Source organism: Comamonas piscis, from assembly GCF_014109725.1.
Classification (GTDB): domain Bacteria; phylum Pseudomonadota; class Gammaproteobacteria; order Burkholderiales; family Burkholderiaceae_C; genus Comamonas; species Comamonas piscis.
Window position 1 is genome coordinate 905,198 of record NZ_CP058554.1, and the last position, 55,979, is coordinate 961,176.

Annotated in this window: 53 protein-coding genes (2 of these 53 running past the window's edge); 42 read left to right on the top strand and 11 right to left on the bottom strand. The window is 65.5% G+C overall.

The genetic code is table 11. The features are described from left to right. The 4 genes from HS961_RS04125 to HS961_RS04140 form a co-directional block, all read left to right on the top strand. Positions 1-383: the final stretch of a M48 family metallopeptidase gene (locus HS961_RS04125; RefSeq protein WP_182326509.1), read on the top strand. 850 nt of this gene lie to the left of the window's left edge; 383 of the gene's 1,233 nt are visible here — the last part of the coding sequence; the start codon falls outside the window, past its left edge; the stop codon is at positions 381-383. Between the two features lie 153 nt (positions 384-536). Next, complete coding sequence (locus tag HS961_RS04130) at positions 537-1,409, top strand: hypothetical protein (RefSeq protein ID WP_182326510.1); 873 nt, start codon at positions 537-539, stop codon at positions 1,407-1,409. Positions 1,410-1,596: 187 nt separating this feature from the next. Then, positions 1,597-3,285, top strand: coding sequence for an AMP-binding protein (locus HS961_RS04135; RefSeq protein WP_182326511.1), 1,689 nt, complete (start codon positions 1,597-1,599; stop codon positions 3,283-3,285). 85 nt (positions 3,286-3,370) lie between these two features. Beyond that, positions 3,371-4,120 (top strand): 5'-methylthioadenosine/adenosylhomocysteine nucleosidase, encoded by a 750-nt coding sequence (locus tag HS961_RS04140; RefSeq protein ID WP_182326512.1) that lies wholly within the window; start codon positions 3,371-3,373, stop codon positions 4,118-4,120. 34 nt (positions 4,121-4,154) lie between these two features. Here HS961_RS04140 and HS961_RS04145 read toward each other — a convergent pair whose 3' ends face one another. Then, entirely contained in the window at positions 4,155-5,150 is a 996-nt protein-coding gene (locus tag HS961_RS04145; RefSeq protein WP_238347781.1) for a Bug family tripartite tricarboxylate transporter substrate binding protein, read from the bottom strand. A 19-nt stretch (positions 5,151-5,169) separates the two neighbouring features. Then, positions 5,170-6,009: an alpha/beta fold hydrolase gene (locus tag HS961_RS04150; protein ID WP_182326513.1), complete on the bottom strand. Its 840-nt coding sequence runs from the start codon at positions 6,007-6,009 to the stop codon at positions 5,170-5,172. Positions 6,010-6,088: 79 nt separating this feature from the next. Between HS961_RS04150 and HS961_RS04155 the strand changes: the two genes are divergently transcribed. The 17 genes from HS961_RS04155 (at position 6,089) to HS961_RS04235 (ending at position 23,232) form a co-directional block, all read left to right on the top strand. Beyond that, entirely contained in the window at positions 6,089-6,991 is a 903-nt protein-coding gene (locus HS961_RS04155) for a LysR family transcriptional regulator (protein ID WP_182326514.1), read from the top strand. A 114-nt stretch (positions 6,992-7,105) separates the two neighbouring features. Next, entirely contained in the window at positions 7,106-8,314 is a 1,209-nt protein-coding gene (locus tag HS961_RS04160) for an MFS transporter (protein WP_182326515.1), read from the top strand. A gap of 248 nt (positions 8,315-8,562) precedes the next feature. Next, complete coding sequence (locus tag HS961_RS04165) at positions 8,563-9,333, top strand: SDR family oxidoreductase (RefSeq protein ID WP_412101628.1); 771 nt, start codon at positions 8,563-8,565, stop codon at positions 9,331-9,333. 18 nt (positions 9,334-9,351) lie between these two features. Beyond that, positions 9,352-9,888, top strand: coding sequence for a cupin domain-containing protein (locus HS961_RS04170; protein ID WP_182326516.1), 537 nt, complete (start codon positions 9,352-9,354; stop codon positions 9,886-9,888). 18 nt (positions 9,889-9,906) lie between these two features. After that, positions 9,907-10,803: an alpha/beta fold hydrolase gene (locus HS961_RS04175; RefSeq protein WP_182326517.1), complete on the top strand. Its 897-nt coding sequence runs from the start codon at positions 9,907-9,909 to the stop codon at positions 10,801-10,803. Further along, complete coding sequence (locus HS961_RS04180; RefSeq protein ID WP_182326518.1) at positions 10,800-11,636, top strand: IclR family transcriptional regulator; 837 nt, start codon at positions 10,800-10,802, stop codon at positions 11,634-11,636. Before HS961_RS04175 ends, HS961_RS04180 begins: the two co-directional genes overlap by 4 nt. A 14-nt stretch (positions 11,637-11,650) precedes the next feature. Further along, positions 11,651-12,460 carry an SDR family oxidoreductase gene (locus HS961_RS04185; RefSeq protein ID WP_182326519.1) on the top strand — a complete coding sequence of 270 codons (810 nt, stop codon included), beginning with the start codon at positions 11,651-11,653 and terminating at the stop codon, positions 12,458-12,460. Continuing rightward, entirely contained in the window at positions 12,453-14,144 is a 1,692-nt protein-coding gene (locus HS961_RS04190) for a thiamine pyrophosphate-binding protein (RefSeq protein WP_182326520.1), read from the top strand. The genes HS961_RS04185 and HS961_RS04190 overlap by 8 nt, the downstream gene beginning before the upstream one ends. 32 nt (positions 14,145-14,176) lie before the next feature. Continuing rightward, positions 14,177-14,974, top strand: a complete 798-nt coding sequence (locus HS961_RS04195; protein ID WP_182326521.1) for an aspartate dehydrogenase — start codon at positions 14,177-14,179, stop codon at positions 14,972-14,974. A 19-nt stretch (positions 14,975-14,993) separates the two neighbouring features. Then, a complete protein-coding gene (locus tag HS961_RS04200; protein WP_182326522.1) occupies positions 14,994-16,469 on the top strand; it encodes an aldehyde dehydrogenase in 1,476 nt (491 codons plus the stop codon). Between the two features lie 9 nt (positions 16,470-16,478). Further along, positions 16,479-17,441 carry a VOC family protein gene (locus HS961_RS04205; protein WP_182326523.1) on the top strand — a complete coding sequence of 321 codons (963 nt, stop codon included), beginning with the start codon at positions 16,479-16,481 and terminating at the stop codon, positions 17,439-17,441. 26 nt (positions 17,442-17,467) lie between these two features. After that, on the top strand, positions 17,468-18,463 hold the full coding sequence (locus HS961_RS04210; protein ID WP_238347783.1) for a Bug family tripartite tricarboxylate transporter substrate binding protein: 996 nt from the start codon (positions 17,468-17,470) through the stop codon (positions 18,461-18,463). Positions 18,464-18,605: 142 nt separating this feature from the next. Next, positions 18,606-18,827 (top strand): recombinase-like helix-turn-helix domain-containing protein, encoded by a 222-nt coding sequence (locus HS961_RS04215; RefSeq protein ID WP_182326524.1) that lies wholly within the window; start codon positions 18,606-18,608, stop codon positions 18,825-18,827. A gap of 19 nt (positions 18,828-18,846) precedes the next feature. Beyond that, positions 18,847-19,872, top strand: a complete 1,026-nt coding sequence (locus tag HS961_RS04220) for an aromatic ring-hydroxylating oxygenase subunit alpha (RefSeq protein ID WP_182326525.1) — start codon at positions 18,847-18,849, stop codon at positions 19,870-19,872. Then, on the top strand, positions 19,869-20,828 hold the full coding sequence (locus HS961_RS04225; protein WP_182326526.1) for a PDR/VanB family oxidoreductase: 960 nt from the start codon (positions 19,869-19,871) through the stop codon (positions 20,826-20,828). The genes HS961_RS04220 and HS961_RS04225 overlap by 4 nt, the downstream gene beginning before the upstream one ends. Positions 20,829-20,862: 34 nt before the next feature. Continuing rightward, positions 20,863-21,918 carry a porin gene (locus HS961_RS04230; protein ID WP_182326527.1) on the top strand — a complete coding sequence of 352 codons (1,056 nt, stop codon included), beginning with the start codon at positions 20,863-20,865 and terminating at the stop codon, positions 21,916-21,918. Positions 21,919-21,963: 45 nt separating this feature from the next. Further along, positions 21,964-23,232, top strand: a complete 1,269-nt coding sequence (locus tag HS961_RS04235) for an MFS transporter (protein ID WP_182326528.1) — start codon at positions 21,964-21,966, stop codon at positions 23,230-23,232. A gap of 44 nt (positions 23,233-23,276) precedes the next feature. On the opposite strand, the gene corA is transcribed toward HS961_RS04235, so the two are convergent. From corA to tsaB, 4 genes are all read right to left on the bottom strand, one after another. After that, positions 23,277-24,263, bottom strand: coding sequence for a magnesium/cobalt transporter CorA (gene corA / locus HS961_RS04240; protein WP_182326529.1), 987 nt, complete (start codon positions 24,261-24,263; stop codon positions 23,277-23,279). A gap of 283 nt (positions 24,264-24,546) precedes the next feature. Then, positions 24,547-25,386 (bottom strand): uracil-DNA glycosylase family protein, encoded by an 840-nt coding sequence (locus HS961_RS04245; RefSeq protein WP_182326530.1) that lies wholly within the window; start codon positions 25,384-25,386, stop codon positions 24,547-24,549. Continuing rightward, positions 25,383-25,859 carry a ribosomal protein S18-alanine N-acetyltransferase gene (rimI, locus tag HS961_RS04250; protein WP_182326531.1) on the bottom strand — a complete coding sequence of 159 codons (477 nt, stop codon included), beginning with the start codon at positions 25,857-25,859 and terminating at the stop codon, positions 25,383-25,385. The genes HS961_RS04245 and rimI overlap by 4 nt, the downstream gene beginning before the upstream one ends. Next, positions 25,856-26,593 (bottom strand): tRNA (adenosine(37)-N6)-threonylcarbamoyltransferase complex dimerization subunit type 1 TsaB, encoded by a 738-nt coding sequence (gene tsaB, locus HS961_RS04255; RefSeq protein ID WP_182326532.1) that lies wholly within the window; start codon positions 26,591-26,593, stop codon positions 25,856-25,858. Before tsaB ends, rimI begins: the two co-directional genes overlap by 4 nt. A 310-nt stretch (positions 26,594-26,903) precedes the next feature. Here tsaB and dacB point away from each other — a divergent pair, with 310 nt between their 5' ends. The 18 genes from dacB to HS961_RS04345 all read left to right on the top strand — a co-directional run bounded on the left by dacB (position 26,904) and on the right by HS961_RS04345 (position 48,532). Beyond that, the gene (dacB, locus tag HS961_RS04260; protein WP_182328116.1) at positions 26,904-28,352 is read left to right on the top strand and encodes a D-alanyl-D-alanine carboxypeptidase/D-alanyl-D-alanine-endopeptidase; all 1,449 of its coding nucleotides are present in this window, start codon (positions 26,904-26,906) and stop codon (positions 28,350-28,352) included. 113 nt (positions 28,353-28,465) lie between these two features. Next, the gene (locus HS961_RS04265) at positions 28,466-29,098 is read left to right on the top strand and encodes an ankyrin repeat domain-containing protein (RefSeq protein ID WP_182326533.1); all 633 of its coding nucleotides are present in this window, start codon (positions 28,466-28,468) and stop codon (positions 29,096-29,098) included. Positions 29,099-29,332: 234 nt separating this feature from the next. Next, positions 29,333-30,145, top strand: coding sequence for a MetQ/NlpA family ABC transporter substrate-binding protein (locus tag HS961_RS04270; RefSeq protein WP_182326534.1), 813 nt, complete (start codon positions 29,333-29,335; stop codon positions 30,143-30,145). Between the two features lie 36 nt (positions 30,146-30,181). Further along, positions 30,182-31,000, top strand: coding sequence for a MetQ/NlpA family ABC transporter substrate-binding protein (locus HS961_RS04275; RefSeq protein ID WP_182326535.1), 819 nt, complete (start codon positions 30,182-30,184; stop codon positions 30,998-31,000). A gap of 24 nt (positions 31,001-31,024) precedes the next feature. Further along, entirely contained in the window at positions 31,025-32,215 is a 1,191-nt protein-coding gene (locus HS961_RS04280; RefSeq protein ID WP_182326536.1) for a methionine ABC transporter ATP-binding protein, read from the top strand. Next, positions 32,205-32,867, top strand: a complete 663-nt coding sequence (locus HS961_RS04285) for a methionine ABC transporter permease (RefSeq protein WP_182326537.1) — start codon at positions 32,205-32,207, stop codon at positions 32,865-32,867. The genes HS961_RS04280 and HS961_RS04285 overlap by 11 nt, the downstream gene beginning before the upstream one ends. Positions 32,868-32,956: 89 nt before the next feature. Continuing rightward, positions 32,957-34,219 carry an SfnB family sulfur acquisition oxidoreductase gene (locus HS961_RS04290; protein WP_182326538.1) on the top strand — a complete coding sequence of 421 codons (1,263 nt, stop codon included), beginning with the start codon at positions 32,957-32,959 and terminating at the stop codon, positions 34,217-34,219. A 71-nt stretch (positions 34,220-34,290) separates the two neighbouring features. Beyond that, positions 34,291-35,547, top strand: a complete 1,257-nt coding sequence (locus tag HS961_RS04295) for an SfnB family sulfur acquisition oxidoreductase (RefSeq protein WP_182326539.1) — start codon at positions 34,291-34,293, stop codon at positions 35,545-35,547. Continuing rightward, positions 35,547-36,989 (top strand): LLM class flavin-dependent oxidoreductase, encoded by a 1,443-nt coding sequence (locus HS961_RS04300; protein ID WP_182326540.1) that lies wholly within the window; start codon positions 35,547-35,549, stop codon positions 36,987-36,989. Before HS961_RS04295 ends, HS961_RS04300 begins: the two co-directional genes overlap by 1 nt. Before the next feature lie 19 nt (positions 36,990-37,008). Beyond that, the gene (locus tag HS961_RS04305) at positions 37,009-37,872 is read left to right on the top strand and encodes a MetQ/NlpA family ABC transporter substrate-binding protein (RefSeq protein WP_182326541.1); all 864 of its coding nucleotides are present in this window, start codon (positions 37,009-37,011) and stop codon (positions 37,870-37,872) included. A 36-nt stretch (positions 37,873-37,908) separates the two neighbouring features. Beyond that, positions 37,909-39,267 carry an LLM class flavin-dependent oxidoreductase gene (locus tag HS961_RS04310; RefSeq protein WP_182326542.1) on the top strand — a complete coding sequence of 453 codons (1,359 nt, stop codon included), beginning with the start codon at positions 37,909-37,911 and terminating at the stop codon, positions 39,265-39,267. Positions 39,268-39,294: 27 nt separating this feature from the next. Next, entirely contained in the window at positions 39,295-40,101 is an 807-nt protein-coding gene (locus HS961_RS04315) for a MetQ/NlpA family ABC transporter substrate-binding protein (RefSeq protein WP_182326543.1), read from the top strand. A 32-nt stretch (positions 40,102-40,133) separates the two neighbouring features. Then, positions 40,134-40,958, top strand: a complete 825-nt coding sequence (locus tag HS961_RS04320) for a MetQ/NlpA family ABC transporter substrate-binding protein (protein ID WP_182328117.1) — start codon at positions 40,134-40,136, stop codon at positions 40,956-40,958. Next, complete coding sequence (locus HS961_RS04325; protein WP_182326544.1) at positions 40,955-42,229, top strand: acyl-CoA dehydrogenase family protein; 1,275 nt, start codon at positions 40,955-40,957, stop codon at positions 42,227-42,229. The genes HS961_RS04320 and HS961_RS04325 overlap by 4 nt, the downstream gene beginning before the upstream one ends. A 124-nt stretch (positions 42,230-42,353) precedes the next feature. Next, the gene (locus HS961_RS04330; protein ID WP_182326545.1) at positions 42,354-42,971 is read left to right on the top strand and encodes an NAD(P)H-dependent oxidoreductase; all 618 of its coding nucleotides are present in this window, start codon (positions 42,354-42,356) and stop codon (positions 42,969-42,971) included. A 120-nt stretch (positions 42,972-43,091) separates the two neighbouring features. After that, entirely contained in the window at positions 43,092-44,243 is a 1,152-nt protein-coding gene (ssuD, locus tag HS961_RS04335; protein ID WP_182326546.1) for an FMNH2-dependent alkanesulfonate monooxygenase, read from the top strand. Further along, on the top strand, positions 44,240-45,091 hold the full coding sequence (locus HS961_RS04340) for an amidohydrolase family protein (protein ID WP_202883139.1): 852 nt from the start codon (positions 44,240-44,242) through the stop codon (positions 45,089-45,091). Before ssuD ends, HS961_RS04340 begins: the two co-directional genes overlap by 4 nt. A 345-nt stretch (positions 45,092-45,436) precedes the next feature. After that, positions 45,437-48,532: a DUF5979 domain-containing protein gene (locus HS961_RS04345; RefSeq protein WP_182326547.1), complete on the top strand. Its 3,096-nt coding sequence runs from the start codon at positions 45,437-45,439 to the stop codon at positions 48,530-48,532. A gap of 49 nt (positions 48,533-48,581) precedes the next feature. Here the strand turns inward: HS961_RS04345 and HS961_RS04350 are convergent, their stop codons facing one another. Next, entirely contained in the window at positions 48,582-49,493 is a 912-nt protein-coding gene (locus HS961_RS04350; RefSeq protein WP_182326548.1) for a LysR family transcriptional regulator, read from the bottom strand. A 151-nt stretch (positions 49,494-49,644) separates the two neighbouring features. On the opposite strand from HS961_RS04350, the gene HS961_RS04355 reads away from it, so the two are divergent. Next, on the top strand, positions 49,645-50,508 hold the full coding sequence (locus tag HS961_RS04355; RefSeq protein WP_182326549.1) for a pirin family protein: 864 nt from the start codon (positions 49,645-49,647) through the stop codon (positions 50,506-50,508). A gap of 102 nt (positions 50,509-50,610) precedes the next feature. Here HS961_RS04355 and HS961_RS04360 read toward each other — a convergent pair whose 3' ends face one another. The 4 genes from HS961_RS04360 to purE form a co-directional block, all read right to left on the bottom strand. Continuing rightward, positions 50,611-51,603, bottom strand: a complete 993-nt coding sequence (locus HS961_RS04360; RefSeq protein WP_182326550.1) for an SGNH/GDSL hydrolase family protein — start codon at positions 51,601-51,603, stop codon at positions 50,611-50,613. 98 nt (positions 51,604-51,701) lie between these two features. Further along, positions 51,702-52,700 (bottom strand): L-threonylcarbamoyladenylate synthase, encoded by a 999-nt coding sequence (locus tag HS961_RS04365; protein ID WP_182326551.1) that lies wholly within the window; start codon positions 52,698-52,700, stop codon positions 51,702-51,704. Positions 52,701-52,711: 11 nt separating this feature from the next. Then, entirely contained in the window at positions 52,712-53,902 is a 1,191-nt protein-coding gene (locus HS961_RS04370) for a 5-(carboxyamino)imidazole ribonucleotide synthase (protein ID WP_182326552.1), read from the bottom strand. After that, complete coding sequence (gene purE, locus HS961_RS04375; protein WP_182326553.1) at positions 53,899-54,393, bottom strand: 5-(carboxyamino)imidazole ribonucleotide mutase; 495 nt, start codon at positions 54,391-54,393, stop codon at positions 53,899-53,901. Before purE ends, HS961_RS04370 begins: the two co-directional genes overlap by 4 nt. A gap of 111 nt (positions 54,394-54,504) precedes the next feature. On the opposite strand from purE, the gene trxA reads away from it, so the two are divergent. Beyond that, complete coding sequence (gene trxA / locus HS961_RS04380; protein ID WP_182326554.1) at positions 54,505-55,461, top strand: thioredoxin; 957 nt, start codon at positions 54,505-54,507, stop codon at positions 55,459-55,461. Positions 55,462-55,678: 217 nt separating this feature from the next. Continuing rightward, a protein-coding gene (locus HS961_RS04385) for a DUF6882 domain-containing protein (RefSeq protein ID WP_182326555.1) crosses the window boundary here: on the top strand, positions 55,679-55,979 show its beginning. Its footprint extends 683 nt past the window's final position; the window shows 301 of its 984 coding nt (coding positions 1-301); its start codon is at positions 55,679-55,681; its stop codon lies off the right edge, out of view.

Genomic DNA, 55,979 nt, shown 5'->3' on the forward strand with positions numbered 1-55,979 from the left:
CAGCTGCCATCGCCATCCCGGCGCTCAAGGGCGGTGCGGGCGGCGGTGCCTTCAGCCAGATGCTGATGCAGGGCATGCAGGCCCCAAAGGGCAAGGAGGCTTTCGCGAAGGAATGGGCCCAGGCCGAGCCGGTGCGCCAGGCGTTGTCGCGCTACTACCAGACCTATGAAGAGGTACCGGATTCGCTGGCCGATGCCGGTATCTCGCCGGAGCAGGAAGGAACGCTGATGTATGACAGCGAAGACATGTCGCTGACCGCGATGACCATCCATGGCCAGTTGGAGATGCAACCCATGCAGGGCGAGGGCGGCAAGGTGGAGTGGCATTGCAGCGCTGATGGCGCCGCGCAACAGTACCTGCCAGCCGGCTGCCAGAGTAAGTGAAGCATTTAGATACATTCATAGCCAAAGTCTCCTGATTCGGTCCGACGCCCTCCGACAGAATCCGCAACGGCCTTGCTATGATGCGGGGCTTGGCGGTGTGGCGCAGGCCACGCGCTGTCTGTGGGCCGCCGCTACTGTTTTCAGGATCCGTCTATGTCTTTTTCTGCTGCCCGTTCTCTGTCCTGGCTGGGGTGCGCCGCTGCCGTCGCGGTGCTGAGCGCCTGCGCGCCGCTGCCATCCCGTGTGGAGCCGGTGGGCCGTACCTTGGTGTCGCTGGACCAGAACGCCGATCTGCAATGGGCCTACTGGGGCACGGACAACGAGGTGCTCGACGTGCTGCCCGAGGACCTGGCCAAGGACAAGCCCCTGCAGGCCCGGCTCTGGCAGATGCGCACCAAGGTCGGAGAACTGGTCGGCGTGATGTCGCTGCGCTCCAATGTCGATGACCTGAACAACAGGAACACCGTCTGGACCCAGGACTGCCCCAAGCAAAAGGGCGTGCTGGTCGAGCGTACCCAGGGCTTGAACATTGGCCGCGTGGACTGCCTGCGCGTCAAGCGCACCGCCAACAGCAGCGACTGGCTGGCGCAAAACGATGCATCCATGGCGTCCCGCCTGGAAAGCGCCGGTGTCTACTTTGCGCGTCCGGTGGCCTATGTGTCCTACCAGTTCAGCACCAGCAATGGTGGCTATGTCGAAGCGCAGGTGCTGGTGGACCAGCGCCTGGTGCGCCCGCCTATCCGCAGCAGTGTGGATTTTCTGGCCGCCGGCCGCTCGCTGGACCGCTGGGCCCAGGACCTGGCCCGCTCCATGCGTGAGAGCACCGGTTACTTCAACGGCGTGCTGACGGTGCCGCCTTTCCCGTATGAGATCGACCAGCAGCCATACTACGAGACCAAGCAGGACGACTCCGATACGCTGTTTGCCAAGGAAACACCCAACCCGCAGGCCGCTCAGGAGAAAGCAGCTTCGGTCGTTGCACCTGCAGGGACAGCACCTGCCGGGGCAGCACCCGCCAAGCGCTGATCGTTTCCTGCGCTCAGCAGCAGCCATGGCCTCGGCCATGGCTTTTTTTTGCCTTTTTACGGGTATATCCAGACTTGGAATGCGCCGAGAATTTGCACAATAGGGCGAGATCGAACAACATGGCTCAACAGCAAGCCGGGCGCACAGGGCGCCGGCACGCGCTGTATGACCGACAGGAGACTTGTGCATGACCGAACGCCCATGGCTGGCCGCTTACCCACCAGAGATTCCCGAGGACATCGACCCCGAGCGCATTCCCACCTTGGTGCAACTGCTCAACCAGGCCTTTATCCAGTATGCCGACCGCACGGCGCTGCACTTCATGGGGGCGCGCTTCAGCTACCGCCAGCTCGATGACTACAGCGTGGCACTGGCCGCCTACCTGCAAACCTTGTCGCTGAGCAAGGGCGACCGCGTGGCGCTGATGATGCCCAATGTGCCGCAGTACGCGGCGGCGGTTGCGGCCGTGTTGCGCGCCGGGCTGGTGGTGGTCAATGTCAACCCGCTCTACACCGCCTCCGAGTTGGACCACCAGCTCAAGGACAGCGGCGCCAAGGTGATGGTCGTGCTGGAGAACTTCGGCGCCACCGTGCAGAACTGCCCGGCCCACCGCCAGCTTGACAAGATCATTGTCTGCAGCATGGGCGATTGCCTGGGCCTGATCAAGGGCAGCATCGTCAACTATGTGGTGCGCCACAGCAAGAAGCTGGTGGCACCATTTACCCTGGAGCGCAGCATCCGCTACCCCGATGCGATCCGCGAAGGCGAGCGCCATGCCTTTGCGCCGGTCGAAGTGGGGCCCGACGATGTGGCCGCGCTGCAGTACACCGGCGGCACCACCGGCGTGGCCAAGGGCGCCGTGTTGCTGCACCGCAACCTGGGCGCCAATGTGTTGCAGGTGCAAGCCTGGTATGGGCCGGCGCTCAAGACCATTTCGCAGGGCGAGCAACCGCTCTGCGTTTGCGCGCTGCCGCTCTACCATATCTTCGCGTTCACGGTCTGTTTTCTGCTGTCCATGCGGCTGGGCCACCAGGTGCTGCTGATCCCCAATCCGCGCGACATGAAGGCGGTGCTGGGCGAGCTGGGCAAGTACGAGTTCCATACCCTGCCAGCGGTCAACACCTTGTTCAATGGCCTGATGAGCCACCCCGATTTCGACAAGGTGAACTGGAAGAACCTGCGCGTGGTCGTTGGCGGTGGCGCGGCGGTGCAGTCGTCCGTGGCCGAGCGCTGGCTGCAGCGCGCCGGCCAGCCTATCGTCGAGGGCTATGGCCTGTCCGAAACCAGCCCGGTGGCCAGCTGCAACTTTGTCGGCACCGGCCAGAAGGCCTCGGGCTCCATCGGCTACCCGATGCCGGGCACCGACATGGCGATCTTGGACGATGCCGGCGAGCCGGTGGCGCAGGGTGAGCGCGGTGAGGTCTGCATACGCGGCCCGCAGGTGATGGCCGGCTACTGGCAGCGCCCGGACGAAACCGCCAAATCCATGACCGAGGATGGATTCTTCCGCTCGGGCGACATCGGCATCATGGAGCCCGATGGCATGTTCCGCATCGTCGACCGCAAGAAGGACATGGTGCTGGTCAGCGGCTTCAACGTCTACCCCAATGAGGTCGAAGACGTGGCAGCCTCCTTCCCCGGCGTGGCCGAATGTGCGGTGGTCGGTGTGCCCGATGAGAAGACCGGCGAGGCGATCAAGCTGGTGGTCGTGCGCAAATCGGCCGACGTGACCGAAGCACAATTGCGCGCCCATTGCGCCGAGCACCTGACCGGCTACAAGCGGCCCAAGTACATCGAGTTCCGCGACAACCTGCCCAAGACCCCGGTCGGCAAGATCCTGCGGCGCGAGCTGCGCGACGAAACCACCAAGGCCTAAAGAGTCAGTCCTTCACCGCCGACCCACCCGACAAAGCGGAGATTGCAGCGACAATCTCCGCTTTGCTGTTTTTTAAGAGTACGACGTGATCCTCGCCATTCTCAGCGCCCTCCCCGAGGAACAGGCCGGCATTGCCGCGCTGCTGTCCGATGCCAGTGCCACGGACTACGCTGGCCGCCGCTATACCTGCGGCCAGCTACACGGCCATGCGGTGGTGCTGGCGCTGTCGGGCATTGGCAAGGTGGCGGCGGCCAGCACGGCTGCCACCTTGATCGAGCGCTTTGGTGCCCAGGCCATTGTTTTTACCGGTGTAGCTGGTGGCCTGGGTGATGGCGTACAAGTGGGCGATGTGGTGGTGGCCAGCAGCTATGCACAGCACGACATGGATGCCTCGCCGATCTTCCCGCGCTATGAGGTGCCCGGCTATGGCCGCGCCCGCTTTGACTGCGATGCCGCGCTGAGCGCGCAGCTGGCGGTGGCCGTGCAGCAATGCCTGGCTAGCGATGCAGCAGCCTGGACGGCCGAGCTGGGCCTGCCCGCGCCGCGCATGCACCAGGGCCTGGTCGTCAGCGGCGACCGCTTTGTCAGCAGTGCCGCCGAGGTGCAGGCCCTGCGCAGTGGCTTACAGGCAGTCGGTATGGATGCCCTGGCGGTCGAGATGGAAGGCGCCGCCGTCGCCCAGGTCTGCGCCGACCATGGCCTGCCCTTTGCGGCCATGCGCAGCATCTCCGACCGGGCCGATGACAGCGCGCACCTGGACTTTCCCGTGTTTGTGCAGACGGTGGCCAGCCGCTATGCAGTGGCCATCGTGCAGCAGTGGTTGGCAGCGCGCTAGCCGCTGTCCGCTAACGGCGAAGGCCCAATGGGCGCTACAGCCGCTCAATCCCGGCCATGTCCACCCACTTGGCCCAGCGGCGGATGTCGTCCTGAATGAAGCGCTGCAGGTCGGGCCCAGAGCGCCACTGGTTCTCAAAGCCGCGTGCTGAAAAAGCCTGCTGAACCGCGCTGTCGGCCATGGCCTGCTGCAGCGCACGGCCCATGCCCTCGACTGCCACGGCCGGTGTTCCTGCGGGCGCGGCCAGGCCAAACCAGCCCTGCACTTCGAGCCCCGGAACCACGGTTTGGGCGGCAGGCACCTGGGCCAAAGTCGGCAGCGGTTGGGGGCTGGACACGGCAATAGGGCGCAGCCGGTCATTTTGCAGCGCCGGTGCGGCAGACAGGGTATCGATAAAGACAAAATCCAACTGGCCGCCCATCAGGTCGGTCAGGATCTGGGTGACCGACTTGTAGGAAGCACCTTGGAAGTCGAGCTTGGCCAGCACACGCAGCAGCTCGGCAGGCACTTGGGAGGATGAGCTGTAGTAGCCGTAGTTCAGCTTGCCAGGCTGGCTGCGCGCCGCCGCTACCAACTCGGGCAGGGAGCGGAAGGGGGCGTTGGCGCGCACCAGCAGCACGGAGCTGAAGCGGCCAAACATGCCGATCTGCACAAAATCTTTGAGCGGGTCGTAGCGCAGGTGGCGGTAGAGCGAGACATTGGCGGCATGCGTGGAGTTGCTGGTCAGCATGAAGGTGTAGCCATCCGCGGCCGCGCTTTTGGTGGCCAGGGTGCCGAGAATGCCCGCCGCGCCGGACCGGTTGTCCACGACCACGGTAGCACCGGGCAGCGTGCGCGGTATATGGTTGGCGAAGGTGCGGGCGATGAAATCGGCGGCGCCGCCCGAGGCGGAGGGCACGATGATGCTGATGGGCCTGGCCGTGGGCCAGTCGCTGCCGCTGGCGTAGGCGCGGGCCAACGGCAGGCCAGCCAAGGACAGGCTGGCCATGCCTTGCAACAGGCGGCGGCGGGAAGGGTTGGGGCTAGGCATGGCGGGTCTCCTGGGTTTTTTAAGTGAGGCTGGCGGGGTGCGGGAACCTGGTGCTGCGCAGGCTCTGCAGAAAGGGATGCAGGGCCTGCAGGTACTGCGGCGGGCAATCCACCATCGGGGTATGGCCACCGGGCAGCAACTGAAGCTGGGCATGGCCGATGCAGGCTGCCAGCTCCTGGGCATCGGCCACGCTGCGGCGCTGGTCGCGCTCGCCGTGCAGCACCAGCACGGGGCATTGCAGTGACGGCAACTGCGCGCTCAGGTCCACGGCGCGCAGACCTTCCAGGCTTTGCAGCAAGGCCGCAGGCGGCAGGCTGGCAAGGTAGTGGCACAGCTGCTGCCACAGCGCGGAGGGTGGCGGTGATGCGAAGCAGGCTTGCAGAAACGCCTGTTGGGCGCTATGGGTCCATGCCTCGCGCACCCGTTGGGGAAAGCCGGGGTCTCCATGGTGGCGGCTGTGGGCACCGGTGTTGCCGGTCACCACGCCTGCCAGCGGCAGCTGCGGCTGCAGTGCGGTCATCAGCGCCAGCGCGCCCCCCACGGAGTAACCCAGCAGCACCACCGGTCCGGCCTCTCGGTCCTGAACGCGCGCGCGCAAACCATCGGCCAAGCGCTGCGCCACCGCAGACGGATCGCAGGAATAGGGGCTGTGCGGAGGCTGGGCCCAGTCCACAGGCTGTACCGTCCAGCCCGGGGCGTACAGCGCGCCCAGCACTGCAGGGCTGCAGCCAGCGCCTGGCAGCGCCACCAGCAGGGGTCCGGCAAGCGCCGCCCAGTCGATGGCATCCAGCGGGGCCGGTGGGCGGCGCTGGGCCAAGGCCTCTGGGGCGTCGTCAGGGAAAAGGGAAGTCACAGACATGGCGCCATCGTAGTCAGCCCAGGCCTATGGACATAGGGAATAATATTTATCTTTTGATAAGTAAAAGGAATCAGCCACCATGCAGATGGATCTGCCCATAGCCCAGGTGCGCCACTTTCTGCTGGTGGCCGAACACGGCGGCTTTCATGCCGCGGCCGACAAGGCATTTCGCAGCCAGCCGGCCATCAGCAAATCGATCCAGGCATTGGAAGAGCGCCTGGGCGGTGCGCTGCTGGAGCCGGGGCGGCGCTCGCTGCTCACGCCGCTGGGCCGCCAGTGCCTGCCTTTTCTGCGCGAGCTGGTGCTGCACCATGACCGCACGGCCAGCACCGTGTCCGCCTTTGTGCGCAAGGACCGGGGCACGCTGACCGTGGCGGCCATTGCGGCGGTGGCCGGCAACTGGTTGCCCCAGCTGGTGCAGGGCTACCAGCAGGACCATCCCGGCGTGGCGGTGCGCCTGCTGGACGACAACTCGCGCAATATCGAGCGCATGGTGCTCGATGGCGAGGTCGATTTTGGCATTGGCAGCATGGTGTCGGGCACGGCGGAAATCATGGTCGAGCCCTTGGTTGATGACCCATTCGGCCTGGTCTGCAGCCGCAGCCACTCGCTGGCGGCACGCAAGCGCCTGCGCTGGGAGGCGTTGCAAGGTCTGCCCTTGCTGGGCACCACCGCCCACCACCAATTGGCGCAGTGGCCAGAGCAGGCGCGCTGGTTGCAGCAGCCGGTGATGCAGGTGAGCACCATGCTGACCATGCTGGCGCTGTTGGAGGCCAACGTGGGGGTGACGGTGCTGGCTCGGTTGGGCGTGCCTGCCATGCTGGCAGATCGCCTGGCCTTTGTGCCCTTGGTGGGGCCCCAGCGCATGCGCCAGCTGGGCATTGTGCGGCTGGCAGGGCATTCGCTGAGCCCCGCCGCGCAGGATATGCGCGAGCGCCTGCTGCGCCATGCGCAGGCACAGCAGGCTGAACCCCGCCGTTGAGTGTGGAGGGTTAGCGCGTCCCCCGCCTGAATCGCCTGAGCGGCGCCAGAGTGACTGTGCACCGCAGCCTTGCCCGGCACAATGGCGCGCTGCCCCGATTTCGCCCTGCCGCCCATGTCCCTTTTTCCGCCCCATGCCTTTGCCCCCGGCCAGGTGCTGACCACCTGCAAGCTGGGCCTGGGGCAGATGCTGTCCTGGGGCTCGGCCTTCTACCTTCCCGCCATCCTGGCCGGTGCGATGGGCGAAAGCCTGGGCATCCCGCCATCGCGCATCTTTGCCGCGTTCTCGCTGGCCTTGCTGATGATGGCGCTCACCGGGCCGGTGGCCGGGCGCTTAATAGACCGCTGGGGCGGGCGCCCGCTGCTGATGGCCACCAACCTGCTGTTTGCGCTGGGGCTGGTGCTGCTGTCGCAGGTGCAGACCCAGGGCCAGCTGTTTGCGGTCTGGTGGCTGCTGGGGCTGGCGATGGGGGCAGGGCTGTATGAGGCGGCCTTTGCGACGTCCGTGCGGCTCTATGGCAAGGCGGCGCGGGGCAGCATTGTCGGCATCACCTTGTTTGGCGGCTTTGCCAGCACCTTGAGCTGGCCGCTCACCACCTGGCTGCTGCACAGCTGGGGCTGGCGCGAGGCCTGCCTGGTCTGGGCGGCGGTGCAGCTGCTGGTATTGCTGCCGCTGCATGCCAGCTTGCCCCATGCGCCAGCGCGGCCGTTGCTTGATGCTGCAGCCATCGCACCGGGCTTGCCTGCAGCAACCGCAGCACCCGCCGTATCCTTGCGCGGCCAGTGGCTGAGCCTTGTCTTGCTGGCGCTGACGTTTGCGGCGGTCTGGTTTATCGGCACCTCGATGATGTCGCACCTGCCGCGTCTGCTGATGCTCAGCGGTGCCACGGCCACCGCGGCGGTGGCTGCAGCGGCGCTGGTGGGGCCCGCCCAGGTAGCGAGCCGTATTGCCGACTATGCCTTTTTGCGCCATGCCCACCCGCTGTGGTCGGCACGGATTGCAGTGATGGCCTATCCGTTGGCGGCCTTGTTGTTGGCGCTATTAGGTGCTTCGGGCGGCTGGGCTTATGCGCTGGCCTTTGGTTTGGGCAACGGCATCATGACGGTGGTGATTGGCACCTTGCCGCTGGCCATGTTTGGCGCGCAAGGCTATGGCCAGCGCCAGGGGCTGCTGATGGTGCCCGCCCGCATGACCCAGGCCAGCGCCCCTTTTCTGTTCGGCCTGGCGCTGGAGCAGTGGCAACTGGGGGCGCTGTGGGTGCTGGTGCTGGCAGCCTCCATCGCTGGGACGGCGCTGTGGTGCCTTCGCGCCAAATCCGCCTGACTGGTAAGCAGCGGTAAGGCTGCCAAATTCCCCTGATTTCATAGCGCAAAACGCCCAACCATCAAGGCTCGGCGGTGGATCTGCGACGCCCGTCTTTCGGCAGCTTCATGCTCGCCATTCCGCGTCTTAGGCCGACCTTCAGCCGATCTCCTAGGGTTTCCCCTCTGCATTGCCCCCATGGGGTGGTCGCTACACTGACGGTGTTTCATGAATTAATCAATGTTTCTTAGGTGAAACAAACACTGACTATGACACCCATGCCGCAGATTGGCCAGTTGCAAGGCCGCCGTATTTTGGTCACCGGTGCCGCGCGCGGTCTGGGCTTTGCGTTTGCCCAGGCCTTGTGCGAGCACGGCGCCCAGGTGGCCCTGGCCGATCTGCGTGAGGACCTGCTGACGCAATCGGTGGCGGCACTGCAGGCGCGTGGCTTCAGGGCGGTCGGCATCCGCGTCGATGTGGCCGATCCGGCCTCCGTACAGCATTGTGCCGATGAAGCGCTGCGCGCTTTGGGCGGACTCGATGGCTTGGTCAACAATGCGGCGGTCACCGATTCCGGTGGCAAGGGCATGGACGACATCGAACTGGCCAAGTGGGACCAGGTCATGCAGGTCAATGTGCGTGGCACCTGGCTGATGACCCGCGCTTGCCGCCCGGCACTGCGTGCCAGCGGCCGGGGCGCCGTGGTCCATCTGGCATCCGACACTGCCCTTTGGGGCGCGCCCAACCTGATGGCCTATGTGGCCAGCAAGGGCGCCGTGATTGCAATGACGCATGCGATGGCGCGCGAGCTGGGGGCCGATGGCATCACCGTCAATGCCGTGGCGCCGGGCCTGGTGATGGTCGAGGCCACGCAGTACGTGCCCGAGACGCGCCACCGCCACTACATCGATCAGCGCGCGCTGCAGCGCGAGCAAACACCCGAGGACGTCGCCGGCGCCGTGGTCTATGCCATGTCCGAGGGCGCCCGCTTTGTGACGGGCCAGGTACTGGCCGTCAACGGCGGCTTTGTGATGCATTAACCGCAAGGAGTAAACCCAATGAGCGAACCACAGAACCCCACCTCCAACCCCAGCTGGGAACGCCCCGAAGGCGCCAGCCTGCAGGACTGGATGGAGACGCGCATCGCGCGCTTTTCCACCCGCAAATATGACTTCGATGCACTGAAGTTCCAGGCCGACTTCGACCCCAAATACCGCCGTGGCCAGATGCGCTACATCGGCACCGGCGGCACCGGCGTGGCAGCCGACAGCAACACCATCCCCTCCGAGCATTTCACCTTCTCGACAATGGTGATCCCTGCTGGCAATGAAGGCCCGCCCCATCTGCATGTCGATGTGGAAGAGGTGTTCTTTCTGATGCGCGGCAAGCTCAAGGTGGTGCTGACCACGCCCGAGGGCGAGCGCTACGAGACAGTGATGACGGATCGCGATGTGATCTCGGTGCCGCCCGGCGTCTACCGCGAAGAAATCAATATCGGCGACGAAGATGCGCTGATGTGCGTGATGCTCGGCGCGCAAAAGCCGGTCCGCCCGACCTACCCGGCGGACCATCCGCTGGCCCAGATCAAGCGCTGATTGCTGCAGGCCCGAGCGATGACCACCGAAGCCACCCCCCTCTGGAGCGATGCGTTGTTGCGCAAGCAGCAGCAGCTGGAAGCGCAATTTGCGCAGCGCCTGCTGGCGCTGCCCGATGGCGGCCAGATGGCCCTGCGGGAGCGCCCCGCAACCGGCAGCTCGGCACTGACCGTCGTGCTGCTGCATGGCATCAGCTCGTCGGCGGCGTCCTGGCTGGATGTGGCGCTGGCCTTGCCCCGGGACTGGCGCGTGCTGGCCTGGGATGCACCGGGCTATGGCGCCAGCACGGCCTTGCCGCAGAGCCACCCGCGCGATACCGACTACGCCGCTCGCCTGGCGGCCTGGCTGGCCGCTGACGTGCAGGGCCCGGTGGTGCTGGTGGGCCATTCGCTCGGCGCCCTGATGGCTGCCGCCTGTGCCGCAGAAGCGGCGCCCCCGCAACTGGCGGGCCTGCTGCTGCTCAGCCCGGCCGGTGGCTATGGCGCGCAGGATGCCGCCGCCCGCGAGAAGGTGCGCAGCGAGCGCAACGCCGCGCTCGACACGCTGGGCGTGGCGGGCCTGGCCCAGCGCATTGACCAGCGCCTGCTCAGCCCCGGCGCCGATGCACTGGCGCGCGACTGGGTGCGCTGGAGCACATCGCGCCTGCAGGCCGGCGGCTACCGCCAGGCCGTCAATATGCTGTGCGACAGCGATCTGGGCCGCCATGCGCCCTTGGCGCTGCCGCTGCGCATCGCCTGTGGGGAGCACGATGTGGTCACCCCGCCGGCGGCCTGCCGCCGCTGGGCCGAGGCCTGGCAACGGCCTTTTGCCAGCATCGCCGATGCCGGCCATGCCAGCCCGGTGGAAAACGCCAGCGCCGTCACCGAATGGATCGAAGATAGCGTCTCTGACTTTGAACCAGGACTAACGCAATGACACAGACAAACCCTTCTGAAACCGGCGCTGACAAGTATGTGGTGCCCGCGCTGGAGCGCGGCTTGCGCCTGTTGCAGGAGTTTGGGCGCGACAGCCGCACCCTGGGTGCGCCCGAACTGGCGCGCCGCCTGGAGCTGCCCCGCGCCACGGTGTTCCGCATGCTCAACACGCTGGAGGGCATGGGCTTTCTGGAACGCGTCGATGGCGGCAGCGAATACCGCCTGGGCATGGCCGTGCTGCGCCTGGGCTTCGAATACCTGTCCTCGCTGGAGCTGACCGAGCTCGGCCAGCCGCTGATCGCCAGGCTCTGCGACGACATCAGCTACCCCTGCAACATCGTGGTGCGCGACAACCGCTCGATCATCTATGTCGCCAAGGTCACGCCCCAGTCGCCACTGGCCAGCTCGGTGCGTGTGGGCACCCGCCTGCCGGCCCATGGCACGGTGCTGGGCCGTGTGCTGATGGGTGATATGAGCCTGGCCGAGCTGCGCGGACTCTACCCGGAAGAGCACCTGGAAGCCTTTACCGCCAACACCCCCAAGACCGTGGTGGACCTGTTCCACCTCGTCGAGGCGGACCGCGCACGTGGCTATGTATTGGGCGAAGGCTTTTACGAGGCATCGATTTCCACCATCGCCGCGCCGGTGCGCGACCACAGCGGCCGCATCGTTGCAGCGCTGGGCACGACCATCCCGGCGCCCCATGTCAGCCCTGCCAAGGTCGAGGCGCTGGTTGAGCGCGTACTGGCCACGGCCCAAGAGCTGTCGGGCCTGTTGAACTACCGGCCTCAGGCCCAGCCGCAGGCGCGGATTCTGCCCATGCCAGGGCATTGAAGAAAGTTTTTCCCATGGATGTTTTCCAGATCAAGGATGCGGTGGCCGTGGTCACCGGCGGTTCGTCAGGCATTGGCCTGGCGACGGTCGAGATGCTGCTGGAGCAGGGCGCTGCCGTGGCCTTTTGCGGCCGCAATGCCGAGCGCCTGCAGGCCGCCCAAGCGCAGCTGCGCGAGCGCCATCCGCAGGCCCGGCTGCTGGCCGCCGTCTGCGATGTGCTGCATGCACCGGACGTGCAGCGCTTCGCCGCCGAGGTGCAGCAAACGCTGGGCGTCGCCAGCATCCTGATCAACAACGCGGGCCAGGGCCGGGTGTCGACCTTTGCCGACACCACGGACGAGGCCTGGAGCCAGGAGCTGAACCTGAAGTTCTTCTCCGTTATCCACCCCACGCGGGCCTTCCTGCCCCAGCTGCAGCAGCATGCCGCGCAGGGGCGCGATGCGGCCATCGTTTGCGTCAACTCGCTGCTGGCATCCCAGCCCGAGCCGCACATGGTTGCCACCTCGGCGGCACGCGCCGGCCTCAAGAACCTGGTGCGTTCCATGGCCACCGAATTTGCTCCCCAAGGCCTGCGCGTCAACGGCATCCTGGTCGGCCTGATCGAGTCGGGCCAATGGCGCCGCCGCTTCGAGGCGCGCGAAGACGCCGCGCAGGACTGGGCCACCTGGACCGGCGCGCTGGCCCAGAAGAAATCCATTCCGCTGGCACGCCTGGGCCTGCCCCGAGAAGCCGCACAGGCCATCACTTTTCTAGCCAGTCCCCTGTCGTCGTACACGACGGGCAGCCATATCGATGTTTCCGGAGGTCTCTCGCGTCATGCCTAATACCGCACAAATCACCGTCGGCGCTGCCGTTGCCGAATTTCTCGAACACTGCGGCGTGCAGGCCGCATTCGGGGTGATTTCCATCCACAACATGCCGATCCTGGATGCGATGTTCGCCCGCGGCAAGCTGCGCTTTGTGATGGCCCGTGGCGAGGCCGGTGCCGGCAACATGGCCGATGCCTGTGCCCGTTCCACCTCCAGCCTGGGGGTCTGCATCACCAGCACCGGCCCGGCAGCGGGCAATATCGCCGGCAGCCTGGTGGAGGCCTATACGGCCGGCACGCCGCTGCTGCACATCACCGGGCAGATTGAGACCCAGTACCTCGACCAGAAGCTGTCCTATATCCACGAGGCACCAGACCAGCTCACGATGCTGGGGGCGGTGTCCAAGGCTGCGTTTCGCGTGCGCAGCGCCGAGACCTGCCTGTCCACCTTGAAGGCGGCGGTGCAGGCGGCGATGACGGCCCCCACCGGGCCGGTCAGCGTCGAGATTCCGATCGACATCCAGCAAAGCCTGATCGACATGCCGGCCGACTGGTCGCCACTGCCGGTGGCGGTGCTGGCCCCCAATGCGGCAGCGTTGGACGCCTTGGCCGACACACTGGCCCAGGCCCGCCGCCCACTGCTGTGGCTGGGCGGCGGCGCACGCCATGCAGTGGCGGCCGTGCAGCGCCTCAAGGCCCTGGGCTTTGGCATTGTCAGCACCGGCCAGGGGCGCGGCATTGTGCCCGAGGACGATCCCGCTTCGCTGGGCGCCTACAACATCCAGAAGCCGGTCGAGGCCTTCTACCAGCGCTGCGACGCCATGCTGGCAGTGGGCACACGCCTGCGCAGCAACGAGACGCTGAAGTACGAGCTCAAGCTGCCCCGCCCGCTGCTGCGCATTGATGTGGATGCCGCCCAGCAAGGCCGCTGCTACCGCGATGACGGCTTTGTCTGTGGTGACTCGGCGCTGGCGCTGAACGGTCTGGCCGACCGGCTGGAGGCGCGCGGCTACCGGGCCGATCCCGAGATGCTGGCCGATCTGCGCCAGGTGCACCAGGAGGCGGTGGCCACGATGCGCGATGGCCTGGGTCCCTACAGCGCCCTGGTGCAGCAGCTGCAGCAGGTGGTGGGCCGCAACTTCAACTGGGTGCGCGATGTGACCGTCTCCAACAGCACCTGGGGCAACCGGGAGCTGCGCTTTTTCGCCCCCAATGCCGGCGTGCATGCCACCGGTGGCGGCATCGGCATGGGCATGCCGATGGCCATTGGTGCCGCCATCGGCGCGGCCGAAAGCGGCTCGGGTCGCAAAACCTTGGGGCTGGCGGGCGATGGCGGCTTCATCCTCAACCTGGGGGAGCTGGCGACCTTGGTGCAAGAGTCCTGCGACTGCCTGATCGTGCTGATGAATGACCAACGCTATGGCGTGATCCAGAACATCCAGGATGCCTCCTACGGCGGCCGCCGCTGCTATGTGGACCTGCACACGCCCGACTATGCGCAGCTCTGTGCCTCGATCCACCTGCCCCATGCCCGGGTGCGCAATCTGGACGAACTGCCCGCCGTGCTGGACGCGGCCTGGAGCCGCAAGGGGCCCTTCCTGCTGGAGATCGACATGCTGGCCATCGGCAGCTTCAAGACCACGTTCTCCGGCCCGCCGGTGAACAAGCTGGACCAGATCCCGGCCACCCAGACCCAGTAAGCCTCCCTCAGAACAAAAAAAGGATTCCCACCATGCAGATTGCACTGATCGGCTGCGGCGCCATTGGCAGCGCCTTGCTGGAACTGGTCCAGAACGATGCCGGCCTGCAGATCGCCGCCATTGTGGTGCCGGAGGGCAGCCAGGATGCAGCGCGGGCCGTGGCGCAGCGCCTGGCCCCGGGTGCCCAGGTTGTGCAGACCGTTCCCGCCGCCGGTATCGACCTGGTGGTGGAGGCCGCTGGCCATGCCGCCATCACCCAGCATGTGCTGCCCGCGCTGCAGCGCGGCCTGCCCTGCATCGTCGCATCGGTGGGCGCCTTGTCGGCGCCTGGCCTGCCCGAACAGCTGGAGGCAGCGGCCCGCGCCGGCCGCACACAGGTGCAATTGATTGCAGGCGCCATCGGCGGCATTGATGCGCTGGCCGCCGCCCGCATCGGTGGCCTGGACAGCGTGCGCTACACCGGCCGCAAGCCACCCCAGGCCTGGAAGGGCACGCCCGCCGAGCAGGGCCGTGATCTGGATAGCCTGGCAGTCGAAACCCTGATCTTCGAAGGCACGGCGCGCGAAGCAGCGGCACAGTTCCCCAAGAACGCCAATGTCGCTGCCACCGTGTCGCTGGCCGGGCTGGGTCTGGACCGCACCATGGTGCGCCTGATCGCCGACCCGGCGGTGCGCGAGAACCTGCACCAGGTCGAGGCCGCCGGCGCCTTTGGCAGCTTTGAGCTGACCATGCGCAACCAGCCGCTGACCGCCAACCCCAAGACCTCGGCCCTGACCGTGTTCAGCGCCGTGCGCGCGCTGCGCGGCCATGTCGCGCCGCTGGTGATCTGACCCAAGAAAGAGTTGCCCCATGTCCAAGCTTGAACTGCTTCCCATCAACATCGCCGGCGAATGGCGCCTGGGTGCTGGCGATGAATCCCACAGCCTCTACCCCGCCACTGGCGAAGTGGTGGGCCGCCTGCGCGCACCCAGCCTGGCCGATGTGGACGAGGCCATCCGCAAGGCCGACCAGGCCTTTCGCCACAGCGGCTGGGCGCAGAAAAAGCCCCATGAGCGCGCCGCCGTGCTGCAGCGCGTGGCCCAACTGATCCGCGAGCGCGCTGAGCCACTGGCGCAGCTGCAGCGCCTTGACAACGGCAAGCCGATCAGCGAGACGCGCGCCCTGGTGGCCAGCGCTGCCGGCACTTTCCAGTTCTTTGCCGCGGCCTGCGAGACGATGGAAGAGACCCTGACGCCGCCCCGGGGCGATTGCATGACCATGAGCGTCTACGAGCCCATGGGCGTGGTGGCCGCCATCACGCCCTGGAACTCGCCCATCGCCAGCGAGGCGCAGAAGATGGCCCCGGCGCTGGCGGCTGGCAATGCCGTGGTGGTCAAGCCCGCAGAAGCCACGCCCCTGCTGGCGCTGGAGCTGGCCAGGATCTGTGAACAAGCCGGTGTGCCCAAGGGCATCATCAGCGTGCTGCCCGGCCGTGGCTCGGTCATTGGCGATGCCATCACCCAGCATCCGCTGGTCAAGCGGGTGTCGTTCACCGGTGGCACCTCCACCGGCAAGCACATCGCCCGCATTGCCGCCGACAAGATGATGCCGGTCTCGCTGGAGCTGGGCGGCAAGTCGGCCACCATGGTGCTCGAAGATGCCGACCTCGACCATGCCGTCAACGGCGTGCTCTACGGCATCTTCAGCTCCTCGGGCGAATCCTGCATCGCCGGCTCGCGGCTGTTTGTGGCGCGCAAGCTGTATGGCGACTTCATGGAGCGGCTGACGGCCAAGGCTGCGGCGCTGCGCGTGGGCGACCCCGCCGATGAGCGCACCCAGATGGGCCCGCTGATCAGCGCCAAGCACCGTGAATCGATCGAAAGCTATGTGCAGCTGGGCCTGTCAGAGGGCGGCCAACTGCGCACCGGCGGCCAGCGGCCCGAGGGCGCGCTCTATGAGCACGGCTATTACTACCGCCCCACCATCCTCGAAGGCCTGAAGAACCAGGACCAGATCTGCCAGCAGGAGATCTTTGGCCCGGTGCTGGTGGCCATGCCTTTTGATGACGAAGCGGCCTTGCTGGAACAGGCCAATGACAGCGTCTATGCGCTGGCCGCCGGCATCTGGACGCGCGATTACAAGGCCGCCTGGCGTATTGGCCGGGCCGTGCAGGCCGGCACCGTCTGGATCAACACCTACAAGCAGTTCTCCATCTCGACGCCGTTTGGCGGCTGGCGCGACAGCGGCCTGGGCCGCGAAAAAGGGCGCCTGGGCATCCAGCAGTACATGGAGCAAAAAAGCCTGTACTGGGGCCTGAACGAGGCACCACTGGCCTGGGCCAACTAAGGAAAGATCATGAGCGTATTGGGCATTGACGAAATCAGTTATGGCGCCGACGACCTGGCGGCCTGCCGCCAGTTCTTTCTCGACTGGGGTTTGGGCCTGGTCGAGGAGCAGGCCGAGCGCCTGGTGTTTGAGACCTTGAACGGCTGCCGCGTGATCGTGGCCGCCAGCAGCCACCCCGATCTGCCGCCTGCCATCGAGGCCGGCCCCACCCTGCGCGAAGTCGTCTGGGGCGTGGAGAGCGCTGCCGACCTGGCACTCTACGAAAGCCGTATTGCGCAGCTGCCGGGCTTTGTGAAGCAGGGAGGCCGCATCGGCTGCACGGATCCCAACGGCCTGGCGCTGCGCCTGCAGGTCACGCAAAAGCGCGACCTCGACCTGCCCAGCGCCGAGTACAACACCTGGAGCCGCAAGGGCCGCATCGACCAGGCCAGCCCGGCCTACGAGCGCGCCCAGCCGATCGAGGTCGGCCATGTGGTCTTCTTCGTCAAGGATGTGCAGGCCTGCGAGCGCTTCTATGTGGAGCACTTCGGTTTTGCCGCATCGGACCGCTACCCCGAGCGGGGCGCCTTTCTGCGCACCGCGCCCGAGGGCGGCCACCACGACATCTTTTTGCTGCAGCGCCCCGACAAGCATGCCGGTCTCAACCATGTGGCCTTCACCGTGCGCGACATCCACGAGGTCTTCGGCGGCGGCATGCACATCTCGCGCTGCGGCTGGGACACCCAGCTCGGTCCCGGCCGCCACCCGGTGTCTTCCGCCTATTTCTGGTACTTCAAGAACCCGGCCGGCGCCCTGGTGGAGTACTACGCCGACGAGGACCAGCTGACGGCCGACTGGCAGCCGCGCGAGTTCGAACCCGGCCCCACGGTGTTTGCCGAATGGGCGATCGATGGCGGCATTGATGGCAACACCCGCCGCCAAAAGGGCGTGGGCGCTGCGGACGGCAAGTTCCTCACCGACAAACGCCACTGATCCGATCCGAGACGGAGTTCCCCGCGATGCAAAGACGCATGCTCATCCCCACCTTGTTGGCCCTGGCCAGCGCTGCGGCGCTGCCCTTGGCGCAGGCACAGAGCCCGGCCGATGGCCGCCAGGCGCTGGCTGCCGCGCCGTTCACCATCATTGCGCCCTTTCCGCCGGGCGGCCCGGTCGACACCTTGGCGCGCATGCTCTCGAATGGGCTGGCGGCGCAGTACAAGCAGGTGTCCATCGTGGACAACCGCACGGGCGCCAACGGCAATATCGGCATCGAGGCAGCCAAGCGCGCCAAAGCCGATGGCCACACGCTGCTGGTGGTGCCCCAGGGCAATCTGACGATCAACCCGACCCTGATGCCCAAGCTGCACTACAGCGTGGAGGGTGACTTCGTGCCGGTGACCTCGCTGGCGCGCACCGCCAATGTGATCGCGGTGCACCCGTCGGTGCCCGCCAAGACCATTGCGGAGCTGGTGGCGCTGGCCAAGCAAAAACCGGGTGGGATCGGCTATGCCTCGCCCGGCGTGGGCAGCAGCCTGCACCTGGCGGGCGAGCTCTTCGGCCAGCAGGCGGGCGTGAACTTTCTGCATGTGGCCTACAAGGGCACGGCCCCGGGCCTGAACGATGTGCTGGGCGGCACGGTGCCGATGATCATCGGCAACCTGCCCACCCTGCTGCCGCATATCCAGTCCGGCAAGCTGCGAGCGCTGGCCGTGACCGATGCCCAGCGCAGCGCGGAGCTGTCGGATGTATCGACGCTGGCCGAGGCCGGTGTACCGGGTGTGGCGCTGTCGTCCTGGTATGGCGTGATGGCGCCCAAGGGCACGCCAGCGGCCGTGCTGGCGCAGTTGCAGCAGGACCTGGGGCAGATCTTCAACGAGCCGACCAGCAAGGCGCAACTGCAAAAGCAGGGCCTCAGTGTCTGGATAGTAGAGGGCGCGAAGTTCGGCGATGTGATCCGCAGCGAGACCGCTGAATGGGCGCCCATCATCAAGCGCCGAGGGATCGAGGCGCAGTAGCAGACCCGCGCGCCGATCCCCAGCGCCCAGACCGCCAGCGACATGGCCCCCGCCACCCCAGGGCGGACGAAAAGTGCCCCAGCCCCAGCACCCAGTGCGGGGCAGCGAGGCAGAGCGAAGCAATTTAGAAGGAGTTTCCACGATGGCTGTTGAACGATACCTTGAACCGCACCAGGCCCGCCAGCGCCCTGCGACCCTGTTTGAAGACCTGCTGGGCGATGCGATAGAGCGCGCCTTTGGCGAAGGCGTGCAGACCCTGCCCGAGCTGGTGGCCTATATCAACCGCAGCGGCCCGGCCGGGGAGAACGGCGAGGCCTGGACTGAACCCAGCTTTGCCGCGCTGATGCAACGCCTGGGCCACTAAAGCAAGAAAGGAGCACGCCATGCATGTACAAACCATCTCTATCAATCCTGTGGACCGCTTGCTCAGCAAGGGCCTGCAGAATCTCTGGTACCCCGTCTGCCCCTCCGACTTTGTGCAGGACAAACCGGTCTCGCTGCGCCGCTTTGGCTACAAGATCGCGCTCTGGCGCGATGCCGCGGGCCAGGTGCATGCGCTGGAGGACCATTGCCCGCACCGGGGCGCGCCACTGTCGCAAGGCGTGATCCTCGGCGACCGCCTTGCCTGCCCCTACCACGGCGTCGAAGTGCGCTGCGATGGCACGGTGACCAAGGTGCCAGGCAGCCCGGGCTGCAAGCTGGAAGGCGCGCGCGCCGCGCTGGATTTCCATGTGCATGAAGCGCATGGCGCCATCTTTCTCTTCAACAGCGACACGCATGTGGATGCGCCGCCCGCCTTCCGCATGCCCGAGGAGCTGACCTCGCCCGAGTATTCGAACTTCCTCTGCTATGCCGAATGGCGTACCGACTACCGCTACGCGATCGACAACGTGATGGACCCGATGCATGGCACGTTTTTGCACAAGCAGTCGCACTCCATGGCCGACGGCGACAGCAAGGCCACCTTCCAGGTGCGCGAGACCGATCTGGGCTTTGTGTTTGAGAAGGCGGGCCAGCGCGGTGTGAACTTTGACTGGACGGAGTGGGGCGAGACCGACATGCACTGGATGCGGCTGGAGATTCCCTATCCCAAGACCGGTGGCCCCGGTGGCAATTTCGCCATCATCGCCTGCGTCACCCCGATCAGCCCCGAGCTCTGCGCGGTGTTCTTCTGGCGCTGCCGCCGCGTGCAGGGCTGGATGCGCGACACCTGGCGCTTTCTCTACCGCAACCGCCTGGAGGCGCGCCACTGGACGGTGCTGGAGCAGGACCGCGTGATGATGGAGCAGATGGAGCTGGATGCCAACGAGCGCGAGAACCTCTACCAGCATGACATTGGTCTGGTGCGTCTGCGCCGCCGCCTGCGCCGCCTGGCCGAGGAACAACTGGAAGGAAGTGGCGCAGCATGACGACGACCTTGCAGGCCTTTGTGCACACGCTGCGCTTTGAGGCCCAGGACACCATCAGTGTCGAGCTGCGCCCGGTGGATGGGGGCGAGCTGCCGGCATTCACGGCCGGCTCCCACATCGACCTGCACCTCCCCAATGGGCTGGTGCGCAGCTACTCGCTGTCCAACGACAGCCGCGAACGGCACCGCTATGTCGTAGGCGTGCTGCGCGACCGTGCCAGCCGGGGCGGCTCGCGCTGCGTGCATGAGGCGCTGCGCGTGGGCATGCCCATCAGCATCTCCGAGCCGCGCAACCATTTCGCACTGGACGAAAGCGCCCGCCATACGGTGCTGGTGGCCGGTGGCATCGGCATCACGCCCATGCTGTGCATGGCGCGCCGGCTGCAGAGCCAGGGCAGCTCTTTCGAGATGCTCTACTTTGCGCGTGACCGCCGCAGTGCCGCCTTTCTGGCCGAGCTGCAGGCGCTGGGCATGCCGCTGCAGCTGCACTTCGATGCCGAGGCGGGTGGCCCGCCCGATCTGCGGGCGCTGCTGGCCCAGCACGGTGCCGATGCCGGTCTGCACCACTATGCCTGCGGCCCGACGCCAATGCTCGATGCCTTCGAGCGCGTCTGCAGCGAGCTGGGCCATGCCAACGCCCACATCGAGCGCTTCAGCCCGGTCGAGGTCCAGGCGGCCAGCGATGCCCGCAGCAACTACACGGTCGAGCTCAAGCGCAGCGGCCGTGTCATCGAGATCACAGCCGAGCAATCACTGCTGGACACCTTGTTGGCAGCGGGCGTCGATATCGGCCACAGCTGCTGCGAAGGGGTCTGCGGCTCCTGCGAAACCCGGGTGCTCAGCGGCGTGCCCGACCACCGCGACTCGGTGCTCAGTGCCAAGGAAAAGGCGGGCAACCAGGTGATGATGCTCTGCGTCTCCGGCTGCAAGAGCGAGGCGCTGGTTCTGGATCTCTAAACCGCACACAGACACACAACAAAGAGACAACACCATGAAAAAAATCGCGATTGCCGCTGGCTTGGCCAGCCTGGCAGGGATAGCTGCAGCCCAATCCAAGGTCGAGGTGTTCGGCGTCATCGACACCAACATCACCCGTTTGACGGGCACGGGCACGTCCAGCAAGCTGGGCCTGGCCACCGGGGGGGCCAATATCAGCCGGCTGGGATTTCGCGGTACCGAAGACCTGGGCGGCAACCTGAAGGCCGGCTTTTGGCTGGAGGCGGGTTTGGATTCGGATACCGGCGCCGGCAAGGCGGCGGGCAGCACGGGCCTGGGTTTCAACCGCCGCTCCACGGTGAGCCTGCTCGGTGATTTGGGTGAGCTGCGTCTGGGCCGGGACGATTCGGCCAGCTTTCTCAGCACCCTGATCTTTGATCCCTTTCTGACCAATGGCGTGGGCGGCACGGGGGCCTTCAGCATCCTGGGCGTTCCGGCGGCGGGAACCTCCACCGGCGGCGCACCCATCCAGATCAGCAATGCCCTCAGCTACCTGCTGCCGGCCAGCCTGGGCGGCTTCTACGGCCAGGCCCAGCTGGCCTTTGGCGAACATACCAAGGCAGAGCCCAACAAGAACCAGGGCGACTACCGAGGCCTGCGCCTGGGCTACCGCCAAGGCGCTTTCAACGGCGCGCTGGCCATGGGCCGCTTCTATGGCGACAGCCCAGACAACAACGTCAGCGCCAGCAACCTGGGCCTGAGCTATGACCTGGGTGTGGTCAAACCGATGCTGATCTGGGCGCGTGAAAAGCGCGGCGCACTGAAGGTGACGGTGCTGCAGCTCGGTGCCACGGCGCCGCTGGGCCCGGGTGAGCTGCGCGCTTCGCTGGGCCACTACAACACGGCCGGCAGCGATGCGGACTGGAACAAGGTCGCGCTGGGCTATGGCTACAACTTCAGCAAGCGCACCCAGGTCTACGGCACGCTGGCCTACCTGAAGAACAAGAGTGGTGCCAACCGCGCCATCGGCGTTCAAGGCCTCAGCGCCACCGGCGCCGCGATGGGCGGCAAGTCCAGCGGCATGGAGCTGGGCATCCGCCACTTCTTCTGATCCACCACCCGAGCCTGCTTTTTTATCTTTGAGGAAAGTCGCACCATGAATGACTCCCGTTCCATGCGCTGGTGGGGTGTGCTCACCCTGTTTGTGGTTGTTGCCATCTCTTATGTGGACCGGATCAATATCTCGGTCCTGATCACGGACCGTGATTTCCTGTCGCACATCGGCCTGACGGTGGATGACCGCACGCGCCAGGGCCTGCTGGCCACCGCCTTCATGGTGGGCTATGGCGTGTCATCGTTGGTGCTGACGCCGTTTTGCGCGGCGCTGTTTGGCGTGCGGCGCAGCCTGATTGGCGGCTTGCTGCTCTGGGGCGTGGTCACCTTTCTGTCGCCGGCGATGAGCAGCTATGGCCTGCTGCTGGCATCGCGCATTTTGCTGGGCGTCTCCGAGGGTCCGTTGTTCTCGCTGGCGGGCAGCTACATCAAGGCGCATTTCGAGAGCCGCGAAAACGGCAAGCCCAATTCGCTGGTCAACATGGGCACCGGGGTCGGGCTGGCCGTGGGCTACCCGCTGGTCGGCTATCTGGTGGTGGGGCATGACTGGGAAACCTCCTTCCATGTGCTGGGCCTTATCAATGTGCTGCTCGGGATTCCGCTGGTCTGGGCCTTTGTGCGCATGCCCAAGGTCGAGACCGGCCTGCCCAAGCCCCAGTCGCTGGGCCAGGCCGTCGGCCAGGTGGGCAGCATCGTGCGGGGCGCCATGCAGACGCGCTACCTCTGGCTCATCACCGTGCTGACGGCCGCTTTTCTGTCCTACCTCTGGGGCAGCAGCAACTGGCTGCCGGCCTACCTGCAGGAGTCGCGTGGCTTTTCGATGCGCGAGATGGGCTGGCTGGCCTCGCTGCCGCAGTATGCGGCCGTGGCTGCGGTGTTTGTGGGGGGCATGCTGATCGACCGCATCGCGCGCAGGCAGGTGCCGCTGATCTTTGTGTTCGGCAGCATCGGCGTGGCGCTGGCCGTGTGGCTGGCCCTCCATATGGAAGACCGCTATGCCGCCGCCTACTGCCTGATCGCCGCCAATTTTTGCTGGGGGCTGATGAGCCCGGCCATCCCGAGCACCGTGCAGTACTTTGCGCGGCCCGAGCATATTGCCAGCGCCTACGGGGTGGTGAATGGGGCCGGCAGCCTCGTGGCGGGCTTTATGCCGGCCATCATGGGGGCAGTGATCGGTGCGCTCTCGGCCAGCAACGGCGTGAGCGCTGGCTTTTTTGCCGGGTTTGCGGCGCTGATAGGCACGCAGCTGGTGGTCATGACCTGCGGCATCATTCTCTGGGTGCGCGAGCGCCGCAATACGCCGCAGGCATAAAAAATGAGCGCCTGGCGCTCATTTTTCTTGGAGGATGGCGGCGGCTACTTCAGCCAGCCGCGCTTGCGGAAATACATCATTGGTATCAGCGCGCTGCCCACCATCAGCGCAATGCCGTAGGCATAGCCATACTGCCAGTCGATCTCGGGCATGTACTTGAAGTTCATGCCGTAGACACTGGCGATCAAGGTGGGGGGCAGCAGTGCGACGCTGGCCACCGAGAAGATCTTGATGATCTTGTTCTGGTTGATGTTGATGAAACCAACGGTGGCATCCATCAAGAAGTTGATCTTGTCGAACAGGAAGGCGGTGTGGTTGTCCAGCGATTCGATGTCGCGCAGGATCTGGCGTGCGTCTTCGAACTGGTCAGAGTTGAGCATCTTGCTGCGCATGACAAAGCTCACGGCGCGGCGGGTGTCCATCACATTGCGGCGAATACGGCCGTTCAAGTCTTCCTGGCGGGCGATGGCCGAGAGCACTTCGCTCGCATGGGTGTCGGTCACATTGCCGGCCAGCACCTGGGTGCTGACTTTTTCCAGGTCGTCGTAGATGCCTTCCAAGGTGTCGGCCGAGTATTCGGCATCGGCGTCAAACAGCTTGAGCAGCACGTCCTTGCTGTCCTCGATCAGACCCGGGGCGCGGCGCGCACGCAGGCGCAGCAGGCGGAACACCGGCACATCTTCATCGTGGATGGAAAACAGCACGCCATAGCTTTTGAGCGAGGCATTGTGCAGGTTCATGATGAAGGCCACGCGCACGCTGCGCGGGTCGTCTTCGTCATCGATCAGGAAGTCGCTGCGGATGTGCAGATCGCCGTTGTCTTCTTCGTAGAAGCGGGCCGATTCCTCGATGTCCTGGTCCATCGCGTCTTCCGGGATGGACAGCCCATAGTGCTGCTTGATCCAGCGTTTTTCTTCGAGGGTGGGGGATTCGAGGTCGACCCAGATCGGCTGGAAACGGGCGAGCTCTTGCAGGGATTCGATCTCTTCCTGCACCAAACGGCCATTGGCAAGCGTAAAGATGTTGAGCATGGGCTCACTTCCTTGTTGTTCTTGGTTTGCAAAAGGGGGGCGGGGGGCGCTTCCTACCCTTGTGCAGCCATGTGCTTGCCAGGGTGGAAGCTACCAACTAGGGTAGGGATCCAAGGAGAGACTCCGGTTTGTGATTGGGCGCCATTATGGCATTCCCGCATAAGCTGCGCTTGGCGCTCTGCCTTGTCGCGCAGAGGCGTTGTCAATGCCCCACGGTGTGCTTTGTCAGTGAGCGCCTACATTCGCCTGAAGGCGAGCGAAACCGCTGTTTTGTAAAGAAGTTTCAGCGCCCGGCCTGGGCCAGCGCAAAGCACAGGTCCGCCCAGGTGGCTGCCTTGGCCTGGGGGGTGCGCAGCAGGTGGCTGGGGTCGTAGCTGACCACGGCGGGCAGCTGGCTGCCGCCCAGCGGGTGGATGGCCTGGCGCAGGCTGGAGAAGGGCTGGTCGCCCGGTATCAGGTGGCGCACGGCCGGCAGGCCCAGCAGCAAGGCCATGGCCGGCTGGCATTCCTGCACCAGCGCATCGATGCTGTAGCTGGGCAGGCCATCATCGCCTTCCTGGTTGGCGGGGATGCGGGCGAGGGGCACCCAGTAGACGGGGGCGTCAGTCAAGCGCATCGCACGCAGCATCTGCAGCAGCAACTGGCCGGCCTCGCCTTGCAGTGGCGCGCCTTCGGGCAGCTCGGCCACCACCAGCCATGCCGGTTGGGTGGGCGGTACGGGCGGCTGTTGCTTGCCTTGCAGATCGAGCAAGACGGGGGCGCGCAGCGCAAAGCGCACGCGGGGGAAATCGGCAGGCAGGGCCTGCGGAGAGGTCGTGCGTACGGCGGCAGCTGTGGGGGCGGGTGCGGGCGTGGGCGCTGGCTCGACAGCAGCAACTGGCGCGGCAGTGTCTGGAATGGCCGCTGCGGGCATCGCCGGTGCAGCGGTCGGCGCAGTCGGTGCGGTGGGCACAGCTGCATCAGGCACAGGCTCCGCGCGCAGCTGTGGTGCGGCCACCGCTGCGGGGGCCGTTGTTGCTTCTGGCACAGCCGGGGCGGCAGGCGCGGGCGATTCGGGCCACCACAGCGGGTGGCCCATCTCTTGCAGCATGGCGCGTTGGCGGGCGTCCAGATTCAGGCTCATGGGGTGGTAGGCAGCAAATAACGCATGACCATGGCGTCCTCGCGTTCGACATGGGATAGGGGATAGTAGCGCTTTCGCAGCCCTACCGATTCAAATCCAAACTGCAGGTAGATCTGCTGGGCGCGCAGATTGCTGATGCGCACTTCCAGCCAGATGGCCTGTGCCTGCACCGTGGTGGCCCAGCTGCGCAACTGTTCCAGCAGCACCTTGGCCCAGCCCTGGCGCTGGTGGCGCGGGTTGACGGTGATATTGAGCAGATGCAGCTCATCGACCCCTTGCATGGCGACAAAGTAGCCGATCAGCTCCTGGTCCACCCAGAGCAGCTGCATCGCATAGCCCATCGCCATCGAGTCGATAAAGTTACCGCGCGTCCAGGGGTGGCTATAGCACTGGTCCTCGACCTCCAGCAAGCGGTCCAGGTCATCGATGCGCAGGTTGGACCAGCGCAGCTGGGGGGTAGGTGGCAAGTTCATGGCGTGGGGTTGGGCGCGCTGGGCGCGCTAGGCACCAGCGCCGCCTGGGCCAGCTTTTCTGCTTCGCGCTCGGCCGTGGTCTTGGCCACCTTGTCGCGGATGTAGAGCGGCAGCGCATCTTGCGCGGCCACCGCCTGGCCCTGGGCCAGCAGATAGGGCGCCAGGCTCAGCAAGGCCTGGGCGGTGGGCATGGCATGCAGGTGCGTGGCAGCGGGTGCCAGGCGCTCGCCATAAATGGCATGGGCATTGCCGGCCACTACAAAGCCTGCGGGCACTTGCACCGCTTGCGGCGGGCAGACCTGCAGTTCGCCCAAGGTCTGCCAGTGGCCGTCCACATACTGGTAGACGGCGTTGTAGACCTCGTCCATGCGGGCATCGACGCAGGCCAGCACCTGGGTGCAGCCATGCTGCAGGCGAGCCTCTTCGGCCACGGTCATCAAGGTATCAACCGGCAGCACCGGCACGCCCTGGCCACCCTTGGCCACAAAGGCCAGGCCCTGGGCAATGGCGCAGGCGGTGCGCAGGCCGGTGAATGAGCCGGGGCCCCGGCCAAACACAATCGCGTCCAGCGCATCAAAACTGAGGCCGGCATCGGCCATCAAGGCAAGCACCGCAGGCAGCAACTGGCTGGAGGTCTGCTGGCCGCCGGCACCGCTGTGCAGCCAGCGCTGGTCGTCCCGCGCGGTGGCAATAAAGAGGGTGTCGGTACTGGATTCGAGGGCAAGCAGGTTCATGGGGTAGGCGGCGCGCGGGGGCTATGGGAGCGCCCGGTTTCAGCCCCTGTGCAGGGGCCGCAACCTGCCATTATCGGGGCAAAGCCAAGGCTGCATGCCGGGCTTGGGCATAGCCGCTAGACTGCTGCCCATGCAACAGATTTCCCCCATGGCGCCCCTTTCTCCGTCCCCGGCGCGGCCCAACCCTTGGCTGTCTGGCGGCAGCGCCCGCTGGCTGCTTCCGGTAGCGATTGCGCTCAGCCAGGTCGCCTGCGCACAGACGCCAGCAGCCCCTGCGGCGGCCTCGGCACCGGCCCCGATCCCCATTCGCATGGCCCAGCCGGTGGCCACCGCGCCCCAGGCGCCTGCCGCCAGCGTTGCACCGCTGGCAGCCCCGGTGGCCTCGGTGTCCCCGGCCAGCGCCTGGCCCGCCAGCCGCCTGCCCGCTGAGGTGGAAGCTGCCCTGCAGCGTGGCAAAGTTTCACCCGATGCGGTGTCCGTGGTCGTGATGGATGTCAGCGGCGCGCAGCGCCCCTTGCTCGATGTACACAGCGATGTGGGCCGCAACCCGGCATCGGTGATGAAGCTGGTGACCACCTATGCCGCGCTGGAAATGCTGGGCACCGCCTATACCTGGGACACGCGTATCTCCACCGACGGCCAGATCGCCCAGGGCGCCCTCAACGGCAACCTCTATGTACAGGGCTCGGGCGATCCCAAGCTGGTGATGGAGCGGCTGTGGCTGCTGCAGCGCCGCTTGCTGGGCCAGGGCATCCAGGTCATCGTTGGCGATGTGGTGCTGGACAGTTCGGCCTTTGCGCTGCCGCCCATCGACCCGGCCCGCTTTGACAATGAGCCCTACCGGCCCTACAACGCCGTGCCCGATGCGCTGCTGCTCAACTACAAGTCGCTGACCATGCGCTTTATCCCCGATGCGGCCGCCGGCGTGGCCCGTATCGCCTACGAGCCAGCCATTGCGCACCTGCGCCTGCCCAGCTCTGTGCCCCTGCTCAAAACCAAGGGCAATGCCTGCGGCGACTGGCGTGGCGCCTTGAAGGCGCAGATGGCAGACCCCACCCAGATCCAGTTTTTGGGTGGCTACCCGGCTGCCTGCGGCGAGAACAGCTGGGCGGTGGCGCCCGCCGCCCCCGACCGCTTTGCGCCCCGCGTGTTTGAAGGCATGTGGCGCGAGCTGGGTGGCAAAGTCACCGGCCAGGTGCGCATGGGCACCACGCCTGATGGCGTGCAGCCCTTGATGAGCTTCAGCTCCCCCACCCTGGGCGAGGTAGTGCGAGACATCAACAAGTACAGCAACAACGTGATGACCCAGCAGGTCTTTCTGACCCTGGGCAAGCAGCGCGCCGGTGTGGGCACCTTTGAAGGCGGGCGCCAGGCGGTCGCGCAGTGGTGGAGCGAGCGCGTGCCCGGCATGGTGGCGCCCACGATCGACAACGGGGCCGGCCTGTCGCGCGATGCCCGCATCACCGCCGGCTCGCTGGCCAAGATGCTGTCCGTCGCCTGGAACTCCAATGTCATGCCCGAGCTGATGGCCTCGATGCCCATCGTCGGCGTGGACGGCACCATGAAAAACAGCAAGAGCGCCCACACCGGTGGCGCCCACCTAAAAACCGGCACCCTGCGCGATGCCTCGGCCATTGCCGGCTATGTCAATGGCCGCGACGGGCGCCGCTGGGTGGTGGTGGCGATGGCCAACAGCGACAACGCTCCCCAGGCGCGCCCCGCCTGGGATGCACTGATTGACTGGGTGGCCGCGCAATAACACGCTGGCCGACGGCGGATCAGTAGAAACCTGCATGCCGCCAAGGTTGGTTTGGAGCGGCTTCGGTGTACATTGCACGACGGAACGTGTTCACAAGACACAAGGAGTCCTGCATGAGCCTGCCCTCGAAGACGTCATTGTTTGCAGCAGCCAAGAGCTGGGATGCAGGCTTGCTGGCCCAATGGCTGGCTCAGGCGCCGCAGTGGGCCCAGGCAGTAGACAGCAAGGGGCGCACCGCCCTGCAGGTGGCCTGCGGCGTATCCCCGCAAAACTCCCAATCACCCGACACGAACGGCCTGGAAACCGTAGCCACCTTGCTGGCTGCAGGCGCGCCGCTAGAGGCTGAAGTGGCAATGGGCGCCTGCAATGGCGACTTCCGCGCCACCGCGCTGTGGTTTGCCGTGTCCCGTGGCGAGAACCTGCCGCTGGTGGAACTGCTGCTTTCGCACGGCGCCAATGCCAGCTACTCGCTGTGGGCCGCAGTGTGGCGCGATGACGAAGCCATGTGCCGCGCGCTGCTGCAGGCCCAACCGCTGCTCAACCTGCGCGAGCACGGTGAAACCCCCGTCTTTTATGCCGCCCGCCTGGGTCGGCTCAAAACCCTGGAGCTGCTGCTCGACGCCGGCGCTGACGTCTCGGTAGCCGACTTCAAGGGCCGCGATGCCGTCGATATCGCCGTGGCGCGGCGCCTGCCGCAGGCGCTGATCTACCGCATGCAGCAGTTGCGGCAGCCTCGGCTGGCCTGAGTCCTTTCACTGAACAGAGCTGCAAGCGCAAGCGGCTGCATTCTGGTAAAGCGGATGTTCCGCACTGATTGAGCCGTTCTCTGCCACATCTGTCCCAGCGGCTGCCAGCACAGACTTCTCATATCCATATTTGAAATTCTTCGTGGTGCAAAGCCAGCCCGAAAGCTCCAATGGAGGCTTCGTTGCTGCTGCCGCCATGTGATGGCGCAGTCTTTACCTCCAGAAAGACGTCCCATGTTTCAGAGTTTCAAGCGTGTGCTGATCTCCGCTGCCATTGCTGTGGCCGTGCTGCCGGCTATGGCGGCAGACAAGCTCAAGATCGCTGTTGTGCCGGGTGCCTATGCCGATTCCATCAATGCGGCTGCCAAGGATGCGAAGGCCCAGGGCATTGATGTGGAGGTGATCGAGTTCACCGACTGGACCACGCCGAACGTCGCGGTCAACAACGGCGATATCGATATCAACTACTTCCAGCACCAGCCGTTTCTGGACAACGCGGTGAAGAAAAACGGCTATGCGCTGGCCAGTGCCGGCACCGGCATTCTGGCCAATGTGGGCCTCTATTCGCTCAAGCACAAGAACGTGGCCGATGTGCCCAACAACGGCAAGGTGGGTATTGCCAGTGACCCGGTCAACCAGGGTCGGGGGCTGTTGTTGCTGCAAAAGGTGGGGCTGATCACGCTCAAGCCGGGCGTGGGCTACCTGGGATCCATCAACGACATCGCCAGCAACCCCAAGTCGCTGCGCTTTGTCGAGGTCGAAGGGCCGCAGCTGGTGCGCATCACCGGCGATGTGGACATCGCCCAGGGCTACCCGCACTTCATCGTTGCGGCCAAGGCCTTTGATCCATCGAGTGGCCTGGCGTATTCGGGCATCGAGGACCAGCAGTTCGCGATCCAGTTTGTGGTGAAGAAGGACCGGGTCAACGACCCGGTGGTGCAGAAGTTCATCCGCATCTACCAAAACTCCGAGACCGTGCGCACGGTCAGCAAAAAGTCTTTCAGCAATGACGACCGGCTCTACACGCTGGCCTGGCTGAAGAAGTAAGCGCCTTATTCCACAAGAAAAGCAAGCGAGAAAAAAATGACGAGCAAGATCAACAGACGCGTGGTGGCTGCGATTGCAGCGGCGGCCATGCTGGGAGGGTGGCAACTGGCACAGGCGGCGGACAAGATCCGCATCGCCTCCACACCGGGGGCGACGTCCGATGCCATCAAGGCCGTGGTAGCAGATGCCAAGAGCCAGGGGCTGGATGTGGAGCTGGTCGAGTTCACCGACTGGACGGTGCCCAACGAGGCGGTTAACAACGGCGATGTGGACCTGAACTTCTTCCAGCACCAGGCCTTTTTGAACAATGTCATCAAGGAGCGCGGCTACCAGCTCAAGTTCGTGGGTCTGGGCCTGCTGCAGAACATCGGCATCTATTCCGAGCGCCATCAGTCGCTGGCCGATGTGCCGGCCAAGGCCAAGGTGGCGATTGCGAGTGACCCGGTCAACCAGGGCCGGGGCCTGGCACTGCTGCAAAAGGCTGGCCTGATCCGCCTGCGCACCGGTGATGCACCTGGCGCCACGGTGGCTGACATTACCGACAACCCCAAGCAGCTGCGCTTCTACGAAGTCGAAGGCCCGCAGCTGATCCGCTCGCTGCCCGATGTGGACCTGGCTGTGCTGTGGCCGAGCTACTTTGTCAGCGCTGGCAAGAAGGAACAGGCCAGCAAGGCCCTGGCCTATTCGGGCATTGCGGATCGCTTCTATGCGATGGGTTTTGTCGCACAGACCAGCCGCGCCGACGACCCCAAGCTGCGCAAATTTGTGCAGGTGTTCCAGAACTCTGCGGCCGTCAAGCAGGCGATCAGCCAGCAGTTCAACAACGACCCCAAGCTCTACACCTTGCCCTGGTAAGGGCAGCGACCGCAGGAGAAGCACATGGCCCTTTCAGCCGTATCCAATGTATTGCGCAGGCAGTTCCGCGCCGAGGCCGAGCCCGCGGCAGAAGGCCGCAGTGCGCGGCTGAGCGTGCCCGCATCGGCCACCGCAGGCAGCCAGGGCCTGGCCCCGGCTGCGCCGCTGGGCACTGTGGTGTTCCGCGATCTGGGCAAGGTCTACCGCTCGTCGGCGGGCGAGGTGCCTGCGCTGCAGAACATCACGCTGGACATTGCCGCCGGCAGCATCTTCGGCATCATCGGCCGCAGTGGCGCGGGCAAGTCCAGCCTGCTGCGCACCATCAACCGGCTGGAAGCGCCCAGCAGCGGCCAGGTGCTGGTCGATGGTGTGGACATCGGCACCCTGGATGAAGCCGGTCTGGTGCAACTGCGCCGCCGCGTCGGCATGATCTTCCAGCACTTCAACCTGCTGTCGGCCAAGACGGTGTTTGAGAACGTGGCCCTGCCGCTCAAGGTGGCCGGTGTACCGGCTGCGCAGATCCAGCAGCGGGTGAATGAGCTGCTCGACCTGGTGGGACTGCAGGACAAGCACAAGACCTACCCCAGCCGCCTCTCCGGCGGGCAAAAGCAGCGCGTCGGCATTGCCCGTGCGCTGGCCACCCGGCCCGAGATTCTGCTTTGCGACGAGGCCACTTCGGCGCTGGACCCGGAAACCACGCAGGCCATCCTGGCCTTGCTGCGCGACATCAACCGCCGCCTGGGCATCACGGTGATCCTGATCACCCATGAGATGAGCGTGATCCGCGAGATTGCCGACCAGGTGCTGGTGCTGGAGAAGGGCGAGATTGCCGAGCTGGGTGACGTTTGGCAGGTGTTTGGCAACCCGCGCCACGCCGCTACCCAGGCCCTGCTGGCACCGCTGCGCCATGGCGTGCCCGATGACCTGCAGCAGCGTTTGCAGCCGCAAGCGCCCAGCACCGGCCGCTATGAGCAGGTGCTGCAGCTGGGCTACAGCGGGCATGACGGGCTGGAGCCAGATTTTCAGCGCATCGCCGAGGCACTGGGCGCCAAGGTGCGCCTGCTGCACGGCGGTGTGGACCGCATCCAGGGCCATGCCCAGGGCCAGCTCATCATCGCCATCGATGGTGCCGCCGCCCGCAACGACTGGGCCCCGCTGACGCAGGGCACCGCCTCCATCGCACATGAAATCAGGGTACTGGGCTATGCCGTTTGAGCTGACTATCTCCATCGACCGTTACGGCAAGGCGCTGCTGGACACCTTCACCATGGTGTCCGCCTCTGCCGGTATCGCGCTGCTGGCGGGCATTCCGCTGGCCATTTTGCTGATCGTGACCGCCCCCGGTGGCTTTCTGGAATCGCCGCGCACCAACCGCATCGTCGGCAGCGTCGTCAACGGCTTCCGGGCCACGCCCTTTATCGTGCTGCTGGTCGCGTTGATTCCGTTCACCCGGCTGGTGACCGGCACCACGATTGGCGTCTGGGCGGCGATTGTGCCGCTGGCCATCAGTGCCACGCCGTTCTTTGCCCGGATTGCCGAGGTGAGCCTGCGGGAGGTTGATCCCGGCCTGATTGAGGCGGCACAGGCGATTGGCTGCAAGAAGTGGGACATCGTGCGCCATGTCTACCTGCCCGAGGCCCTGCCCGGCATCATCGGCGGCTTCACCATCACCCTGGTGGCGCTGATCAGCTCGTCGGCCATGGCCGGCGCGGTGGGGGCCGGCGGCCTGGGCGACCTGGCGATCCGCTACGGCTACCAGCGCTTTGACACCCAGGTGATGCTGATCGTGATTGCGGTGCTGATTGCCTTGGTCACCATCGTGCAGACCGCCGGCGACCGCGTGGGGCACTGGCTGCGCAGCCGCTGAAAGCGGCCCACCACGGCGCCGTGCCGTGGTCTGCAGGCCAGAGCATGTCTCTGGCCTTTCTCTCTCCGAACCCCTTCAGAAAGCACCGAATGACTTCAGCGGTTGCCCAGGGCGCAGCGTTGCCCGCCGATTCCCCAACCCGCCTGCCTTTGCCGCCCAGCCAGCCCGCGCAGATCCGCAGCGAGGCCGAGGCCTTGCAAGTGGCCACCGCGCTGGCCGAGAGCTTTCGCGGTGGTGCCGCCCGGCGCGACAGCGAACGCCTGTTGCCCTGGGATGAGATCGAGCGCTACACCGCCAGTGGCCTGGGCGGCATCACCGTGCCGCGCAGCCATGGTGGCCTGCAGGCCAGCTGGCACACCGTGGTGCAGGTGTTTGCCAGCATCAGCGCGGCCGATGCCTCGCTGGGCCAGATTCCGCAGAACCACTTTGCGCTGGTGCAAAACCTGCGCGATACCGCGAGCCCCGAGCAGCAAAGCCGCTGGTTTGCCGATGTGCTGAGCGGCCACCGCCTGGGCAATGCCGGGCCCGAGCGCAAGGGCCGCGCCGCCCAGCTGAGCGATGCCACCGCCCACCTGCGCCAGACGGCCGATGGCCGGCTGCTGGTCAACGGCACGCGTTACTACTCCACCGGCTCGTTGTTCGCCCACTGGGTGCCCTTCCGCGCCGAGGACGAGGCCCAGCGCCCCGTGCAGGTCTGGGTGCGGCGCACGGCGCCGGGTCTGCAGATCATCGACAACTGGAATGCCTTTGGCCAGAAGACCACCGCCAGCGGTGGTGTGGTGCTGAAGGATGTGGAGGTCGAGCCGCGCGATGTGATTGCGCTGCATGACATGAAAGACCGTCCAACCCTGTCCGGCCCGGTGTCGCAGATTCTGCAGGCCGCCATCGACATGGGCATTGCCCAGGGCGCGTTTGACGAGGCGCGCCAGTTTGTGCGCGACAAGACCCGTGCCTGGGTGCACTCGGGTGTCGAGCATGCCTGGCAGGACCCCTACATCATCCAGGAGTTTGGCCAACTGCAGGTGGAGCTGGATGCCGCCCGCGAGGTGCTGCTGGATGCCGCGCAGCAGCTCGATGCGCTGGCTGCACAACCCATCACTGACGAGAGCAGCGCCCAGGCATCGGTTGCCGTGGCGCGCGCCAAGATCTTGACCACCGAGGCCGCGCTGAACGCCAGCGAGCGCCTGCTGGAGCTGGGCGGTACCTCATCGGCCCGCGCCGGCTACAACCTGGACCGCTTTTGGCGCAATGCCCGCGTGCATACCTTGCACGACCCGGTGCGCTGGAAATACCACCTGCTGGGCAACTACCTGCTCAATGGCCGCGCACCGCGCCGCCACCAGTGGAACTGAGCCGCAGCACCGCACAACGACTTTGAAGGGCCTGCCAGCACGATGCCGCTGCCGCGCCCCTGAGCACCACCATGACCACCTCTCCCCCTGTGATTGCCGCTGCCAACCCGGTAGCACCCGCCCCCGCACCGCGCCAGCGCCCGCCCGTGTTTGCCAGCGAGCAGGCCGCCTTGCAATCCGCCCAACAGCTGGCCGATACCTGGGCCGGCGATGCGGTGCTGCGCGACCGTGAGCGCCGCCTGCCCTGGGCAGAAATCGAGGCCTACAGCGACAGCGGCCTTTGGGCAATCACCGTACCGCGCGCCTACGGCGGCCTGCAGGCCAGCGCCTGGACGGTGGCGCAGCTGATCGCCACTGTGGCGGCAGCTGATGGATCGCTGGGTCATATTCCGCAAAACCATTTCTATGCGCTGGAGGTGCTGCGCGTGGGCGGCAGCGCGGCGCAGCAGCGCTTTTTCTACGAACGGGTGCAGGCGGGCGAACGCTTTGGCAATGCACTGTCCGAGATTGGCCACCGCGACTACCGCCGCCGCTCGCGGCTGGAGCGGGGTGACGCGGGTTGGGTGCTCAACGGCCGCAAGTTCTACTGCACCGGCGCCATCTTTGCGCACTGGATTCCGGTGCAGGCCATGCAGGTCATCGATGCGGCCCAGGATCCCGTCAGCGTGATGGTGTTTGTGCCGCGCACGGCGCCAGGCGTGACGGTGATCGACGACTGGGACGGCATGGGCCAGCGGGTCACCGGCAGCGGCTCGGTGCTGCTGGAGAACGTCGCCATCGACGAGGCCTGGATCGTGCCTTTCCAATCGAGCTTTGACAGCCCCAGCACCATCGGCCCGTTTGCGCAGATCATCCATGCCGCCATCGACCTGGGCATTGGCGAGGGCGCCTTGCGCGCCACCTTGCCCTTTGTGCGCAACCAGTCGCGCGCCTGGGTCGATGCCGGTGTGGCGCAGGCCAGCGACGACCCCTTGACCCTGCAGGCACTGGGCAATGTGGAGCTGCGCCTGTTTGCCGCGCGTGCGCTGCTGCGGCGCGCGGGCAGCCTGGTGGATGCTGCGCAGCAGGAGCCCACGGCGCATACGGTGGCTGCGGCCTCGGTCGCTGTGGCGCAGGCACGTACCTTGGCGCATACGGCCGGCTTGCTGGCCGCCAACAAGCTGCTGGAGCTGGGCGGCACTTCGGCCACCTTTGCCGAGCATGGCTTTGACAGCTACTGGCGCAATGTGCGCACCCATACCTTGCATGACCCCGTGCGCTGGAAATACCATGCCATCGGCAACTATGCGCTGAGCGGCGTGCTGCCCCCGCGCCACGGAGCACTGTGATGGCGGCACCCCACAGCGCGCGGGCGCCCATCATCCTCAATGCCTTCAATATGGCCAGCGTTGGCCATATCAACCATGGGCTGTGGACGCATCCGCGCGACCAATCGAGCCACTACCACCGGCTGGACTACTGGACCCGCCTGGCCAAGGAGCTGGAGCGCGGCCTGTTTGACGGCCTCTTTATCGCCGACATCATCGGCGCCTATGACACCTACCAGCAGTCGGTCGATGTGACCCTGCGCGAATCGGTGCAGCTGCCCATCAACGACCCGACCCTGGTGGTGCCCGCGATGGCGGCGGTGACCGAGCACCTGGGCTTTGGCGTGACGGTCAACCTGAGCTATGAGCAGCCCTATCTGCTGGCGCGGCGCTTTTCTACCTTGGACCACCTGACGCAGGGGCGCATTGGCTGGAACATCGTCACCGGCTACCTGGACTCCGCCGCGCGCGCCATGGGCCAGCCCCAACAGCTGGCGCACGATGCGCGCTATGACCGCGCCGATGAGTTCATGGACGTGCTTTACCAGCTCTGGGAAGGCAGCTGGAGCGACAGCGCCGTGCTGCGCGACCGGGCAGCACGTATCTATGCCGACCCGCAGCAGGTGCGGCGTGTGCAGCACAGCGGCCCGCACTTTCAGGTCGATGGTTACCACCTGAGCGAGCCATCGCCGCAGCGCACGCCTGTGCTGCTGCAGGCAGGCAGCTCCGGCCGGGGCCTGCAGTTTGCTGCGCGCCATGCCGAATGCGTGTTTATGGCTGTGCAGGACAAGGCCTCCACCGCTGCGCTGGTGCGCCAGTTGCGTGCAGAGGCGGTGCGTGCCGGCCGCCAGCCGGGCGATATCAAGGTGCTGGTGGGCATGACCCCCGTGGTGGGCGCCACCACGCGCCAGGCCCAAGAGAAGTACGAAGAGTACTGCCGCTATGCCAGCCCCGAGGCTGCGCTGGCGCATTTGTCTGCCACGGCCGGCATTGATTTTTCCACCTACGAGCGCGACACGCCATTGCTGCAGCAGCACCGCAGCAATGGCATCGAGAACTCGATCAAGCGCCTGGCCAATGGCCGTGAGGACTACCGCTTGGGCGATCTGCTCGATGAGCTGGCGCTGGGCGGGCGCTATGCCACCGTCGTGGGCGATGCCCAGCAGATTGCCGACGAGATGCAGTCCTGGGTCGAGGAGGCCGGTGTCGATGGCTTCAACCTCGCCCGCACCGTCGTGCCCGAATGCTTTGGCGACTTTATCGACCTGGTCGTCCCCGAGCTGCAGTCGCGGGGCCTGCACAAGAGCGCCTATGCGCCCGGAACCATGCGTCACAAGCTGTTTGGCCTGGGGGACCGCCTGCCAGCCCACCACTATGCGCAGCAGTTTCGCCAGCCCGCCCAAGGTGGTGGTGCCCAGGCATCGCCATCTCTCTCTACCCAACACGCCCAGGCATTGGCTTGATCGCTCCCCAGGAACTCCTATGTCCCAGAATCCATCTTCTCCGCTGCCAGGCCAACGCCGGCGTTTTCTGTCCTCGTCGCTGGCAGCAGGCGCCGCACTGGCCACGGGGGCCTGGCGCAGCACGGCCCAGGCAGCGGTACCGGTGACGACCAAGGTGCTGAAAGTGGGGGTCACCTCGGGCCCGCATGAGCAGGTGTTCGAGGCGGTCAAAAAGGTCGCCGAGCGCGACTACGGCCTCAAGATCGAGATCGTGTCTTTCAGCGACTATGTGATGCCCAATGCCGCGCTGGATGCAGGCGACCTGGATGCCAATAGCTTCCAGCACGGCCCGTTTTTGCAGGCGGCGATCCGTGCGCGTGGCTACAAGCTGGTGGGGTTTGGCCGCACCTGGGTGGGGCCGATTGCGCTGTTCTCCAAGCGCTACAAGCGGCTGGCCGATGTGCCCGTGGGTGCGCAGATTGCGCTGCCCAATGACCCGGCCAATGGCGGGCGTGTGCTGCTGCTGTTGGAGAAGGGTGGCCTCATCAAGCTCAAGCCCGGCATCGACCCGATCAAGGGCGTGTTTGCCTCGACCCAAGACATCACCGACAACCCGCGCAAGCTGCGCTTTGTGGAGCTGGAATCCCCCATGCTGGTGCGCGCGATGGACGATGTGGAGCTGGCCGCCATCAATGCCGACTACGCCTACAAGGCGGGGCTCAATCCCACGAAGGACTCGCTGCTGGTTGAGGGCGGCGACAGCCCCTATGTCTGCCTGATTGCGGTGCAGGAGAAAAACCGCGATGCGCCCTGGGTGCCGCAGCTGGTGGCGGCCTACCGCACCGACGAGGTGCGCAGCTATATCCAGCAGGCCTTCAACGGCGTGGTCCTCCCTTCGTGGTGATTTCCACGCTGCTCCCAGCGATTAACGACACCGGTTATGACTGACAAGAAATACATGCATGTCAACGCGTTCAACATGAACTGCGTGGGACATATCCACCACGGGCTGTGGACGCACCCGCGCGACCAGTCCACCCAGTACCACACGCTCAAGTACTGGACCGACATCGCCAAACTGTTGGAGCGTGGCCTGTTTGACGGCCTCTTCATCGCCGACGTGGTGGGCTACTACGACGTCTACCAACGTGGGGTGGACCTGACCCTGCGCGAGGCCATCCAGCTGCCGGTGAACAACCCCTGGCTGCTGGTATCGGCGATGGCGGCGGTGACCGAGCATCTGGGCTTTGGCCTGACGGCTACCGTCAATGCGCACCAGCCCTACACCTTTGCCCGCGATGTCAGCACCCTGGACCAGCTGAGCAATGGCCGCATTGGCTGGAACATCGTCACCGGCTATGTGGACAGCGGCGCACGGGGCCTGGGCCAGGACGGCTTGGCCGACCATGACAGCCGCTACGACCGCGCCGACGACTTTCTGGCGCTGGCCTACAAGTTCTGGGAAGGCAGCTGGGAGGACGGCGCCGTGATCGCCGACAAGGCACGCCGCATCCACACCTTGCCGGACAAGGTGCACCCTGTGGTGCATGACGGCCCCTTCTACCGCGCCAATGCCATCCATATGAGCGCGCCATCGCCGCAGCGCACGCCGCTGCTGTTCCAGGCCGGCACCTCGCAGAGGGGGCTGCAGTTTGCCGGCCAGCATGCCGAGGGCATTTTTATCGGTGCGCGCACGCCGGAGGCCGCAAGGGATGCCTCGCGCAAGCTGCGTGCCGCTGCCGTGGCCGCCGGGCGCAGGCCCGATGACATCAAGATCTATGTGGGCGCAGCCGTGGTGGTGGCGCCCACCCAGGCCGAAGCCGAAGAGAAATACGCCGACTACCTGGCCTATGCCAGTGCCGAAGGCGGCCTGGCGCATTTTGCAGCCAGCACTGGCGTGGACTTTGCGCAGTACGACCTGGACGAGCCCATCGTCTACGGCCAGGGCAATGCCATCCAGTCGGCCGTGCAGGCCGCCCAGCAGCAGGGCCTGACCACGCGGCGCAAGCTGCTTGAGCAGTTCAGCCTGGGCAGCCGCTACAACACCATCGTCGGCGACCCGCAGCAGGTAGCCGATGCGCTGGAGCGCTGGATCGATGTCGGCGAGATCGATGGCTTCAATCTCACCCGCATCGTCGTGCCCGAGACCTGGGAGGACTTTGCCAGCCTGGCCGTGCCCGAGCTGCAGAACCGGGGCCGCTACCGCACGCGCTACGAAGAGGGCAGCCTGCGCCACAAGCTGTTTGGCCGTGGCGATGGTCTGCCCGCCAACCACCCTGGCGCGCAGCAGCGCCGATAAGTCCCTCCAAGAATTTTGAAAGTCACCATGAAGTTGTTCCCCTCTCTGACAGCCCTGCTGCTGTCGTTTGCCACCCTGGGTACCGCCCAGGCCCAGCCACTGCGCATCGGCGTCACGCCTGGGTCGCTCGCCGATTCGGCCCAGATTGCAGCGCGCGAGGCCAAGGCCCAGGGCCTGGAGGTGCAGATCGTTGAGTTCACCGACTGGACCTTGCCCAATACCGCTTTGGTCAATGGCGATCTGGACCTGAACTACTACCAGCACCAGGCTTTTCTCGACACCTTCAACCGCGAAAACCGCCAGGACCTGCGCGCCGTGGCCGTGGGCTCGCGGGGCAATATCGGCATCTTCTCCAAGCGCTACAAGAGCTTGGACAGTCTGCCCACGGGCGCCAGTGTGGCGCTGGCCAATGACACCTCGAACCAGGCGCGTGCCATTGCCACCTTGCGCGATGCGGGCCTGGTGACCCTGCGCGCCAATGCGCCGCAGCTGGCCCAGATCGACGACATTGCCAGCAACCCCAAGAAGCTCAAGTTCATCGAGGTGGCTGGGCCCCAGTTGGCGCGGGCGCTGGATGATGCGGACATCACCGTCGTGAGCCTGGGTGGCCTGCTGCAGGCGGGCCAGCTGGAGACCGCTCGCCAGGGCCTGTACTACAGCGTGGGATCGGATGCCTTCTGGGCCATCCACTTTGTCACCCGGGCCGACAACGTGAAGGATGCGCGGGTGCGCAAATTTATCGATATCTACCAGCAATCCCCGGCGGTACGCCAGCAGATCCATGCCACGTACGCCAATGAAAGCCGCTTCTACAGCCTGCCCTGGCTGAAGTAAGCCAGCCACCCACTGAAGGAAAGACGATGACGATGTTTGCGCTGAAAAAATACCTGCTGGCGCTGGGCGCCGGTGCCGTTATGGCTACCGCCGTGGCCGCTCCGCTGAAGATCGGGGTCACGCCCGGCTCGCTGGCAGATTCGGTCCAGGTCGCTGCCAAGGAGGCCCGCCAGGCGGGGCTCGATGTGCAGGTGATCGAGTTCACCGACTGGACCACGCCCAACACCGCGCTGGATGCGGGCGATATCGATATCAACTACTTCCAGCACCAGGCCTTTTTGGACAATGCGATCCGCGACCGGGGCTACAAGATCGAAAGCGTGGGAGTGGGCCTGCTGCCCAATATCGGCCTGTATTCGAAGAAGCATGCAGCGCTGGCCGATATCCCCGCCGGCGCCTCCGTCGGGGTGGCCAATGACCCCGTCAACCAGGCCCGGGGCCTGTTGCTGCTGCAAACGGCCGGGCTCATCACCCTGCGCCCCGGCGTGGGCGCCAAGGCCAGCGTGAACGATATCGTCGCCAACCCGCGCAAGCTCAAACTGCTGGAGGTGGAGGGCCCGCAGCTGGTGCGGGCGATCGACGATGTGGCGTTGGCCCAGGGCTATCCGGCCCATCTGGTCAACGCCGGCCAGCGCGAGCTGGCCAGCCGCGCGCTGCTGTATTCCACCGTCGATGACCTGTACTACGCCATCCGCTTTGTGGCCCGCAGCGATCGCAAGCAGGACCCGCGCATTGCGCAGTTTGTGCAGCTCTACCAAGCATCGCCGGCTGTTGCCAAGCAGATCAGCGCCTCGTTCGCCGATGACGCCAAGCTCTATTCGCTGCCTTGGAAGAACACCGCCAAGGCCACGCCATGACCGAGGCCACGCTGATACGGACGGTGACTGAGGCCGCCGAGGCAAACGACCCGAGCCTGGCCGATCTACGGAAGCGCTTTGCGCCGGTGTTTGCGCGCATTGCCGAGGGTGCCGCCGAGCGCGAGCACAGCCGCAGCTTGGCCCATGCGCCGCTGCAATGGCTGCGCGAGAGCGGCTTTACCGCCTTGCGCCTGCCCCAAAGCCTGGGCGGCAGTGGCGCATCGTTGGAGCAGTTGGTGGCCTTGTTGGTGGACCTGGCCGAGGCGGACCCCAACCTGACCCAGATCCTGCGGCCGCATTTTCTGTTTGTCGACCGCGTGCTTTACCAAGGCACGCCGGAGGCGCAGCGCCACTGGCTGCCCTTGGTGGCCCAAGGCGCCACCTTTGGCAATGCCACCACCGAGGTGGGCGAGGGGGCCGTGGGCAGCCTGCAGACCAGCTTGGTGCCCGACGATATGGCGCCTGGCCAATGGCGGCTGAATGGCCAGAAGTTCTACAGCACCGGCAGCTTGTATGCCGACTGGATCAGCGTGCTGGCGCGCGCGGTGGTGCCGGGCCAGCCCGACCAGACGGTGCATGCGCTGGTAGCGGGGGATGCGGCCGGTGTGGAGCGGCTCGATGACTGGCGCGGTTTTGGCCAGCGGTTGACCGGATCGGGCACCACGGTGCTGCGCGATGTGCAGGTGCCGGCGCATGCGGTGCTGCAGTTCCGCTCCGGCGAGCCTTCGCCCATCGTGGCTTTTGCGCAGCTGTTCCACCTGGCGAGCCTGGCGGGTATCGCCCGCGCGCTTAGCCGCGACACCCTGGCCTATGTGCAGGCGCGCCGCCGCGTCTTCAGCCACGGCGCAGCGGCCTTGCCCAAGGACGATCCGCTGGTGCAGCAGATCGTGGGCCAGCTTGCCAGCACCGCCTATATGAGCGAGTTGGTGGTGCGCGATGTGGCGCAGGCGCTGGGCCCCATCCTGCGCAGTGCCGAGGCGGGCCAGGCGCGCGCCGACAAGGCCCAGCTCGATGCGCTGGAGCTGCGTGCCGCCCAGGCCCAGGTGGCGGTGGTGGATGCGGTGCTGCAGGCGGCGACCCGCATGTTCGATGTGGGCGGATCGAGCGCGTTGGCCGAGGGCCTGCGGCTGGACCGCCACTGGCGCAATGCCCGCACCCTGGCCTCGCACAACCCCGTCATCTACAAGGCCAAGTCGGTGGGCGACATGCTGCTCAACGGCGCGGAGCCGGTCTACTTCTGGCAGGTGGGCCACGCAGCAAAAAACGCATAAGAACATGAGATTTCATTCCTTGGCCTGCGGCGGCGCAGTGGTTGTAATGGTTGTCTTGACGCTGGAGGCAGCGACCCGGATAGGCCGGGCCCTGGCCCCCTGCGTGTGAACGACTGGAATGAACATGAGCCGCATCTTGAAAACCGTCATCGTCAATGGCAGCCTGGGCAAGCCTTCGCGCACCCGCAGCCTGCTCGATAGCCTGCACTTGCAACTGGGCCAGGCGCTGGGCCAATCTGCCCAGGCTGTGCGCCTGGATGTGCGCCATATCGACCTGGTCGATCTGGTGGCCGATATCGGCCCGGTGCTGTACAAGGATGCGCTGTCCGCCCAGGCGCGTGCCGCGTTGGAGGCGATCGAGACAGCAGACTTTTTGATCGTCGGCTCGCCCGTGTTCCGGGGCAGCCTGCCGGGCCTCCTCAAGCACCTGTTCGATTTGGTGGACCAGCATGCGCTGCAGGGCACGCCCGTGCTGCTGGCGGCGACCGGCGGCAGCCCGCGCCATTCGCTGGTGCTGGACCACCAGCTGCGCCCGCTGTTCGGCTTTTTCTCGGCATTGACCTTGCCGATCGGCGTCTATGCAACGCCCGAAGACATCCAGAACGGTGTGGTGGTCAGCGAAGCGCTGCACAAGCACATCGCGCTGGCCGTGGGCCTGGCGGTGCCGGTGCTGAGCGCGCTGGCGCACAGCCAACGTAGCAGCCAACCTGCCTTGCATGCGCTGGAGCGCCAGGCCGCCTGAGCGCGTTCAGGCTTCTTTTTAACAGCCATCCGCCTGCATGCGCTGCCGGCGGGCTGGCGCAGCATGCCCTGCGGCGTCTGCTGCACGCCCCTTGCCTTGCAGCCACCCTGACCCTTTGCCATGGCCTCTACCTCATCCCCACCGGAGCTGTTCTGGTTCCTGCCCACGTCCGGCGACACCCGCTACCTGGGTGCCTCGGATTTTGGCCGCCAGCCCACGCCCGAGTACCTGCGCAGCATTGCCACCACCAGCGAGAACCTGGGCTACGACGGCCTGCTGATTCCGACTGGCAGCTCTTGCCTGGACCCCTGGGTGGTGGCATCCAGCCTGGTGGCAGTCACCCAGCGCATCAAGCTGCTGGTGGCGCTGCGCACCTCGCTGGGCATGCCGGTGCCCAGCGCTCGCCAGGCTGCGACCTTGGACCAGGCGCTGGCCGGGCGCCTGCTGCTCAATGTGGTGCCCGGGGGCGATGCCACCGAGCTGGAGGCCGATGGCGTGTTTCTGGCCCATGACGAGCGCTATGCCTATGCCGATGAGTTTCTGAGCATCTGGCGGCGCCTACTGGCCGGCGAGACGGTGGACCACGAGGGCAAGTACTTCAAGGTCAAGCAGGGCAAGAACTTTTTTGAGTCAGTGCAAAAACCGTACCCGCCTTTGTACTTTGGCGGCTCCTCCGATGCCGCCCATGACCTGGCGGCCAAGCATGTCGATGCCTACCTGACCTGGGGCGAGCCGCCCCAAGCCGTGGCGCGCAAGTTTGCCGATATCCGGGCGCGTGCCGCCGCTGCCGGCCGCCAACTGCGCCTGGGTGTGCGCCTGCATGTGATCGTGCGCGAGACCAATGAGGAGGCCTGGGCCGATGCCGATCGCCTGATCAGCAAGCTGACCGACGAAGACATTGCCAAGGCGCAGCAGAACTATGCGCGCATGGATTCGGTCGGCCAGGCGCGCATGGCAGCCTTGCATGGCGGCAACCGCCAGAAGCTGGAGGTTGCACCCAACCTCTGGGCCGGTGTGGGCCTGGTGCGCGGCGGTGCCGGTACCGCGTTGGTGGGCGATGCGGCCACCGTGGCCGAGCGCCTGCGCGAGTACATGGAGATCGGCGCCGATACCTTTGTGCTGTCGGGCTACCCGCACCTGGAGGAGTCCATCCGTTTTGCCGAATTGGTGTTTCCGCTGCTGGGCAAGAAGAGCGTGACCACCGCGCGCTCGCAGACCGGCGGCGCGTTTGATGTTCGTGGTGTTCAACAATTTAAGGAGTCGGCTTCATGAGCCTGCCCGTGATCGATATGCGCTGCCGGCCAGCGTTTTTGCACAACTTTTTTGGCGCAACGCCCGGCTCGCCCGAGCATGACACCGCCCGCTGGTTGAACCGGCGCGTGGGTACGAGGGGCAGCGATACGCACTTTGAAGAATCGCTGACCCAAGACGGCTTTTTAAAGGCGGTGCGCGATGCCGGCCTGAGCCAGGCCGTGGTCGTGGGGCGGCATACGCCCTCGCAGCACCTGCCCAATGACACGATCCACCAGATCGTGCAGGGCCATAGCGAGTTGTTGGGCATTGCCGGGGTCGACCCAGTGCTGCAGGGCGAGCAGGCGGCGCTCGACGAGATCGAGCGCGCCATCAAGGTGCTGGGCCTGCGCGGCATCGACCTGGAGCCCGGCTTTGGCGACCCGGCCCGCCACCCTGATGACCCCGTCTACTGGCCCATCTACGAGCGTGCGCAGGCACTGGGCGTGCCGGTGTTTTTGATGAGCGGCCCGACCACGCCGGAGCCGAGCTTTAGCGACCCGGCGCGCCTGGCCAAGGTGGCGCAGGCCTTTCCCGATCTGCCGCTGGTCGTCTACCACGGCTACTGGCCGCGTGTGCAAGAGGCCATTGGCCTGGCCTTCCGCTATGCCAATGTCTACCTGGTGCCAGACATGTATGTGTTCCAGCCCGGCAGCCAGGCCTATGTGCAGGCGGCCAACCAGTTCCTGGGCGACCAGCTGCTGTTTGGCTCGTCCTATCCCTTCCGCCCCATCCGCCAGAGCATCGACGACTTTCTGGCGCTGGGCTTTGACGAGGCTGTGCTGCCCAAGCTGCTGCATGGCAATGCGGCGCGCATTTTGAAGCTGTAACGGTTCTGCAGTCGGTCGCAGCCGGCCTGCTGTCTTCCACCCCCCAAGGGCTCCTCGTGCAGGAGCCCTTTTTGCGTCGAATTTCCTGGTTTACCCTGATTCGATTGTCAACAGAGTGTTAATGAATCTACAACAAATGTTTCTTAATGTTTTGTTAACTTAGGCATCGATACATTTTTTAACGTCGTGCCGATAATGGCGCCTTTGGTTTTGCGCTGAAAAATCTGTTCTTTGTGGGGTGGCCGAACGCTCTATGCAAGGTCGTCCTGCAAAGAAATTTTTTTGCCCAAGCCAATCGATTTTGTCTATTGCTGATAGTTTTTATATTGGTGGAAGGGAAAAACAATGACTTATAAAAAATGGTGGATGCGCGCACTTGTCGGTAGCGCCAAGGCCAAGGCAGCCGTGCTGCTGATGGCTGCCTCGCCGCTGGTTGCGCTTGCGCAGTCGGCGGATGTTCAGATTACCAAATCCGGTCCTTCGTCGGCTCTGGGCGGTACGCCGGTGACCTATGTGCTGGAGATGGACAACAACGGCCCCAATGCAGCGAATGGCGCCCAGTTTCAGGATGTGCTGCCTGCCGGGCTGACGAATGTGACGGCGCTCTGCACCTTGGCGTCGGGTGCTGCCAACTGCCCGGCCGACCTGGCGGTGGTCAATGGCGTGGTGTCCGGTACCTTGGCCACTTTCCCCAACCAGGGCAAGGTACGGGTGGAGATCCAAGCGCGTTTTGGCGTGACGGGGCCGAGCACCCTGACCAATACCGCTACCATTGCCCCGCCAGCGGGAGTGACCGACCCGGTCCCCGGCTCCAACAGCAGCTCCATCAGCACGGCGATGCGCTATGAGGTGAACCTGGCGGTGACCAAGGTGCAAAGCAGCGACACCTACCAGAACGGGGTGCCGCTGACCTACACCATCACCTTGCGCAACAATGGCGAGGGCGCTGCGGATGGGGTGGTGTTGTACGACAGGCTGAGCAACAGCTTTGTCAGCCACATTGGCGCCAACCTGGTGTTCAACCAGTGCACCTCCAGTGGCGGTGCGCAATGCCCGGACAATGCCAGCTTTCCCAATCGCAGCGGTAGCAATGACTACAGCCCGGTGTTCAACGCCACAGTGCCTGCGTTGCCGCCCGGCGGTGCGCTGGTCGTCACCTACACGATGACGCCTTATCTGGTGCCCAATGCCGCATGCGGTCGCCCAGCAGGCCAGCTGTTCAACCAGGTCTCGATCCAGCTGCTCGATGGCATGGTGGACACCACCCCAGCCGACAACGAGCAGACGGCCATCCTGCAGGTACCGGGCACGCCTGACTGCCTGCAGACGGATCTGCAAGTGACCAAGAGCCAGGATCCTCCGGTGCCGACCATCGGCGACCTGGTGACCTACACGATGACGGTGACCAATGCCGGGCCCAACGTGGCCAACGGCGCCAATATTGCCGATGTGATCCGCACCCATGGTGGCTCGGCCAACTACTTCAACATAGCTGCGCAGTTCATCAGTTGCTTCCCCGAGGCTGGCGCGGTGTGCCCTGACAATGCAGCGTTTCTGAACCCGACGGGCAATGCCTCGTCCGCCGTGCTGTTCAACACCCCCGTGCCGAGCTTGCCGGTCAACGGGCGGCTGACCATCATTTACGAGGTGCGCAGCAGCTTCAGTGGCAGCATTCCCTGCGGTCGCAGCTTGGGTGGTTTGAACAATGAGTTCTCGGCGAACCCGCCCGACAACATGAGTGACTCCAACTACGGCAACAACCTGGCATCGGTGGGTATCCTGGTGCCCGCCACGCCTGCATGCCCCAGCACCGACCTGGCAGTGACCAAGAGCCAGAGCTTGGATGTCTACCAGCCGGGTGTGCCCGTGAACTACACGATGACGGTGATCAACAACGGCCCGGCAGCGCTGGATGGTGCTTATATCGCTGATCGCCTGATCCCCTTTGAGTTGGCCAACAGCCTGGATGTGCAGTCGTCTGTGATCAGCTGCACGGCTGCCGGTGGGGCGGTCTGCCCGGCGGCATCGGCGTTTCCCGCGCCTTATTCCGGTAGCCTCAACAGCTACAGCAGCCCCTTCCAGGCGGTGGTGCCACAGCTGCCCGTGGGCGGTTCGCTGACCATCAGCTACAGCCTGACCTACAACTATTCGCGGGGCAGCTGCGACTGGCCCTCGGGCTACCTGGTCAACGAGTTCTCGGCAAACCCCGGTGATGGCGTAGACGAGGCCACGCCCTTTGACAACGTGGCGACCACCACGATGCAGCGTTTCAGCTGCTCGAATGTGTCGGTCAACAAGGCGGTCAACCCGGTGACGGCCACCAGTGGCGCGGCGGTGACCTATACGGTGGACATGCACAATGCCGGCCCTGCGGATACCAGCAATGTGCTGTTCTCGGACCCGCTGCCGGCTGGCGTGGTGTTCAGCAATGCCAGCTGCAGCGTGCTGGTGGCGCCTGCGCAGTGCGGCGCTTCGGTGGACTACGACCCGGCCACCCGCACCGTGAGCAGCGTGGTGACATCGCTGGGCAATGGCGGCGCGGTGCAGTTTGTCATCCACACCACGGCTGGTGAACAGCCCGGCACCTACACCAATACCGCCTATGCTGCTGTGCCTGCCGGCGTGATCGATCCGATCCTGGCCTCCAACCAGAGCTTTGTGAACCTGCAGATTTTTGCGCCGACCATCACCAAGACGGTGACCAAGGAGATCGCGGGCCTGCCCGCCGGTCTGCCTCAGGCGATGAGCTTCAGCGGCAGCCTGACCTGCGGCACCCAACCCGCGCAAACCTGGACGGCCACCGTGGCCGCTGGCGCCACCAGTGGCAGCAGCGCCGCGCTGACGGTGTTCCAAGGCGATAGCTGCACGGCTACTGAGGACACGCCTCCGGCAGCGCCGGTCGGTTATGGCTGGAACGGCGCACCAGTGATTGCGGAACAGCCCGAAGGCTTTACGGTGACCAACCGCCTGCAGCGCCTCACGGGCGGCCTGCAACTGACCAAGCGCATCAGCGGCGCGGCGGCAGGCGTTGCGGCCGTCAATGGTGCCTTTGACTTCTCACTCGACTGCGGCGTGGATGGTGTGCATACCGCCAGCGTGACCGTGACCAATGGCCAGGAGGCCAGCGTCCATCTGGCCGATCTGCCGGCCAATGCCAGTTGCACGGTCAGCGAGACGGGAAAGGCTACTGCGCCTGCTGCGTACCGCTGGGCTGCGCCGGTTTTCAGCGCCAATCCGGTGGTGGTGCCTGCCGGCAGCGATGTGGCGATCAGCGTCACCAACCCGCTGACCATCGATGGCAGTGTGGTTGATCCGATTGACCCGAATAACGGCAATATCGGCAAACCCCGTGCTGTGCCCGTGGGCAGCCCCTGGGCCTACTTGGTGTTGACGGCCCTGATCGCCGGCTTGGGCATGGCGCGCAAAAAGCGCCTGCTGTAAGCGCTCAGCGCCTAGGCGCTGGAATCCCCAAGACCCGTGCCCGGCCGCATCAGCAGCCGGGCACTTTGGCAAATGCGGCCGCCAGATGGTCGATCAGCGCCCGCACCGCCGGCAGCATGCCCCGGCGCGAGGCGAATACCGCATGCACCGCCTCCTTGCGCGGCCCCCATTCGGGCAGCACTTTGACCAAGGTGCCTTTCTCCAGCTGCTCGTGCACCATGATCATTGGCAGCTGCACGACGCCCAGGCCGGCCATGGCCGCGCTGCGCAGTGCCACCATGTCGGTGGTGATCAAACGCGGCTGGTGGCTGATGTGGATGCTGGGCAGGCTGTCATGTTCGAGCTTCCACACAAACTGCTGCTCCGGCGAGCCCAGCCAGAGGCTCGGCCATTGCGACAGATCGGCGGGGCTGCGCACAATGCCCTGGCGCGCGGTGAGGATGGGGCTGGCCACCAGGTGCTGGGCATGGACTGAGAGCATGCGCACCGACAGGTCGCTGTCTTGCAGCGGCATGGTACGCACGCGGATGGCCAGGTCAAAGCCCTCGCCAATCACATCGACGGCGCGGTTGGTGGCATCGAGCTGTACCGTGACTTCGGGGTACATGACCATGAAATCGGTCAGCATGCGCTCGACCAGCTCATGGAGCAGGGTGATGGGGCAGCTCAGCCGCACAACGCCCCGGGGCTGGGACTGCACCGCATCGATGCTCAGCTGCGCGGCCTCGGCCTCAACCAGCATGGCCTTGCAGTGCTGGTAGTAGGTCTGGCCCAGTTCGGTGACGGCGAACTTGCGCGTGGAGCGCAGCAATAGCCGAACGCCCAGGCGCTCTTCCAGCAGCGCGATGCGGCGGCTGAGCTTGGACTTGGGCATGCCCAGCGCTCGCCCGGCGGGCGCAAAGCCGCCATGGTCGACGACCTGGACAAAGTAGAACAAATCATTCAGATCGACATGCTGCATGCGGCACCCGGCGAGGTTGGGAAGGGAGAGGTGATCGTTCACAAAATAGAACTATCAAGGCAGATTATGCCGTCTACCGCTCTCAGCGTTTCAGCCTCAGAATAGCAATACAGCCTCTGACACCGAGATCGGAGGCCAGACAGGAAACCCCATGAAAAACGTTCTGCATGTCCAAGACGCACCCCGCCAGCACTGGGTTGGCGACGGCTTTCCCGTGCGTTCGCTGTTTTCTTACCAAAGCCACGGCAAGCTGCTGAGCCCCTTTTTGCTGCTGGATTTTGCCGGCCCGGCCGAGTTTGCCCCAGCCAGCGCGCCGCGCGGTGTGGGCCAGCACCCCCACCGGGGCTTTGAGACCGTGACCATCGTCTATGACGGCGAGGTGGCGCACCGCGACTCGACCGGCCAGGGGGGAGAGATTGGCCCCGGCGATGTGCAATGGATGACGGCCGGCGCCGGCATTCTGCACGAGGAGTTCCACTCGCCTGCTTTTACCGCGCAAGGCGGCAAGCTGCGCATGCTGCAGCTCTGGGTCAACCTGCCCGCCAAGGACAAGGGCGCAGCCGCTGGCTACCAGGCCATCGTGCAATCGCAGATCCCTGCAGTGGCCTTGCCCGGTGGCGGCCAGCTGCGTGTGATTGCTGGCGATTACCAAGGCCAGCAAGGCCCTGCCAAGACCTTCACGCCGATGCATGTCTGGGATGTGCGTCTGGTGGCGGGGGAGAAGCTGGAGCTGGACCTGCCCGAGGGCTGGAGCACGGCGCTGGCCATTGTGCAAGGCACCGTGCTGGTCAACGGCAACGAGGTGGCCCGCGAGGCGCAGCTGGTGGTGATGGCCCAGGAAGGTAGCCGCCTGAGTTTGGAAGCCAATGGCGATGTGGCCTTGCTGTTGATGAGCGGCGAGCCCATCGACGAGCCCATCGTTGGCTACGGCCCCTTTGTGATGAACAGCCAGCAGGAGATCGTGCAGGCGGTCAATGACTTCAACAGCGGCAAGTTTGGCAGCATGCAGGCTTGATGACGGGGGCTGAGATGGCCCGATAGGCTCCCTCCCAGCGGGCCATAAAAAATGGACACCTCGGTGTCCATTTTTGTTGTGTAGCTTGCCGGGGGCGGCAGCTTACCAATTCGCCTTCATGCGGTCATAAACCCAGTCGCCAAAGCGGCGGTGCGCTTGCGGCGTGTAGTTCACCAGGTCGGAGAACAGGAACTGGTCGATCTTGGAGGCATCCACCAGGGTGTCGGCGGTGCACAGCGAAGAGTTGATCTGGTTCAGACCAATGTTCAGGCCGTTGGTCGGGTCTGCGGTGGTGCAGGCCGGATCGGTGTAGTTGGTGAAGCTGTAGTTGCCGGGGTTGCCGGTCATCGAGTTGAAGTAGAACTGCGCATCGGCGTAGAGCACTTCGGTTCCCGACAGACCGAACAAGGCGTTCAGCAGACCGTTGTTGAAGGCGGTGGTAGCAGCTTCCAGCGTGGAAGAAGGCTTGGGATCTGCGCTGGGTTGGGCGTTGTCCAGGCCGATGGCCCACAGGGTGCGGCCCAGGTTGGGGGTGCCCACGGACAGGATGCGGGGCGCGCCTGCGGTGTTGAGGCGGCGCACCTGGGCAGCGAGCTGCTGGCCAGCGGTGGTCATGTCGGCCAGGTACTGGTCGCGGGTCTTGGTGCCAGCAGCGTATTCGTTGTAACCGGCAATCACGTCGCTCATGCCGCCGCTCATCAGCACAAACTGGGTGCTGGTGAAGGTCGGGTTGGCAGCGAGGTAGCTGTCGATCTGGGAGGTGATGGAAGGCGCATTGGTCACGCCGGTGGCATCGGCTTGGGACACGCGAGCATTGCCGTAGGCATAGGCGGTACCGCCGTCCTTGGCCGCCGTGACCGTCAGGTCGTAGCGGTAGGCGATTTCACGGGTCCAGTTGTTGTAGCTGCCATTGCTGACCGAGTAAGGGCGGCCATTGGGGTTTTGGCCCAGGTCGGACAATGCATCACCGAAAGTGATGATGCTATCGGGGCGAATTGAGTTTGCGGTTGAGCTCGATCCGCAGGCCGCCAAAATGGCCACCGAGGCAGCAGCCACGGCGGTCAACATGGTACGGCGCATCCAGTTTGCTGCCATGAGAGTTCCTTAGTAAGTAGTGCGTAGTGTAGCGAGGCTGACCCTGGCCACCAAGGCGATGAGGTAAAGAGTGGTAAACGCTGGGGATGCTGGGCCGATCAGCCGGCAGCCGCTGCGCGCTGCAAACGGTCGCTGACGCCTTCCCAATCTGCCGTGTCCGGCGGGGTTTCGATCCAGATGAGTCTGGCGCCCCAGTCGTCAAAGTCGCGCAGCAGGCCAAACAGCTCGTGGGCCGCCGCCATCGGGGCGTGGGGCATCGGCTGCAGGCGCAGCTGTGTGCTGCTGCTGTGCAGCGGACTGCGGTGGTAAATGGCGATATGCCGTGCATCGGCGCCCAGCACATCCAGCGCCGATTGCAGCTGCTTGGCATCCATCAGCCGCAGCTTGGCGCTGGGCGCGTAGTGCGCCAGCAAAGTGCCGGAGGTGCGCGGGGTATCAGCGGTTAGCTCCTGCATCGACAAGGGGCGGGTGCCGCAGGCACATGCGATATCGTCGCGGGTGATGGCGCCGGGGCGCAGCAGCACCGGTACGCCACGCGTGCAATCGACAATCGTCGATTCAATGCCGATATCGCAGGCGCCGCCGTCGAGCACCAGCAGGCCATCGCCAAACTCAGCGGCCACATGCGCGGCCGTGGTGGGGCTAACGCGCCCAAACTTGTTGGCGCTGGGCGCCGAGACGCCCCAGACCGGCGGATCAAGCTGCTGGCAGGCGTGCAGCACGGCTTGCGCCACCGGGTGCGAAGGGCAGCGCAGGCCCACGCTGTTCTGGCCTGCGGTGGATGCATCGGCCGCACCGGGCTGGCGCGGCAGGATGAGGGTGAGCGGCCCGGGCCAGAAAGCATCGATCAGCTGCTGGGCAAACACCGGCACGGCCTTGGCATAGCGCTGCGCGCCGGCGGCATCGGCCACATGCACGATCAGCGGGTGGTCGGCAGGCCGGCCCTTGGCGCTGAAGATCTGCGCCACGGCGGCATCGTTGTCGCTGTCGGCGGCCAGGCCGTAGACCGTCTCGGTCGGCAGGCCAACCAGTTGCCCCGCCTGCAGTGCCAGCGCCGCAGCGCGCACCGAGGCGTCGAGCTTTCCATCCAGTATCACAGGCGATCCTCTTAGAACGGGGCGATGCCCAGGATGGCGGCGGCCTGCAGCGCAGTTGCGCGCACTTGCTCGGGCGTGGCTGCGGTGATGTTCAGGTGGCCCATCTTGCGGCCGCGCTTGGCATCGACCTTGCCATACAGGTGCAGGTGGCAGCCAGGCAGCGCCAGGATCTGGTCCCAGGCCGGCGTCTTTGCGGTGGGGCTGTTGGTGAACCACAGATCGCCCAGCAGGTTCAGCATGATGGCCGCGCTGTGCTGACGCGGCTGCACCAGCGGCAGGTTGGCCATGCAGCGTACCTGCAGCTCGAACTGCGACACATCCAGCGCGTTCTGGCTGTAGTGGCCGCTGTTGTGCGGGCGGGGAGCGATCTCGTTGACGACCAGCTGGCCGCTTTCGAGCACAAAGAACTCGACGCAGAGCACGCCCACATAGTCCAGGCCCTCGGCCACCGACTGGGCCGCCGCAATCGCCTGCTCGGCTTGCGCAGCGGGCAGGTTGCCGGCATAGACCTCGGTCACGGCCAGAATGCCTTCGCGGTGCAGGTTGCGCTGCACCGGCAGGTTCACGATGGCGCCCTGGCGGCTGCGGGCCACGATGACCGAGCACTCATGCGCCAGCGGCAGCATTTTCTCCAGCACACAGGCAACCTGGCCCAGCTCGGCCCAGGCGGTGGCCAGCTCCTCGCGGGTCTTGACGCGGACCTGGCCCTTGCCGTCATAGCCCATGCGGGCGGTCTTCAAAATGCCGGGCAGCAGCGCATCGTTGACGGCGGCCAGTTGCTCGGCGGTCTCGATGACGGCATAGGGTGCGCAGGGCACGCCGCATTTCACAAAGTGGGCTTTTTCTGCAGCGCGGTCCTGGGCGATGGCCACGGACGCGCCTGCGGGCGACACCGGCAGGCTGAGCGCGAGCTGGTTCAGTGCGGCAGCGGGCACGTTCTCGAACTCGGTGGTCACTGCAGCGCAGAGGCGTGCCAGCTCGGCCAGGCCTTGCGGGTCTTCGTAGCCGCTGCGCACATGGTGGTGGCTGACCAGGCCGGCTGGGCTGGTGGCATCTGCGTCCAGCACGGCGGTGAAATAACCCATCGATTGGGCGGCATGGGCAAACATGCGGCCCAGCTGGCCGCCGCCCAGGACGCCGAGGGTGGCGCCGGGCAAGATCACCGAGGCGCCGGGCTGGCTGCTGTGGCTGGCGGCGCTCATGCGTTCACCGGCAAGGTCATGTTGCGGGCCGCTTCGGTTTGCGCGGCGCGGAAGGCGTCAAGCTTGGCGCGCAGCGCCGGGTCTTCATTGGCCAGCATGGCCACGGCAAACAGCGCGGCATTGGCTGCGCCGGCCTGGCCGATGGCGAAGGTGGCCACCGGCACGCCCTTGGGCATTTGCACAATCGAATGCAGCGAATCAACACCCTGCAGATGGCGGCTGGCCACCGGCACGCCCAGCACGGGCACAGGGGTTTTAGCGGCTATCATCCCTGGCAGGTGGGCGGCGCCACCGGCTCCGGCGATGATGGCCTTGAGGCCGCGCTCTACGGCACTCTCGGCAAAGCGGAACATGTCGTCAGGCATGCGGTGGGCCGAGACCACCTGGGCTTCGAAGGCAATACCGAATTGCTGGAGAATGTCTACTGCGTGCTGCATGGTCTCCCAGTCGCTGCTGGAGCCCATGACCACGCCAACTTGGATGGGTGTCATAGTGTGGGTTGGCGGGTGTCTAAGGCAAGAATGCCGGCCCCGCGCCAGGGTGTAACCCGCCATTTTACTTTTTGCAGTGAAGCTGCCTGATCAACACGGATTTTTAGCGACATGATCGACGTCACCATTGAGAATTTTGAAGCCGAAGTCATCCAGGCATCCCTGCAGGTGCCCGTGCTGGTGGACTTTTGGGCCCCGTGGTGCGGTCCCTGTAAAACCCTCGGCCCTTTGCTGGATAAGCTCGAAGTCGACTATGCCGGCCGCTTCAAGCTGGTCAAGATCGATTCCGACCAAGAGCAGCAGCTGGCCGGCATGTTCGGCATCCGCTCCATTCCTACCTGCGTGCTGATGATCGGCGGCAAGCCGGTCGATGGCTTTATGGGCGCCCAGCCCGAAGGCAAGCTGCGCGAGTTCCTCGACAAACACCTGCCTTCCGAAGGGGAACTGGCCGCCGAGGCCGGCGCCGATGAAGCCCAGCAGCTGCTGGAAAGCGGCGATGTGCAGGCCGCGCTGCAAATGCTGCAAGAGTCGCTGGCGGCCGACCCCAGCAACGACGACGCCCGTTTTGACTATGCCCGGCTGCTGATCCAGACCGGCGCGGTGACCGAGGCCGAAGCCCAGATCGAAGAACCGCTCAAACGCATCCAACAGCCGCTGCGCTTTGTGGCCCTCAAGGCGTGGGCCAAAGCCATCCGCTTTGTGCATGAGGACGACCGGGGCGACTGGCCGCTGGAGCAGTTTGACGCAGCGATTGCTGCCAACAAGCGCGATTTCGACACCCGCTTTGCTAAGGCGCAGGCGCTGATGGCCGAAGGCCAGTGGACGGCCAGCATGGACGAGTTGCTGGAGATCATCATGCGCGACAAAACCTGGAACGACCAGGCGGCGCGCAAGCTGTTTGTCGCCATTCTGGAGCTGCTGACGCCTCCCAAGCCCAAGGCAACCGACACGGTGCCCGGTACCACCGCTGGTGGCATTGCGCTGACCGGCAAGGCCGGCAAGCAAGAAGACGAAGTGGGCGCGCTGCTGAGCAGCTACCGCCGCCGCCTGAGCATGGCACTGAACTGAGCTTGGGCGCCGCTGTTGCAGCGCTTCCTGTACAGTCTGACCCTACACCCCGTTGCAACTGCAAAAACGGTGTGTAGTAGTTTGCACCTATACTGATAGCAGCAAAGCGGCGATGGGTGCGCGCATGTGCCCATTTTGAGCGTTGATAGGCTGAGAGCTCGGGTCTTTGACGTTTGCAGCGCATGGGGCGCGCCGCTACCGCAGGAGAATCAAAACCATGGGATTGTGGCAAAAACTGCTGGGCTGGCTGAACCCCTCGGCCCCCACGGCTGCCCCCGCTGACACTCTGAGCCCGCCGCCGGCTGGCCCGGTCGCAGGCAACCTGGCGCAGGATGCCGCCGCGCGTGGCGCGCGCGAACCCGCCTTCGACCCTGCCGCAGAGCTGGCAGCGCCCGTCGCCAGCATGCCCAGCGCCCCCCTTGCTCCGCCCCTGTCTGCTGCCCCTGTGGTGGCCGACGCTGCGCCCAGTCCCCAAGCAGATCTCTTCGAAGCCGCTGCGTCCCGTGAGGCCGACGTTC

Bases quoted from the DNA above. Each gene is read 5' to 3' on its own strand.
- HS961_RS04130 (WP_182326510.1), top strand. From the start codon at position 537: ATGTCTTTTTCTGCTGCCCGTTCTCTGTCCTGGCTGGGGTGCGCCGCT.
- HS961_RS04135 (WP_182326511.1), top strand. From the start codon at position 1,597: ATGACCGAACGCCCATGGCTGGCCGCTTACCCACCAGAGATTCCCGAG.
- HS961_RS04145 (WP_238347781.1), bottom strand. From the start codon at position 5,150: ATGCCTAGCCCCAACCCTTCCCGCCGCCGCCTGTTGCAAGGCATGGCC.
- HS961_RS04150 (WP_182326513.1), bottom strand. From the start codon at position 6,009: ATGTCTGTGACTTCCCTTTTCCCTGACGACGCCCCAGAGGCCTTGGCC.
- HS961_RS04155 (WP_182326514.1), top strand. From the start codon at position 6,089: ATGCAGATGGATCTGCCCATAGCCCAGGTGCGCCACTTTCTGCTGGTG.
- HS961_RS04160 (WP_182326515.1), top strand. From the start codon at position 7,106: ATGTCCCTTTTTCCGCCCCATGCCTTTGCCCCCGGCCAGGTGCTGACC.
- HS961_RS04165 (WP_412101628.1), top strand. From the start codon at position 8,563: ATGACACCCATGCCGCAGATTGGCCAGTTGCAAGGCCGCCGTATTTTG.
- HS961_RS04170 (WP_182326516.1), top strand. From the start codon at position 9,352: ATGAGCGAACCACAGAACCCCACCTCCAACCCCAGCTGGGAACGCCCC.
- HS961_RS04175 (WP_182326517.1), top strand. From the start codon at position 9,907: ATGACCACCGAAGCCACCCCCCTCTGGAGCGATGCGTTGTTGCGCAAG.
- HS961_RS04180 (WP_182326518.1), top strand. From the start codon at position 10,800: ATGACACAGACAAACCCTTCTGAAACCGGCGCTGACAAGTATGTGGTG.
- HS961_RS04185 (WP_182326519.1), top strand. From the start codon at position 11,651: ATGGATGTTTTCCAGATCAAGGATGCGGTGGCCGTGGTCACCGGCGGT.
- HS961_RS04190 (WP_182326520.1), top strand. From the start codon at position 12,453: ATGCCTAATACCGCACAAATCACCGTCGGCGCTGCCGTTGCCGAATTT.
- HS961_RS04195 (WP_182326521.1), top strand. From the start codon at position 14,177: ATGCAGATTGCACTGATCGGCTGCGGCGCCATTGGCAGCGCCTTGCTG.
- HS961_RS04200 (WP_182326522.1), top strand. From the start codon at position 14,994: ATGTCCAAGCTTGAACTGCTTCCCATCAACATCGCCGGCGAATGGCGC.
- HS961_RS04205 (WP_182326523.1), top strand. From the start codon at position 16,479: ATGAGCGTATTGGGCATTGACGAAATCAGTTATGGCGCCGACGACCTG.
- HS961_RS04210 (WP_238347783.1), top strand. From the start codon at position 17,468: ATGCAAAGACGCATGCTCATCCCCACCTTGTTGGCCCTGGCCAGCGCT.
- HS961_RS04215 (WP_182326524.1), top strand. From the start codon at position 18,606: ATGGCTGTTGAACGATACCTTGAACCGCACCAGGCCCGCCAGCGCCCT.
- HS961_RS04220 (WP_182326525.1), top strand. From the start codon at position 18,847: ATGCATGTACAAACCATCTCTATCAATCCTGTGGACCGCTTGCTCAGC.
- HS961_RS04225 (WP_182326526.1), top strand. From the start codon at position 19,869: ATGACGACGACCTTGCAGGCCTTTGTGCACACGCTGCGCTTTGAGGCC.
- HS961_RS04230 (WP_182326527.1), top strand. From the start codon at position 20,863: ATGAAAAAAATCGCGATTGCCGCTGGCTTGGCCAGCCTGGCAGGGATA.
- HS961_RS04235 (WP_182326528.1), top strand. From the start codon at position 21,964: ATGAATGACTCCCGTTCCATGCGCTGGTGGGGTGTGCTCACCCTGTTT.
- corA (WP_182326529.1), bottom strand. From the start codon at position 24,263: ATGCTCAACATCTTTACGCTTGCCAATGGCCGTTTGGTGCAGGAAGAG.
- HS961_RS04245 (WP_182326530.1), bottom strand. From the start codon at position 25,386: ATGAGCCTGAATCTGGACGCCCGCCAACGCGCCATGCTGCAAGAGATG.
- rimI (WP_182326531.1), bottom strand. From the start codon at position 25,859: ATGAACTTGCCACCTACCCCCCAGCTGCGCTGGTCCAACCTGCGCATC.
- tsaB (WP_182326532.1), bottom strand. From the start codon at position 26,593: ATGAACCTGCTTGCCCTCGAATCCAGTACCGACACCCTCTTTATTGCC.
- dacB (WP_182328116.1), top strand. From the start codon at position 26,904: ATGGCCCAGCCGGTGGCCACCGCGCCCCAGGCGCCTGCCGCCAGCGTT.
- HS961_RS04265 (WP_182326533.1), top strand. From the start codon at position 28,466: ATGAGCCTGCCCTCGAAGACGTCATTGTTTGCAGCAGCCAAGAGCTGG.
- HS961_RS04270 (WP_182326534.1), top strand. From the start codon at position 29,333: ATGTTTCAGAGTTTCAAGCGTGTGCTGATCTCCGCTGCCATTGCTGTG.
- HS961_RS04275 (WP_182326535.1), top strand. From the start codon at position 30,182: ATGACGAGCAAGATCAACAGACGCGTGGTGGCTGCGATTGCAGCGGCG.
- HS961_RS04280 (WP_182326536.1), top strand. From the start codon at position 31,025: ATGGCCCTTTCAGCCGTATCCAATGTATTGCGCAGGCAGTTCCGCGCC.
- HS961_RS04285 (WP_182326537.1), top strand. From the start codon at position 32,205: ATGCCGTTTGAGCTGACTATCTCCATCGACCGTTACGGCAAGGCGCTG.
- HS961_RS04290 (WP_182326538.1), top strand. From the start codon at position 32,957: ATGACTTCAGCGGTTGCCCAGGGCGCAGCGTTGCCCGCCGATTCCCCA.
- HS961_RS04295 (WP_182326539.1), top strand. From the start codon at position 34,291: ATGACCACCTCTCCCCCTGTGATTGCCGCTGCCAACCCGGTAGCACCC.
- HS961_RS04300 (WP_182326540.1), top strand. From the start codon at position 35,547: ATGGCGGCACCCCACAGCGCGCGGGCGCCCATCATCCTCAATGCCTTC.
- HS961_RS04305 (WP_182326541.1), top strand. From the start codon at position 37,009: ATGTCCCAGAATCCATCTTCTCCGCTGCCAGGCCAACGCCGGCGTTTT.
- HS961_RS04310 (WP_182326542.1), top strand. From the start codon at position 37,909: ATGACTGACAAGAAATACATGCATGTCAACGCGTTCAACATGAACTGC.
- HS961_RS04315 (WP_182326543.1), top strand. From the start codon at position 39,295: ATGAAGTTGTTCCCCTCTCTGACAGCCCTGCTGCTGTCGTTTGCCACC.
- HS961_RS04320 (WP_182328117.1), top strand. From the start codon at position 40,134: ATGTTTGCGCTGAAAAAATACCTGCTGGCGCTGGGCGCCGGTGCCGTT.
- HS961_RS04325 (WP_182326544.1), top strand. From the start codon at position 40,955: ATGACCGAGGCCACGCTGATACGGACGGTGACTGAGGCCGCCGAGGCA.
- HS961_RS04330 (WP_182326545.1), top strand. From the start codon at position 42,354: ATGAGCCGCATCTTGAAAACCGTCATCGTCAATGGCAGCCTGGGCAAG.
- ssuD (WP_182326546.1), top strand. From the start codon at position 43,092: ATGGCCTCTACCTCATCCCCACCGGAGCTGTTCTGGTTCCTGCCCACG.
- HS961_RS04340 (WP_202883139.1), top strand. From the start codon at position 44,240: ATGAGCCTGCCCGTGATCGATATGCGCTGCCGGCCAGCGTTTTTGCAC.
- HS961_RS04345 (WP_182326547.1), top strand. From the start codon at position 45,437: ATGACTTATAAAAAATGGTGGATGCGCGCACTTGTCGGTAGCGCCAAG.
- HS961_RS04350 (WP_182326548.1), bottom strand. From the start codon at position 49,493: ATGCAGCATGTCGATCTGAATGATTTGTTCTACTTTGTCCAGGTCGTC.
- HS961_RS04355 (WP_182326549.1), top strand. From the start codon at position 49,645: ATGAAAAACGTTCTGCATGTCCAAGACGCACCCCGCCAGCACTGGGTT.
- HS961_RS04360 (WP_182326550.1), bottom strand. From the start codon at position 51,603: ATGGCAGCAAACTGGATGCGCCGTACCATGTTGACCGCCGTGGCTGCT.
- HS961_RS04370 (WP_182326552.1), bottom strand. From the start codon at position 53,902: ATGAGCGCCGCCAGCCACAGCAGCCAGCCCGGCGCCTCGGTGATCTTG.
- purE (WP_182326553.1), bottom strand. From the start codon at position 54,393: ATGACACCCATCCAAGTTGGCGTGGTCATGGGCTCCAGCAGCGACTGG.
- trxA (WP_182326554.1), top strand. From the start codon at position 54,505: ATGATCGACGTCACCATTGAGAATTTTGAAGCCGAAGTCATCCAGGCA.